Raw genomic sequence first — 55,825 nt, forward strand, 5'->3', positions numbered from 1 at the left:
CGTGGAAGGCGCGCAGCACCTCGGGGAGCAGCCCCGTGCACAGACTTGGCGGCGCGCCCAGCCTGACCCGGCCGCGCCGCAGCTGCGCCAGCTCCTGGACCTCGACCCGCGCGGTCTCGGCGTCGGCGAGGATCCGCCGGGCCAGCGGCAGCAGCGCCTCGCCCGCGTCGGTGAGGGCGACATTGCCCCGGGCGCGGCTCAGCAGCTCGGCGCCCAGCTCCTTCTCCAGCGCCCTGATCTGCTGCGACAGCGAGGGCTGCGAGACATGCACGCGCTCGGCGGCGCGGGTGAAGTGGCGGGTCTCGGCGACGGCCACGAAGTAGACGAGCTGCTGGAACTGCATCTCCCCAGGATACGTCCACGATAGGCATGGCCTATGGAGTTCAGCCGGACCATGTCTTGGACCTCTCGGTCACGGCCGCCTAGCGTCATGAACATGGCTCTGGCAACGCGGACGGACAGGACGGAGAGGGCGGACCGGACGGGCAAACGGCCGTCCATGACCCATACTCTCTGGCGATCGACGGTGGGCAAGAAGACGGTCATGGCCGTGAGCGGCCTGATCATGCTCGGCTATCTCGTCGCGCACATGCTCGGCAACCTCAAGATCTTCTTCGGGGCGTCCGAGTTCAACGGATACGCCCACTGGCTGCGCACCATGGGTGAGCCGCTGCTGCACTACGAATGGGCCCTGTGGCTCGTACGGATCGTCCTCGTCTTCGCCGTCGTGCTGCACGGGGTGTGCGCCTACCAGCTCAGCCGCCGCGACATCGCGGCGCGCCCGAACCGCTACGTCCACCGGCGGCCGCGCGCGAGCTACGCGACCCGCACCATGCGCTGGGGCGGGATCATCCTCGCCCTGTTCATCGTCTGGCACATCCTCGACCTGACGACCGGCACCGTGCACCCCGGCGGCTTCCAGCCGGGCCACCCGTACCAGAACGTCCTGGACACCTTCTCCACCTGGTACGGCAACACGGTCTACATCCTCGCCGTGCTCGCGCTCGGACTCCATGTCCGGCACGGCTTCTGGAGCGCCGCGCAGACCCTCGGCGTGGGCAGCGCCACCCGCGACCGCGCCCTGAAGACCGCCGCCAACACCCTCGCGCTGGTGCTGACCGCCGGCTTCGTCGCCGTACCCGTCGCCGTCATGACCGGAGTGGTGAGCTGACATGAACGAACCCACCCGCTACGCCGAATACACCACCGGTGAACCGCTCACCGACACCAAGGCGCCGGACGGCCCCGTCGCCGAACGGTGGAACCGGCGCCGCTTCGAGGCGAAACTCGTCAACCCCGCCAACCGCCGCAAACACACCGTGATCGTCGTCGGCACCGGCCTCGCGGGCGGCGCCGCGGGCGCCACCCTCGCCGAACAGGGCTACCACGTCGTCCAGTTCTGCTACCAGGACTCCCCGCGCCGCGCCCACTCCATCGCCGCCCAGGGCGGCATCAACGCCGCGAAGAACTACCGCAACGACGGCGACTCCGTCCAGCGGCTCTTCTACGACACCGTCAAGGGCGGGGACTTCCGCGCCCGCGAGTCCAACGTCCACCGGCTCGCCGAGGTCTCCGTCGAGATCATCGACCAGTGTGTCGCCCAGGGCGTGCCGTTCGCCCGGGAGTACGGCGGGCTCCTCGACACCCGCTCCTTCGGCGGCGTCCAGGTCTCCCGTACGTTCTACGCCCGGGGCCAGACGGGCCAGCAACTCCTGCTCGGCGCCTACCAGGCGCTCTCCCGGCAGATCGCCGCCGGAGCCGTCGAGATGCACGCCCGCACCGAGATGCTCGACCTGCTCGTCATCGACGGACGGGCCCGCGGCATCGTCGCCCGCGATCTGATCACCGGCGCGATCACCCCGTACTTCGCCGACGCGGTGGTCCTCGCCTCCGGCGGCTACGGCAATGTCTTCTACCTGTCCACCAACGCCAAGAACAGCAACGCCACCGCGGTGTGGCGGGCCCACCGCCGCGGCGCCCACTTCGCCAACCCCTGCTTCACCCAGATCCACCCCACCTGCATCCCGCGCTCCGGCGACCACCAGTCGAAACTGACCCTGATGAGCGAGTCGCTGCGCAACGACGGCCGGATCTGGGTGCCCGTGGCGCGCGGCGACACCCGCCCGCCCGCCGAGATCCCCGAGGACGAACGCGACTACTACCTGGAGCGGATCTACCCGTCCTTCGGCAATCTCGTCCCCCGCGACATCGCCTCGCGCGCCGCGAAGAACGTCTGCGACGAGGGGCGCGGCGTCGGCCCCGGCGGCCAGGGCGTCTACCTCGACTTCGCCGACGCCGTCGCCCGGCTCGGCCGCAAGGCCGTCGAGGAGAAGTACGGCAACCTCTTCGAGATGTACGAGCGGATCACCGCCGAGAACCCGTACGAGGTCCCGATGCGGATCTACCCGGCGATCCACTACACGATGGGCGGGCTCTGGGTCGACTACGACCTCCAGACCACCGTGCCGGGCCTCTTCGCGATCGGCGAGGCCAACTTCTCCGACCACGGCGCCAATCGGCTCGGCGCCTCCGCCCTGATGCAGGGGCTCGCGGACGGCTACTTCGTCCTGCCGTCCACCATCAACGACTACCTCGCCCGCCACCCGCGCCACGAGGCGCTCGACGCCTCCCACCCCGAGGTCGCCGAGGCCGTCGCCGACACCGAGGACCGGCTGCGCCTGCTGCTCGCCGTCGACGGCGACCGTACGCCCGACTCCTTCCACAAGGAGATCGGCGAACTCCTGTGGGAGCACTGCGGTATGGCCCGCACCGAGAGCGGGCTGCGCAAGGCGCTCGACCGGATCCCGCAGATCCGCGAGGAGTTCTGGCGCCGGATCAAGGTGCCCGGCACCGGCGAACAGCTCAACCAGGCGCTGGAGAAGGCCAACCGCGTCGTCGACTACCTGGAACTCGCCGAGCTGATGTGCCTCGACGCCCTGCACCGCGCCGAGTCCTGCGGCGGACACTTCCGCGAGGAGTCGCAGACCGAGGGCGGCGAGGCGGCCCGCCGGGACGAGGAGTTCTCGTACGCCGCCGCCTGGGAGTTCACGGGCACCGGCAGCGCGCCCGTCCTGCACAAGGAAGACCTCGTCTTCGAGTACGTCCACCCCACCCAGCGGAGCTACGCATGAGGCTCACCCTGCGCGTCTGGCGCCAGCCGGACGCCGACACCCCCGGCGCGATGGTCACCTACCACCTCGACTCCATCTCCGAGGACATGTCCTTCCTGGAGATGCTCGACACGCTCAACGAGGAGCTGATCCTCCGGGGCGACGAGCCGGTGGCCTTCGACCACGACTGCCGGGAGGGCATCTGCGGCGCCTGCGGTGTCGTCATCAACGGCGACGCCCACGGCCCCGAACGCACCACCACCTGCCAGCTCCACATGCGCCACTTCGCCGACGGCGACACCATCGACGTCGAGCCCTGGCGGGCGGGCGCCTTCCCCGTCGTCAAGGACCTGGTCGTGGACCGCTCCGCCTTCGACCGGATCATCGGGGCGGGCGGCTACATCACCGCCCCCACCGGCGCCGCCCCCGAGGCCCACGCCACCCCGGTGCCCAAACCCGACGCCGACTCCGCCTTCGAACACGCCGAGTGCATCGGGTGCGGCGCCTGCGTCGCGGCCTGCCCCAACGGCTCCGCGATGCTCTTCACCTCCGCCAAGGTCAACCACCTCAACGTCCTGCCGCAGGGCGCGCCCGAACGCGAGACCCGCGTCCTCGACATGGTCGCCACGATGGACGACGAGGGCTTCGGCGGCTGCACCCTCGCGGGGGAGTGCGCCACCGCCTGCCCGAAGGGGATCCCGCTGCCGTCCATCGCGGCCATGAACAGGGAGTGGCTGCGGGCGACCCGCAAAGCCGGCCGCTGACCCACGACGCGGGCCGGCCCGGAGCCGGGCCGATGGAGGGCCGTGCGAGGGCCGTGGGGGCGCCTCCGCCGGTCGGACCACGGCGGCGTGCGGCCCCACCCCGGCTCCCGCACCCTGAAGAGCGGGAGCGGGACCGGAGCGGGAACGAGGTGCGGGCATGGGACTCGGCAGGCGGGCGCTGCTGCTCGGTTCCGGTGGGCTGCTGGCCGGGGCCGCCGGGTGCTCGGGGCCCTCGCGGACCGGAGCGGATCCGGCGTCCTCGGCCGTACCGCTGCCGACGACCACCCCGTGGCGGCCCGACCGCGCCGACGTGGACCCCGCCGTCAAGCTGCGCGCCGTCCAGGTCGTGGAGGCGATCGGCGCCTGGCCCGCCGGGCAGGGCGGCGCCGCGGCGGCGAAGCGGCGGGTGGCCGCGCTGGGCGCGGCGCCGTCGCTCGTGGACGAGGCGGGGCCGCTGCTGCCGGCCGCCGACGAGGCCGTGCTCCAGGTGGTCGACGCGCAGTACGGCGGGATCCTCGCCGACTCGGCCAGCGTGTTGGTGGTCTGCCGGCAGTGGACCCCGGGACACGCGACCGGCACGAGCGGCACGACCGTCGACGTGAGGCTGCGCCGGGCCCGGCCCCGCTGGGAGGTCACCGCGCTCCACCCGGCCAGGCCCGGCGCGGCGGCGCCGTCGCTCCCCGACGCCGCGCGCGGGGTGCTGGCGGAGCGCCGGATCACGCTGCCGCCCGCGGCGGCGGCCGATGTCCGCAGCGGCCATGTCCACGAGAGCGTGCTGCGGGCGCTGCTCCGGCTGGCGGGCACGTACCGGATGTACGTGAGCGTGATCCGTTCCGGCCACCCGCGAGACGTCTTCGGCACCGACCGGCCCAGCGACCATCCGCGCGGCCGGGCCTTCGACGTCTGGCAGATCGACGGCCACGCGGTCGTGGACCCGGCCACCTCGCGGCGGCTCGTGGAGAGGTTCATGCGGGACGCGGCGGCGGCCGGGTCGTACAACGTGGGCGGCCCGGTCCGGCTCTCCGGCGGCGCCGCGGGGCAGTTCTTCACCGACGCGACCCACCACGACCACGTGCACGCGGGATTCACCACCTGAGCGTCGGCCGTACGTCCCGGCCCGTTCCCGTCGGCCGTACGTCCCGGCCCGTACCCGCCGGGCGTTCACTCCCCGTCGTCGAGACGGAAGCCGACCTTCAGGCCGACTTGGTAGTGCTCGATGTCCCCGTCGACGATGTGGCCGCGTACTTGTGTCACCTCGAACCAGTCCAGTCCGCGCAGGGTCTGGGCCGCGCGGCCGACGCCGTTGCGGATGGCGTCGTCGATGCCCTCGTGCGAGGTGCCGACGATCTCGGTGACCCGGTAGGTGTGGTGCGACATGGGGCCGTTCTCCTCTGCAGGTTTCACTCACGCCTTCACACGTCGCGGGGCCCGCGGCGTCACTCCACCGTGCCCCACCCCGCCGCCGCCCGCGAGGCCACGACCGCCGCCGCGGCTCTCTGGGAGAGTGGTGCGGGTATCCGTACGTCCATTCGGAGGATGACTCACCTCATGCGCCTGCTGCTGATCCGCCACGGCCAGACACCGTCCAATCTCGCCGGGCTCCTGGACACCGCGGCGCCCGGTCCCGGGCTCACCGCGACGGGGGAGCTGCAGGCCGCCGCGCTCCCCGCCGCGCTGGCGGACGAGGACATCGGCGCGCTGTACGTCTCGACCCTGATACGGACGCGGCTCACGGCGGCGCCGCTGGCCGCCGCGCGCGGTCTGGAGCCGCGGGTCAGGGACGGGATCAGGGAGCTGTCGGCCGGGGACCTGGAGATGCGGGGCGACGAGGAATCGGTCAGGCGCTATCTGACCACCGCGTTCGCCTGGTCCGCGGGCGACACGGAGCTGCGGATGCCGGGCGGCGAGAGCGGGGCCGAGGCGCTGGCCCGGTTCGACGCGGTGGTGGCCGAGGCGGCCGCGACGGGCGCCGGTACGGTGGCGCTGGTCAGCCACGGCGCGGCGATCCGGATGTGGACCGCCGCCCGGGCGGAGAACGTGGACGTGGCCTTCGCCGCCGCCCACGCCCTCGACAACACCGGCGTCGTGGTCCTGGAGGGCGCCGCCGGACCGGCGGCGGCCGGGTGGAAGGCGCTGACCTGGGCGGGGACGCCGGTCGTCCCGCGCGGCGACGAGCCGGTGAACGGCGGTCCCGCCGGACGCGCCCTGTAGCAACCTCCCGGACGGGTCCGCGCCGGGCCCGCGTCGGATCCGTGCCGGGGTCCCCGCCGGGCCGGTCCTGGGCCGGCCCGGCGCGGACCCCGGCATTCAACCGCCTCACATCCGCGCTCCGCCGTGTGGTCATGTCAAATCCAGCCGGTCACGGAAGAAACGAGGTGCCGGGTCCACGCCCCCGCGACGGACCCGGCGGCCTGCCTCCCCTACGGCACAGGAGTCCGCCATGTCCGCCCCCGCTCCCGCCACCGTCCCCGTGCTCTCCGGCGCCCCGCTCCGCGCCCCGGCCCCCGCGCCGCTCGCCGCCCCGGGCCCCGCCGCCGGCCCGGAACCGCGCTACCTCGTCCAGCTCGCCCGCACCCAGGAGGACGTACGGGCCGCCCAGCGGCTGCGGCACCTCGTCTTCGCCGGGGAGATGGGCGCCCGCCTCGACGGGCCCGAGCCCGGTCTCGACACCGACGCGTTCGACGCGTACTGCGACCACCTGCTGGTACGGGAGGAGACCACCGGCGAGGTCGTCGGCACGTACCGGCTGCTGCCGCCCGACCGGGCCCGGGCCGCCGGGCGGATCTACTCCGACAGCGAGTTCGACCTCGCCCGGCTCGCCCCGATCCGCCACGACCTGGTCGAGGTGGGCCGCTCCTGCGTCCACCCCCTGCACCGCACCGGCGGTGTCATCGCCCTGATCTGGGCCGGGCTCGCCCGCTACATGGCCACCACCGGACACAACTGGCTGGCGGGCTGCTGCTCGGTGCCGCTCGCGGACGGCGGCGCGCTCGCCGCCTCCACCTGGAACCGCGTCAAGGACAAGCACCTCGCGCCCGAGGAGTACTGGGTCACCCCGCACCGGCTCTGGACCCCGGAGCCCGGCGCCGCGGCCGCCGCCCCCGCCGAACTGCCGCCGCTGCTCCGCGGCTATCTGCGGCTCGGCGCCTGGGTGTGCGGAGCGCCCGCGCACGACCCGGAGTTCGGCGTCGCCGACCTGTACGTCCTGCTGTCGATGCGCCGTACCAACCCGCGCTACCTGCGGCACTTCCTCTCCCTCGCGCCAGCCCCCGTCGCATGAGCGCCTGGCTGCCCACCGCGCCCTGCACCCCGCGCGACTGCTCGCGCCACGGCGGCCCGGCGGCGAGCACGGCGGCCGGGGCGGTCCGGCTGCTGCGGGGGATCCCGCTCGTCCTCTGCGGGGCGCTGCTCGCCCCGCTCCTCGCCCCGCTGCCCCCGGGGGTACGCGACCGGCTCACCCGGAGCTGGTCCCGCGCCGTACTGCGCGCCTTCGGCCTGCGGGTCACGGTGCGCGGCGCGCCGGGAGCCGGCCCGGCGGACGCGCTCGCCCCGCGCGGGGCCGGTGTGCTGGTCGTCGCCAACCACATCTCCTGGCTGGACATCCCGCTCCTCGCCGTCGTCTTCCCGGGACGGATGCTGGCCAAGAGCGAAATCCGGCGCTGGCCCGTGCTGGGCGCGCTGGCCGCGCGGGGCGGCACCCTCTTCGTGGAACGCGAGCGGCTGCGCGCGCTGCCCGACGCCGTACGGACCCTCTCCACCGCCCTGCGGGCCGGCTCACGGGTGATCGCCTTCCCCGAGGCATGTACCTGGTGCGGCCGGGAACAGGGCCGGTTCACCTCCGCCGTCTTCCAGGCCGCCGTGGACGCGGGCGCCGAGGTCCGGCCCGTACGGATCACCTACCGCGCACCGGACGGGACGTCCTCGGGCGCGCCCGCCTTCGTCGGGGACGACACCCTGCCCGCGTCCCTGTGGCGGGTCGTGGCGGCCGGCGGCCTCACGGCGGAGCTCACCCTCCTGCCGCCGATCCCGGCCGGCCCCCGCACCGACCGCCGCGCGCTGGCCCGTACGGCGCGCCACGCCATCACGCACGGCGCCCCCGGGCACGGCGGCCACGCCGGTTCCGGCGCGGCGATGGCCGGGGCCGGGATGCCCGGTGCCGGGATGCCCGGCGGCGAGCCGTACCCGGGGGCCGATGCCGGTCCCTCTCAGACCGCTGTCGCGTGCGTCAGCGCGAACCGGCCGGCCTCATCGGTCCACCAGTGCGTCAACTCCATCCGCGCAGCGGCCAGTTCGGACCGCACCCGGTCCTGACGGAACTTGGCCGACACCTCCGTCCTCACCTCCTCACCGGGGGCGAAGTGCACCACCAGATCCAGCTCCGGGATCTTCACGGTGAGCGCGGAGCGCGCCCGCAGCCGCATCTCGATCCATTCGTTCTCCGCGTCCCAGAGCGCCACGTGGTCGAAGGCGTCCGGGGCGAAGTCGGCGCCCAGCTCGCGGTTGATGACGGTCAGCACGTTCTTGTTGAACGCGGCCGTCACACCGGCCGCGTCGTCGTACGCCCGTACCAGGACCGACGCGTCCTTCACCAGGTCCGTGCCGAGGAGGAGCGCGTCGCCCGGGGCCAGCAGCCCGCGCACCGAGGCGAGGAACGCCGAGCGCTCGGCGGGCAGCAGATTGCCGATCGTGCCGCCCAGGAACGCGACCAGCCGGGGCTCCGGGGTGCCCGGCAGCACCAGTCCGCCGGTGAAGTCCGCGACGATCGCGTGCACTTCGAGCCCGGGACGATCGGCGACCAGCGACTCGGCGGCCCCGCGCAGCGCGCTCTCGCTGACATCGACCGGCACGTAACTGGCCAGCTCCGGCAGCGAGTCCAGCAGCAGACGGGTCTTCTCGGACGACCCCGATCCCAGCTCGATCAGGGTGCGCGCGCCCGTCGCCGCCGCGATCTCCGGCGCGCGGGCGAGCAGGATCTCCCGCTCGGCGCGCGTCGGATAGTACTCGGGCAGGGCGGTGATCTCCTCGAACAGGTCGCTGCCGCGGGCGTCGTAGAACCACTTGGGCGGCAGTGTCTTGGGCGTACGGGTCAGCCCGTGGAGCACATCGGCGCGCAGCGCGGCGTCCGTGGCGTGCTCGGGCAGCGTGCGGGTCAGCAGGAACGGGCTCACGCGGGTAGCTCCTTGAGAGGGGACAGCAGAACATCGCCGCGGCTCGCCACGAGCAGCGTGCGGTCGGGGACCTCGCGCCAGCGCGGATCGTCGTCGTACGGCTCCGACGCCACCAGCAGCGGCGCGTCCTGCGCCGCGGGGCGGAACCAGAGCGTGTCGCCCCAGGCCGTCCCCGCGATCCGCACCCCGTCGGTGAGCAGCAGGTTGAGCCGGGACGCGGGCGCCGCCCGTGCCACGTCGACGACCGTCTCGGCCAGCGCCCGGCCGGGGTCGTCGCCCGCCCGCAGCCGGTGCAGCACCAGCGCCCACACCAGTGCCGAGTCACTGCGCGCCACCAGCGACAGCAGTTCCTCCGCGGGCAGCGCCGCGGCCAGGTCCGCGACCGATCCCGGCCAGCCGCCCACCGAGCCGTTGTGGCTGAACAGCCAGGGCCCGGCGGCGAACGGCGCCGCGGCGGCCTCCCCGTCGGCGCCGGGCAGCGTCGCGTCCCGTACGGCGGCCAGCAGCGCGCCGGTACGGATCACCCGGGCCAGATCGGCGAAGCCGGGGTCGCCCCAGATGGGCGCCGCGCGGCGGTAGCGCGCGGGCACCGGGTCGCCCTCCGCGTACCAGCCGACGCCGAAACCGTCGGCGTTGACCGTGCCGTTGCGCTGTCTGCGCGGCGCCCACGACTGCCGGAAGAGCGCGTGCGGCGGCTCGACGAGCACCGACCCGAGCGTCATCGGCGCTCCGAGGGCCGCGATGTGCCGGCACATCAGGAGACCCCGGTGGCACGCCCGGTGCGCGCCTCGTACCCGGCCGGGGCGGACCGCGCCGTACGGAACCCCGAGAAGATCTGCCGGCGCACCGGCAGGTCCCAGTTGCGGAACGTGCCGCGGCAGGCCACCGGGTCCACCGCGAACGAACCGCCCCGCAGTACCTTGTGCGCGCCGCCGAAGAACACCTCCGAGTACTCGCGGTACGGGAAGGCGGCGAAGCCCGGGTACGGCAGGAAGTCGCTCGACGTCCACTCCCACACGTCCCCGATCAACTGCCGTACCCCCAGCGGCGAGGCGCCCGCCGGATAGCTGCCCGCCGGGGCCGGCCGGAGATGGCGCTGGCCGAGGTTGGCGTGGGCCTCGGTGGGCTCGCCGTCACCCCAGGGATGGCGCAGCGACCGTCCCGAGACGGGGTCGTGGCGCGCGGCCTTCTCCCACTCCTCCTCGCTCGGCAGCCGCCGGCCCGCCCAGCGGGCGTACGCGTCGGCCTCGTACCAGCTCACATGGAGGACCGGCTCGTCCGCCGGGACCGGCTCCACCACCGAGAACCGGCGGCGCAGCCACTGCCCGCCCTCGCGCCGCCAGAACAGCGGGGCGCCGATGGAGTGTTCCCGGATCTGCGCCCAGCCCTCCGGCGCCCACCAGCGCTCCTCGATGTAGCCGCCGTCCTCGATGAACCGCTGGTAGTCGCCGTTGGTCACCGGCACGGTGTCGATCCAGAACGCCGGGACGAGCCGCCGGTGGGCCGGCCGCTCGTTGTCCAGCGCCCACGGCTCGGTGGACGTGCCCATGGTGAAGGGGCCGCCGGGCACCAGGACCTCGGCGGGCAGCCCCGTGGTGTCACCGGCGGGCGGCGGGGGCGCGGTCAGCGCGGCCGGCCCCGTCCGCAGCTGGTGGGTGATGAGCATCGTCTCGTCGTGCTGCTGCTCGTGCTGCGCGATCATCCCGAAGGCGAACCCCGCGTCGAGCAGCGGTCCGCCGCGCAGCGGGGTGCGCTCGATGATGTCCAGGACCCGGCCCCGTACATCGGCGGCGTACGCCCGCGCCTCGGTGGGCGGCAGCAGCGGCAGGGTGGGCCGGGCGGCCCGGGGATGCTCGAACGCGTCGTAGACGGAGTCGATCTCGGGGCGCAGGGCCTCGCGGCCCCCGACGGTCCGCAGGAGCCACTGCTCCTCCTGGTTGCCGATGTGCGCGAGGTCCCACACCAGCGGGGACATCAGCGGCGAGTGCTGTGCGGTCAGGTCGTGGTCGTCGACGCAGGAGGTCAGCAGGGCGGTGCGGGCCCGGGCCGCCGTCAGGGAGTCGACGGCGCGCTGTCTGAGCTGCTCCTCGGTGGACAGGCCGGCGAGGTCGGTCATGTGCGGGGGTCCTTCCGTGTCACGGGGGCGCGCAGATCGTCGGCCGGACACCGCCCCGGCAGGACGTAGCGTTCGGTGAACGCGGCGACCGCCTCCTGTACGGCGGGTGTCGCGCCGACGCGCGGCAGCGCTTCCCGGGCGGTGGCGAAGCAGGCGATCGCCGCCGCGTGCAGCTCGGGGTCGGCCAGGCCGTACCGCGCGGCGTTGACCCAGAGCGGATTGGCCGGGGCGGGCAGCGGGCCCGCGGTCTCGGCGAGCGGTTTGACGGTGCGGTACACGGTCTCCGCCGCCTCGGGGTCGTCGAACAGCGCGGTGGTGACGGCGAGCGGCACCAGCCAGCCGTCCTCACCGGGCTGCGCGTCGATCATCCGCAGTTCGAGATGGCCGCGCGGTCTGACCGGCGGGAAGAGCGTCGTGAGGTGGTAGTCGAGGTCGGCGCGGCCCGGCGGGCGCGGCAGCCCGGAGCGGATCCACTCGCGGAAGGTCAGCCCCTCGGGCACGGCCCAGGGCCCCTCGGCCGCCCGGACGCACATCACCGGAGCGTCCAGCGCGAACGCGGCCCAGGCGTCGCGCGGGGGGAGCGCGGCGGACGGCGCGGTGGTACGGAGCGGGTCGAGCCGGGCCCACATGGCCTGCCGGGTGGAGCGCCACCCGGTCGCCACGCCCTCCCGCATCGGGGAGTTGGCGAAGGCGGCGACGAGCACCGCGCCCAGCAGGTGGGCGAGCTGCCAGCGGCGGCCGTGGCCGAGCGGCCCCGGCTCCTCGTGTCCCGCGTCCAGACAGACCTGGATCGACGCGGTCGACCGCATCATGGCGCGGCCGGCCGGGCCGATCCGGTCGAGATAGGTCTCCATGGCGTCGTAGCGGGGCTCCCGCAGCATCCGCTGCGGTGAGTTCCAGGGGTCCTGCCCCAGACCCGTGAGGACGAGTCCCGCCGAGCGCAGTACCGGACGCACGGCGTCCAGGTCGGCGGCGGTGGAGGTGACGCACTCCGTCAGGGACGCGGCGGGCGCGGAGCTGAGCTCCACCTGGCCGCCGGGTTCGAAGGTGAGTGCCGATCGGAGGTGCAGGTCCCGCAGCCCTTCGAACGCCTCCTGGAGGCGGTGGGCCGGGACGGGGATCTCGGGGTCGCGCAGATCGTGGACGAGCCATTCCAGTTCGACGCCCACGGTGCGGGGCGGGCCCGTCTTGAAGCAGATGCCGCGCAGCAGGTCCTCGGCCTCGTTCTCGCCGAGCGGTGGTCCCTCGTCGATGAATCTGTCGGGTGGCATGTGCGGATCCTCCTGTCGAAGACCGCTTGACCTCACTCGGCCCCGGGGTCGGGGTGAGCACTTCGTCCAGCGCCCCTGGCTCGGGGCGAGCACTTCGTCCAACCTAAAGCCACTCTCGCCGCTTCGCACAAGAGTGCCCGCACGCTCACTTTTTCGTCAGAAATGCGGTTGCCCCGTCCGAGATCGTTCACGCAGGATTTGCCCATGAGTGCTCGGCTGCGGGGTATCGCGAAGGAAACAGAGGAGATCGTCCGAACGGGGGTCTACCGTGCTCCGGACGGCCGTGAGGTGGTCCTGCGCGCGGAACTGGACGCGGCCGTCGCGGGCACGCGGATGTACGGCCCCGGCCCCGTCGGCCCCGCGGGCCCCTCCTCCGGGGCGGCGGTTTCCGGCCGTACGGAGCGCGGCGGACCGGTCGTCGAGGTCACCGGCGAGAGCAGCCTGGAGGCGGCGCGCCGGCTGACGGCCGCGGACCCCGGGGCGCCGGTGGCGGTCCTGAACTTCGCGTCCGCGCGGAACCCGGGCGGCGGCTATCTGAACGGCGCACAGGCACAGGAGGAGGCGCTCTGCCGGGCCTCCGCGCTCTACGCCACGCTGCGGGCGGCGCCGGAGTTCTACGCCCACCACCGCGCCGACCGGGACCCGTTCTACACCGACCGGGTGATCCACTCACCGGGGGTGCCGGTCTTCCGCGACGACCGGGGTGGGCTGCTCGACACGCCGTACCGGGTGGGTTTCCTCACCTCGCCCGCGCCGAACGCCGGGGTGATCGCGCGGCGCGCCCCCGAGGACGCCCACCGCGTCCCGGCCGCCCTCGCCTCCCGCGCGGAGCGGGTCCTGGAGACGGCCGTGGAGTGCGGCTACCGGCGGCTGGTGCTGGGGGCGTGGGGATGCGGGGTCTTCCAGAACGATCCTGCGGTGGTCGCGGGCGCCTTCCGGGCGCTGCTCACGGGCGGGGGCCGGTTCGCCGGCGCCTTCGACGAGACGGTCTTCGCGGTGCTGGACCGCACGGCGGAAGGGCCGACGCTGGGGGCGTTCCGGCGGGTGCTGGCACACACCGCCCCGTAGGGCCGCGGCGTACGGCCGGGGTGACGGTGCCGCCGCCGTCCGCGGCGACGTCACGGTCGCCCCGCCCCGTACGCTCCTCACTTCCAGCCGTACAGCTCCTTCAGCCGGTTCACGACGAGGTTGAACCGCCCCCGGTCCAGGGCGCACGCCTCACGCCGCATCCCCCCGTCGTGGACCCGGAGCACCCGGTCCACGTCCACCCACGACTCGCGCCCCTCGCGGTCCCACGGCCCGACCCCGATCGGCACCCACTCGCGGTCCTGGTCACGTCGCTTGCTGGAGAGCTGGACGGCGAGCAGGGTGCCCGCCGCCTCGCGCGCCACCACCAGCACCGGCCGGTCCTTGCCGCGTCCGTCGTTCTCCTCGAACGGCACCCAGGTCCAGACGATCTCCCCCGGGTCGGGGTCGCCGTCGCGCTCGGGCGCGTAGGAGGTGCGGACGGGGCCGACGGCGCGCGGGTCGGCCTCGGTCGTGGCGGCGGGGCCGCCGCGGCCGGGGGAGTCGGGGAAGGCGGAGGACGTGGGCGAAGAGGAGATCATCTGTACGACGGTAGGGCCTGCTCCCTCGCGGACGTCGGGCGGGTCCATGGGGAACGGCCGGATCGGTCCACCGGGTGCCCCGCCGGGGGCCGTTCTGGCAGGATGCCCGGTGCGATGAGTCAGCCGACCGAGCACTCCGCCGCCCGAGCCGCCGTTCCGGCCGGCTCCCTCCCGACCAGCTTCGACGTGGCGCGGCTGGCGGGGGTGTCCCGCGCCACCGTCTCGTACGTGCTCAACGGCGTCACCGACGTCCGGATCAGCGAGCCCACCCGACTCCGGGTCCTGGAGGCCGCCGAAGCGCTCGGTTACGTCCCGCACGCCGCCGCCCGCAGCCTGCGCGCCGGACGCACCCGGATGGTGCTGCTGCCCACCGGACACGCCCCCGCGGGCCCGCTCCACAGCCGGGTCTTCGACGAGTTCCAGCGCTCCCTGCGCCGGCTGGGCTACACGGTGGTGCAGTACGGCAGCCTCGGCCCGGACCCGGTCGGCGCGGCCCGCGCCTGGGCCGAACTGCGGCCGGTCGCCGTGGTCTCGCTCGGCGAGACGCCGCTCACCCCGGAGGCGGTGGAGCTCCTCAAGCGGTCCGGGGCCAGGAGCGTGATCACCCTCGGCGCGGAGCGGATCGCGGGCGCGCACGCGCTCGTCATGGACCAGCGGACGATCGGTGGCCGCGCGGTCTCCCATCTCGTCGCGCGCGGGCGCCGCGCGATCGGGGTGGTGATGCCCGCGGAACCGGGCCTGGAGCCGTACGCCGCCCTCCGCCTCGCGGGCGCGGACGCCGCCGCGCGGGATCCGGTCACGGACGCCGCCGCCCGCGTCACGCCGCTGCCCCTGGCCCGCACGGAGGAGTCCGCCGCCGGCCTCGCCGCGCGCTGGCGGGGGCTCGGCCTCGACGCCGTCTTCGCGTACAACGACGAGTACGCGATGCTCCTGATGCGGGCGCTCCAGGACGAGGGGATCCGGGTGCCGGAGGAGACCGCGGTGATCGGCGCCGACGACGCGCTGCTCGGGCGGCTGCTGCGGCCCCGGCTCTCCACCGTCCGTATCGACATGGCGACCGGGCCCCGGCTGGCCCAGCTCGTCGACCGGGCCGTCCGCGACCCGGGGGCCGAACCTGAGCGCCACGGCCTGATGGGCGCGCGGGTCGTCCACCGTGAGTCGAGCTGACGGGCCCCCGCGGCCGTACCCGCGCGACGTGCGGCGGCCGGGCCGGGTGGCTAGCGTCGACGGTATGGCTACTGTTCCGCAGCGGTTCGAGCTTCTGCTGGTCGCGGGGTTCACCGAGGAGCACGAAGGACCGCCCTGGGCCGAGAACGCCCTGCGCTCGGCCGTGGTCGAGGCGACGGGCGACACCGGGGCCTCCGGTTATCCGCGGTACGCGGGCAACGGCATGGAGGCGGACATCGACCCCGAGACCCGCACGGTGGAGGCGCTGCTCATCGACGGGGAGGAGCTCGACTACGGGATGACGGTGCGGGTGGTCGCCGTACCCCAGGACCAGACTCCGGCCTGAAGAACCGGCCCCCGAGCCCGTTGACAGCGGTCGGCACCGGGCAGAGACTCGGACGGCGAGCTGTTATGAACCAAAGTTCACCAGGCGAACAGCCGTCGGGAGTGGCGGCTGCGCGCCCGGGGGAGAGAAGCCGGAGATCCGATGAGCATTCGCGACGTCTACATCGTCGACGCCGTCCGCACCCCGATCGGCAGGTTCGGAGGCGCCCTCTCCTCCGTACGCCCCGACGACCTCGCCGCCCATGTGGTGAGGTCGCTGGTGGACCGCACCCCGGACCTCGACCCGGCGCGGATCGACGACGTGGTCCTCGGCGACGCGAACGGCGCGGGCGAGGACAACCGCGACGTGGCGCGGATGGCGGTGCTCCTCGCCGGACTCCCGGTCTCCGTCCCGGGGGTGACGGTGAACCGGCTCTGCGGGTCCGGTCTCGAAGCGGTCATCCAGGCCGCCCGCGCGGTCGCCCTCGGCGACGCCTCCGTCGTCGTGGCGGGCGGCGTCGAGTCCATGTCCCGGGCCCCCTGGGTCCTCCAGAAGCCGGAGCGCGCCTTTCCGGCCGGTCACCAGCAGCTCCACTCGACCACCCTGGGCTGGCGGATGACCAACCCGAGGATGCCCGCGGAGTGGAGCGTTCCGCTCGGTGAGGGCGCCGAACTGATCGCGGACAAGCACGCCCTCGGCCGGGAGCGGCAGGACGCCTTCGCGCTCGCCAGCCACCGCAAGGCCGCCGCGGCCTGGGCGGCCGGACTCTACGACGGCGAGGTCGTCCCGTACGACGGGGTGGAACTCACGCGCGACGAATGCATCCGCGACACCACCTCCATGGAGGCGCTCGCCAAGCTGAAGCCGTCGTTCCGTGCCGACGGGACAGGGACGGTGACCGCCGGGAACGCCTCGCCCCTCAACGACGGCGCCGCCGCCCTGCTCCTCGTCGACGAGGCGGGGCTGCGCGAGACCGGCCGCGAGCCGCTGGCCCGGATCCGCGCCTCGGCGGTCACCGGTGTCGAGCCGCAGCTCTTCGGGCTGGGGCCGGTCGAGGCCGTGCGGCGCGCCCTGGACAAGGCGGGGCGCACCTTCGCCGACCTCAGCACCTTCGAGCTGAACGAGGCGTTCGCCGCGCAGTCGCTGGGCTGCCTCGCCGAGTGGCCCGAGCTGGACCCGGCGCTCGTCAACCCGCGCGGCGGCGCCATCGCGATCGGCCACCCGCTGGGCGCCTCCGGTGCCCGGCTCGCCGGGTCCGTCGCCCACCAGCTCGCCGCGGCCGGTTCGGGCACCGGACTCGCCGCGCTCTGCATCGGGGTGGGGCAGGGGCTGGCGCTCGTCCTCGAACGCTGACCGCGCGCCCGGCCGGAACCGGGGGCCCGGAGAGCCGGGGCCGGCCGGAGCGTGACCTCAACACGCCGTGCACGCGGCGGAGTTCGGCCCGGTCCGGCCGCCCGCGCGGCTGCCCCGCGTCCGTCGCACCCGTGGCCGAATCGCTGTACCGTACCGGATCATCCGAGCGACTGGAGAGCCTTCATGTCCCTGCTCGACCCCAAGACCTGGCAGCCCGTCCGACTGTCGGGAGGTGAGTCCGCGGTCGTGGAGCCCGCCACCGGTGACACCTTGGGTACCCTCGCCCTCGCCGCCCCCGAGGACGTCGCCGCCGCGTCGGAGGCCGCCGCCGCGGCGCAGCGGGCCTGGGCGGCCACCCCGTATCCGGTACGGGCCGGGGTGCTGCGGCGCGCGGGCGACCTGTTCGCCGCGCACGCCGACGAGCTGCGCGACTGGCTGGTACGGGAGTCCGGGTCCATCCCCGGCAAGGCGGGCTTCGAACTGCATGTCGCCGCCGAGGAGTGCTACGAGGCCGCGGCGCTCGCCTCCCGCCCCACCGGCCAGGTGCTGCCGAGCGAGGAGCCCAGGCTCTCCTACACGCGGCGGGTCCCGGCCGGGGTCGTCGGCGTCATCGCGCCGTTCAACGTGCCGCTGATCCTCGCCATCCGGTCGGTCGCCCCGGCCCTGGCGCTCGGCAACGCGGTGCTGCTCAAGCCGGACCCGCGCACCGCCGTCTGCGGCGGGCTCGCGCTCGCCGCGGTCCTCGCGGAGGCCGGACTCCCGGACGGGCTGCTGCACATCCTGCCCGGTGGCGCGGAGACCGGACAGGCGCTGGTCGCGGACGCGCGGGTGCCGGTGATCTCCTTCACCGGCTCGACCGCCGCCGGGCGCGCGGTCGGCGAGGCGGCGGGCCGTGCCCTGAAGCGCGCCCATCTCGAACTCGGCGGCAACTCCGCGCTCGTCGTCCTGGCCGACGCCGACATCGAGGCCGCCGTCTCCCAGGCGACCTGGGGATCCTTCTTCCACCAGGGCCAGATCTGCATGACCACGGGACGCCATCTCGTCCACGCCTCGCTGTACGAGGAGTACGTCGAGCGGCTCGCCGCCAGGGCCGAATCGCTGGCCGTGGGAGATCCGTACCGTGACCAGGTCCACCTCGGGCCGATCATCGACACGGCCCAACTGGCCAAGATCGACGCCCTGGTGGAGGCGAGCGCGGCCCGCGGGGCCAAGGTCGCCGCGGGCGGTACCCACCGCGACCTCTTCTACCGCCCCACGGTCCTCGCCGACGTCGACGACCACACCCCCGCCTACACGGAGGAGGTCTTCGGCCCGGTCGCGCCCGTACGCCCGTTCAGCGGTCTGGACGAGGCCACCGCGCTGGCGTCGGCGGGCCCGTACGGTCTCTCCCTGGGCATCGTCACCCGGGACGCGGCGCTCGGTCTGGAGCTGGCGGACCGGATCCCCACGGGGATCGCCCACATCAACGACCAGACCGTCAACGACGAGGCGGTCGCCCCCTTCGGCGGCATCGCCGCGTCCGGCACGGGCGCCCGCTTCGGCGGCGAGGCCAATCTGGAGGCGTTCACGGAACTGCGCTGGACGACGGTACGGCGCGAGCCCGCGAGCCACCCCTTCTAGGACCGGACGGGGGCCCGCCCACAGGGCGGTCGGCCGGGGACCCCGCCCGCGTAGCCCTGGGCGGGGTCCCCGCTCAGCCCTGCTCGGTGTCCTTGGCCTTCGCCTCGGCCTCCGCGACCGACTTGCGCACCTCGTCCATGTCCAGGGCGCGCGCCTGGCCGATCACGTCCTCCAGAGCGGTCTCCGGCAGCGCGCCCGGCTGGGCGAACACCGCGACATTGTCGCGGACGATCATCAGGGTCGGGATCGACCGGATCTCGAAGGCCGCGGCCAGCTCCTGCTGCGCCTCCGTGTCGACCTTCGCGAAGACGAGGTCGTCGTGCCGCTCCGACGCCTTCTCGTAGACCGGGGCGAACTGGCGGCACGGACCGCACCAGGAAGCCCAGAAATCGATCAGGATGAAGTCGTTCTCCGACACCGTCCGGTCGAAGTTCTCCTTGGTGAGTTCCACAGTGGCCATGTCCTGGTACCTCTTCCTGCTCTCCGGTGAAGCCGCCTGCGACAACGGTCCGGGCCGTCGCCGTATTCCTGTACACGTCCAGGCCCCTGCCCGAAGATCGTGTGGCCATGCGACCCGCCCCCGGCGAGACTGTCCCCATGACAGAAGCTGTGGAGTACGACGTGGTGGTCCTGGGCGCGGGACCGGTCGGGGAGAACGTCGCCGACCGGGCCAGGGCGGCCGGGCTGAGTGTGGCGGTGGTGGAGAGCGAGCTCGTCGGGGGTGAGTGCTCGTACTGGGCGTGCATCCCCAGTAAGGCGCTGCTGCGCCCGGCCCTCGCGCGCGCCGAGGCGCGCAGGGTGCCGGGGCTGAGCGAGTCGGCCAGGGGCCCGCTGGACGCCGCGGCCGTGCTCGCGCACCGCGACTACTTCACGGCGCACTGGAAGGACGACGGCCAGGTCGGCTGGCTGGAGGGGATCGGCGCCGTCCTGCACCGCGGCCACGGCCGGCTGGACGGCCCCAAGCGGGTGACGGTGACGGACTCCGACGGCGCCGAGCGGGTGCTGACGGCGCGGCACGCCGTCGCCGTGTGCACCGGCAGCCGGGCCGTCCTGCCCGGGCTGCCGGGAATCGACGGGGCCGGCGCCTGGACCAGCCGGGAGGCCACCAGCTCCCCGACCGTCCCCGCGCGGCTCGTCGTGGTCGGCGGCGGCGTGGTGGGGATGGAGATGGCGACCGCGTGGCGGGCGCTCGGCTCCGAGGTCACCGTGCTGATCCGGGGCGACGGCCCGCTCCCCAGGCTGGAGCCGTTCGTGGGCGAGCTGGTCACCGAGGCGCTCACCGAGGCGGGCGCCACCGTCCGTACGGGCGTGTCGGTCGCGGCGGTCGAACGCGACGGCGCGAGCGGACCCGTCACCGCCGTGCTGGCGGACGGCGAGCGGATCGAGGCCGACGAGATCCTCTTCGCCACCGGCCGCGCCCCGCGCACCGACGACCTCGGCCTGAAGACGGTCGGCCTGGAACCGGGCTCGTGGCTGACGGTCGACGACACCTGCCTGGTGGAGGGGAGCGACTGGCTGTACGCGGTCGGCGACGTCAACCACCGCGCGCTCCTCACCCATCAGGGCAAGTACCAGGCCCGGATGGCGGGCGCCGCCATCGCCACGCGGGCCAAGGGCGCCACCGTCTCCGCCTCCGACGCGTGGAGCGCCCACACCGCGACGGCCGACCACGCCGCGGTCCCCCAGGTCATCTTCACCGACCCGGAGATCGCCGCGGTCGGCCTCAGCCTCGCGGAGGCCGAGGCGGCGGGCCACCGGGTCCGCGCGGTCGACTTCGATCTCTCCGGTGTCTCCGGCGCGGCCCTCTACGCCGACGGCTACCGGGGCCGCGCCCGCATGGTCGTCGACCTGGACCGGGAGATCCTGCGCGGGGTCACCCTCGCGGGCCCCGGGGTCGGCGAGCTGCTGCACTCCGCGACGGTCGCCGTGGTCGGTGAGGTGCCGGTCGACCGGTTGTGGCACGCCGTCCCCTCGTTCCCGACGATCAGCGAGATCTGGCTGCGGCTGCTGGAGACGTACCGCGACCAGTGACGCCCCACCGACGGAAGTGAAGCGGGAACGAGGGGAAGGCCCGGTGACCTGACAGATCGTCACCGGGCCGTGTGCGGCGGCGCCGTCACCAGTCGTGGACGCTGCCGTCCCGCAGCCGGTTCACCGGCAGGTACTTGCGGTTGTACGGGAAGCGGGCGGCGGCCTCCTCGTCGAAGTCGACGCCGATCCCGGGCCGGTCACCGGGGTGCATCAGGCCGTCCTCGAACCGCCAGGACGTCCGGAACACCTCCTCGTACGGGCTGAGGTGGCCCATGTACTCCTGCATGCCGAAGTTGGCGACGGAGAGGTCGACATGGAGCGCCGCGGCGAAGGAGACGGGGGACAGGTCGCCCGCGCCGTGCGAGCCGGTGCGCACCCCGTACAGCTCCGCCAGGGAGAAGATCTTGCGGAGGTGGCTGATCCCGCCGGCGTGCGACACCGACGTACGGATGTAGTCGATCAGCCGGTTCGTGATGAGGTGCTGGCAGTCCCAGATGCTGTTGAAGATCTCGCCGACCGCCAGCGGTGTGACGGTGTGCTGCCGGATGAGCCGGAAGGCGTCCTGGTCCTCGGCGGGGGTCGGGTCCTCGATCCAGAACATCCGGTACGGCTCAAGGGACTTGCCGAGGCGCGCCGCCTCGATCGGGGAGAGCCGGTGGTGCACGTCGTGCAGCAGCTGGAAGCCGTAGCCGAACCGCTCCCGGACCGCGGCCATGTAGGTGGGGACGAAGTCGAGGTAGGCGCCGGTGTCCCAGGCCTCCTCGGTCGGCAGGGCGCCGTCCGCCGGCTCGTAGGTGACGCCGTCGCCCTTGCGCATGCCGTACACGCGCTCCAGCCCGGGGACCGCGGCCTGGGCCCGGACCGCGCGGAAGCCCTGGCCGAGGAACCGGTCGACGTCGTCGAGGAGTTGGGGGATGTCGTTGCCGCTGGCGTGGCCGTAGACGGTGACGCCCTCGCGGGCGGCGCCGCCGAGCAGCTGGTAGACGGGCAGCCCGGCGACCTTGCCCTTGATGTCCCACAGCGCCACGTCGACGGCGGCGATCGCCGTCATGGTGACCGGTCCGCGACGCCAGTACGCGCCCTTGTAGAGGTACTGCCAGATCTGCTCGATACGGTCCGCGTCCTGCCCGATCAGCAGGGGGCAGACATGGTCGCTGAGGTAGGAGGCCACCGACAGCTCACGGCCGTTGAGGGTGGCGTCGCCGATTCCCGTGACGCCGTCGGAGGTGGTCAGCTTCAGAGTGACGTAGTTGCGTCCCGGGCTGGTGACGAACACCTGGGCGTCGACGATGGTGGCCATTGCGGGCGGACCGCCTTTCCGTGTGGTGGGTGGGGGAGCCGGCGCTGCGGCCGGGGGTGCGGCGTTCAGGAAGGGGGAGCCGTGGCGGCGCGCAGCGCGGCGTCCAGGGTGGCGCGGGGGCCGTGCCGGTCCAGGTCCCGCGCGTATCCGGCGACGCGGTCGGCGAACTCCCGCCGCCCCGCGACGGGTTCGGGCAGGATGCCGCCCGCCTCCACCACCAGCCGCGCCGCCGCGCCCGGTTCGGCCGCGCGCGCCGCGAGCTCGCGCAGCCGGGCGGTGGCGTCGTCCCGTACGGTCCCGAGGGCCCGCTCGTCGTAGGCGTCCCGGCCGCGCGTGACGACCTGGACGTACGCGGCCACCCCGAGGGCCAGCACATCGGGCACCGCGCCGGTGGTGAGATGGTGGGCGAGCGGGCCCGCCCACCGCACCGGGATCTTCAGCGAGCCGTCGGTGGCGACCTGCGCGGTGCGGTGACCGAGCGCGGGGTTGGCGAAGCGTTCGAGCAGCTCCTCGATGTACGTGGCGCCGTCCACCCCGTCCGGTACGTCGAGGCTCGGCAGGATCTCCCGGGTCATGGCGTGCCGGACCGCGGCGCCGAGCCCCGGGTCGGCCACCGCGCGGTCGATGGACGGGTGACCGAGCAGCAGCCCGAGGTAGGCGAGCAGGGAGTGGGCGCCGTTGAGGAGCCGCAGCTTCATCGTCTCGTAGCCCGCCACCTCCGGTGTGAAGACCGCGCCGGCCTTCTCCCAGGCGGGGCGTCCGGCGCGGAAGTCGTCCTGGAGGACCCACAGCCGGTACGGCTCGGCCGGCACCGGCACCGCGTCGCGCACCCCGAAGTGCCGGGCGACCAGGGCACGGTGCTCGTCGGTGGTGGCGGGCGCGATGCGGTCGACCATGCTGGAGGGCGTGGACACCGAGGAGGCGAGGTAGGCGGTCAGCTCCTCGCGCTCACCGGCCGGCAGGGCCGCCGCGAACTCCGCCAGCAGCTGCCGCAGCCTGCTGCCGTTGTCCGTCAGGTTGTCGCAGGTCAGCACCGTCAGCGGGGCGGCGTGGTCGCGTACCCGGCGCTGCAGACCGCGCAGCAGCAGGCCGAGCGGGGACCGCGGGGCACCGGCTCCCGTGAGGTCGGCGGCGACGCGCGGGTCGTCGAGGTCCAGGCCGCCGGACGGGGTGAACGTGTACCCCTTCTCCGTGACGGTCAGGGTGACGATCCGGGTGCCGGCCGCGCCGATGGCGTCCACCACCGCCTCGGCCTGGTCCCCGCCGAGCAGCCCCGGGTGATGCACCCCGGGGGCGTCCGCGCGTACCGAGCCGTCGCCGCCGAGGGTGAGGACGGTGTACAGCTCGTCCTGCGCGGTCATGCCCTCCACGACGGTCCGCGAACGCTGCGTCGGCCCGGTGACGACCCCGGTGATGCCCCAGGGGCCCTCGGCGTGCCGGAGCGCCTCGGCGGTGTAGACCGCCTGGTGGGCCCGGTGGAAGTTGCCGAGCCCGAGATGGACGATGCCCCGCTCCGGTGCGGTACGGGGGCGGGCGAGTCCGGGTACGGGAAGGCGGGCGCGGGAGAGCGGCGGCACGTCCGGGATCGGGCGCGGGCCGCGGCTCTGGCTCGGGCTGGCGTTCAACGCGGGGGGCTCCTCGGTGAGTCTTCGCCGGCGGGGCGGACGCCGGTCCGTCGCGGCGTCCTCGATCTCCGGCAGTACTACCATACAAGCCTTGTATGTTAGGAGGCAATGGTGGTGCCGGCCGGGCGGGAGGCCCCGGGGCGGGCGCCGGGAGGCGGTGGCCCGGGGGCGCGGCGGACCGCCCCTCGGCCGGCGCGGCGGACCGGGGCGGCGGACCGTCCTTCGGCCGCGTGCGGCCCGGGTGGCTCCGTGTCCGTGCGCGCCACCGGCCCCCGGCCGCCCCTCAGCCGTTGGCGAAGCGCCGGGCCAGGGCGATCTCCCGCGCCAGCTCGACCCCGGCGGCGACCCCGCCGTACAGGATCCCCCGGTCCCCGAGGAGCGACACCTCCAGGCGCGGCGGCTCGAACGGCAGGATCAGTGACAACTCCGCCTGGACGGCCGGGATGTAGTCGCCGAGCCGGCGGCCCACACCGCCGCCCAGGATGACCAGGGCCGGGTCCACGACGGTGACGACCGCGGCCAGGGCCAGGGCCAGCAGCCTGGCCTCCGCCGTCAGCACCTCGCGGGCCCGCGGGTCGCCCGCCGCCGCGGCGGCCAGGACCTCCTCGGCCGTCGTCGCGTCCGTCATCCCGCGCTCCCGCGCCGCGCCGACGATCGCGTCCGCCGCCGCCGCGGTCTCCAGCATGCCGCGCTCGCGCACCTCGTCGGGCAGCCCGCGCCGGGGCACCGGCAGGACCGGCATGAAGGCGATCTCGCCGGCCATGCCGCGCGTGCCGCGCAGCGGCCTGCCGTTCAGCACGATCCCGGCGCCCACCCCCGAACCGACGTGCAGATAGACGAAGTTGTCGATGTCCTGGCCCTGGCCTCTGGTCCGCTCGCCCAGGGCGCCCAGGTCCACGTCGTTCTCGAAGCGGACGGCGCCGGCCTCGGCGAAGAAGTCCCGGAGCCTCCTGACGTGCAGGGCGTACTCCCATCCGGGCAGGTTCGAGGCCAGCCGGAAGGACTCCTCCCCGGGGTCGTACACGCCGGGGCTGCCCACGACGATCTGGAGGAGGTCCGCCATCGTCAGCGACCGCTCGGCGAGGGTGGCGGACACCAGTTCCTCGATGACGCCGACCAGTCCTTCGGCGTCGCGGGCGGAGGGCACCCGGACGTGCCGCACGATGTCACCGGTGAGGTCGGTCAGCGCCAGCCGCACCCAGCGCCGCCCGATGTCCAGCACGGCGACCCACCCCGCGGTGGGCTCGGGGCCGAAGAGCTGGGGGGCCCGGCCGGCCTGCCCCGTCCGCACTCCCAGCCTGCGCAGCAGCCCGTTGTCGATCAGGGCGGCGACCGCCGCGCTCACCGTGGGCTTCGACAGCCCCGACGCGGTGACGAGCTGGGGGATGGAGATGGATCCGGCGGCGTAGACGTGGTGGAAGACGGATCGTTCGTTGAGGTGGCGCATGTACGTCGTACTGGTCGCGATCGGGGACGACTTCGGCAACGGGCCCTCTTCTCTGGTCTGGCTCTCCGTCCGAACGTACGGAGGTGCGGATCGAACGTACGGAGGTTCGGGCGTACCTCTTGTTTATTTAGGAGGCTCCCTTACAATCATCGCTCATGAAAGCGCTTGCCAGCCCGGGGCCCATGGTGGCGGTCGACATCGGCGGAACCAAGACCGCGCTCCTCGTCACCGGCGGGGCGGACGGCTCCGCGCGCCGCACCGAGCGCATACCCACCCGCCCCGAGGAGGGCCCGCACCCCCTCTTCGCGCGGATCGCGGACACCGTGGACGCCCTGCTCGGCCCCGGGGCCGAGCGCGCGGACGTGCGCGGCGCCGGGCTGGTCTGCCCGGGGATCGTCACCGAGACCGGGGTGCTCTTCGCGCCCCACACCCCGGGCTGGGAGGAGCTGCGGGTGCGCCGGGCGGCCACCGCGCTCTTCCCACGGGCCACGATCACCGTCATGAACGACGTCAAGGCCGCGGCGCTGGCCGAGGCCAGGGAGGGCCGGCTGGCCGGTGTCGGACACGGCATCTATCTCAACGTCGGGACCGGCCTCTCCTGCGCGCTGGTGGTCGGCGGGACCGTACTGACCGGCGAGAACGGCGCCGCCGGGGAGATCGGCTACCAGGTCCTCGACCCGGCGGACCCGGGCGTACGGGAGGACCGGGCGCCCCTGGAGGAAGTCTTCTCCGGCGCGGCGCTGACCGCGCTCGCGCGCGCCAGGACGGGGGAGGACGCCACCGCCGGCACGGCGTTCGAACTCGCGGCCACCGAGGCCGGCTTCGGCGCGGAGATCGGTGACCGTCTCGGGCGGTTCGCCGCCGCCGTCGCCAACCTCGCCATCGCCTTCGACCCGGCGCGGATCGTCGTCGGCGGCGGGATGGCCCGCCACGACGAGGTGTTCACGGCGCTCGCCGCCGCGCTGGAACGGCTCGTCCCCTTCCCGCCCACGCTGCTGCGCTCCCGTACGTACGACGACGCCGCCCTCACCGGCGCGCTGATCGCGGCACGCGAGGCCCTGAGCCCAGGTCCCTGAGGCGGCCGGACCGCCCGCCGTCCGGAGCCGCGCCACCCGCGGCCCCGGACACACCCCCGGACACACCAAGAAAGTTGGACGGCATGCGAAAGAAGCTCATCCCGATAGCGACCGTCTTCTCGCTCGCCCTCACGGGCTGCGCGTTCGGCGGTGAAAGCGGCGCGGGGGGAGACTCCGACACTCTGAAGTTCTGGCTCTCCGGCGACGGGAACCAGGGCGGTGGCTTCGCCGCGATGGCGAAGGAGTACACCAAGGAGACCGGCGTCGAGATCGATGTCGTCGACATCCCCTACGACGACCTGCGCACCAAGCTGCGCAACGCGGCCCAGGCGGGCGATCTCCCCGCGCTCGCCCGGGTGCCCTCGGTGGACCCGCTCTGGGCCGGCTCCCTGCTCGACCTGACGGGCACGGCCGAGAAGAACAAGGTCAAGGCGAACCTCCTCGCGAAGTCGTCCAAGGGGCAGGTCAACGCCCTGCCGACCGACCTGACCGCGGCCGGCCTGTTCATCAACAAGAGCCTCTTCGACAAGGCGGGCGTACCGTACCCGAAGTCGGCCGGGGACCAGTGGACCTGGGACGAGTTCACCGCCTCGCTGAAGAAGGTGCAGCAGGCGACGGACGCCAAGTACGGCATGGTGATGGACGGTTCGAGCCACCGGCTGCGCTCCTTCCTCTACCAGTACGGCAGCAACGGCTTCGGACCGGACGCGGGCGGCGCGTACGCCGCGAACCCGGAGACCACCACCGGCCTGGAGCGCTTCAAGGCGCTGAACGACGACAAGATGATGCCCCGCTCCGTCTGGCTCTCCGGGGACGACGCCAACGCCCTGTTCAAGAGCGGCCGCGTCGCCGCCTACTACTCGGGTGTCTGGCAGATCACCGACTTCTCCCAGAACATCAAGGACTTCGAGTGGAAGTCCGTCCTGATGCCGAAGCAGCCCGTGCGCGCCACGAACCTCGGCACCAACTACGTCGTCGGGTACGACGGTCCGGCCGCGGAGAAGACGGCGGAGTTCATCGACTGGCTGTACACGCCGGAGAACTACCGGAAGCTCTGCGAGATCTCCGGCTTCCTCCCCGTCGAGGACGGCATCGACGTGAAGTACGCCGCGAACAAGGAGGCCTTCGACGTCTACAACGACGAGATCGCCTCGTCCGGCCCGATCAGCTCGCTCCAGATGCGGACCGAACTGACCGACGCCTACCGGGGCAAGGGGTCCACCGACGATCCGATCAAGGACGAGACCGTCAAGTACCTCAACGGCGACCAGGACGTGAAGGCCACGGTCGCCGCCATCGAGAAGAAGTTCACCGAGGCCGGTCGCTGATCATGAAGTCGACGTCGACGGCGGCCGTCGTGGCAGGCCGCCGCAGCATCCCGCCGCCGCGCTCCGCGGCGCCCCGCCGGCGACGGCCCGGCCGCTACCGGTCGGCACCGGTCGTGCTCGCCGCGGTCAACATCGTGATGTTCCTGCTGTTCTTCGTCTGGCCGGGCGCGCTCGGACTGCTCTACTCGTTCACCGACTACCGGGGCTTCGGGCAGCCGGACTTCGTCGGCCTCGACAACTACCGCACCCTCTTCGGGGACACGGACTTCTACGCGGCCCTGGGGCGCACGGCGGTGTACGTCGTGCTGTCCGTCCCGCTCACCTATGTCCTCTCCCTGCTCGTCGCGGTGCTCCTCGTCAGCCGGTTCGCCCGCGGCACGACCGTCGCCAAGGTCGTCTTCTTCTTCCCGTGGCTGATCTCCCCGATCGTCACGGGAGTCATCTGGCGCTGGCTCTTCGGCGAGAACTTCGGCTTCGTCAACTTCGTCCTCGGCACCCTCGGTGTCTCGGAGGTCAAGTGGTCCTCGGACGGGGACCTCGCCCTCGCCGTGGTGGTCCTCGCGACGGCCTGGGGCGGCACGGCGTTCAACATGCTGCTGTTCATCGCGGCCCTGCGGAACGTGCCGACGTCGTACTACGAGGCGGCCGAACTGGACGGCGCGAACGGATGGGAGCGGTTCCGCCACATCACCCTGCCGGCCATCGCCCCCACCTCCTTCATGGTGATCCTGCTGGCGACGATCAACGCCACCAAGGAATTCGCGATGGTCCAGGCGCTCAACGGCGGCGGTCCCGGCACCGACAACCGCCTGATCGTGCAGTACATCTACGAGACCGGCTTCAAGCGGGCCGAGGTCGGCTACGCGAGCGCGGTCTCCATGGTGCTGATGGCGATCCTGCTGGTGGTCGCACTGGTGCAGATGCGACTCGGCCGAGGGCGGGGAGCCTCATGAACGACACGAGGAGCCTCATGAAGGGATCCCGTACGGCCGCCGTCACCCTCGCGCTGTGGGCGCTGGCCGCCTGCTTCGCCTTCCCGGTCCTGTGGTTCGTCCTCAGCGCCTTCAAACCGGGCAGCGAACTCTTCAGCTATCCGCTCTCCGTCCTGCCCCGCGACTGGACCGTCCAGGGGTTCGTGGACGCCTGGCAGCGGATCCACTTCGCGCGCTACTTCGGCAACACCCTGCTCGTCGCCTCCGTCACGACCGTCCTCACGGTCCTCGCCAGCGCCGGCACCGGATACGCCCTCGCCAAGTACTCCGCCCGCTGGATCAGGGTCTTCTTCGTCTGCGTCCTCGCGACGACGATGCTGCCCACCGAGGTCATCCTGACCCCGTCCTTCGCCGTCGTGCGGGAACTCGGGCTGTACGACTCCCTCGCCGGGATCATCGTCCCGTCGATCATCACCGCGACCGGCATCTTCATGTTCCGCCAGTTCTTCATGACCGTCCCCGACGAGATCCTGGAGGCGGCGCGCATCGACGGCGCGAGCGAGATCGGCATCTTCACGCGGATCATGCTGCCGATCGCCCGGCCGATCGTGGTCACGCTGGCGATCTTCTCCTTCCAGTGGCGCTGGAACGACTACATCTGGCCGCTGATCGTCCTCGGCGACCAGCAGCGGTTCACCCTCCAGGTCGCGCTGCGCAACCTCATCGGCGCGCAGAACATCGACTGGCCGGTGCTGATCGCCGCGTCCGTCATCTCCCTGCTGCCGCTGCTGGTGATGTTCCTGGTGTTCCAGCGCTACGTCATGAACGCCGACATCAACGCGGGCCTGAAAGACTGAGAGCGAGCCGAACCCCGTGACCCAGCCGATGCCCCCTCACTCCGTCCCTCACCCTCACCTTCACTCCGCCCCTCACTCCGCCCCGCAGCCCGCTCCCTGGCGGGACCGGGCCCTGCCGCCGGGGACCGACCTGCCGTTCGTGGACACCTTGGTGGCCCCGCTCGACCGGTACGTGCCCGAGCTGCGCGCCGCCCTCGCGGACGGCGCGTACGCCACCGCCGAGCACCGCGCCCTCGCGAGCGCCGTCAAGACACTCCTCACCGCCTTCCTCCACCCGCGCTCCCGCTGGCGCACCGACCCGGGACTCCTGCCCCCCGCCCGGCGGTTGCTCGACCAGCTCGCCACACTCCAGGGCGCGGACGGACTCTTCGGCGGCGACAATCTCGCCTCACCGCCCGACTCCTCCTTCACCGTCAACGACGTGTGCGTGACGACCCAGTTGCTCGACGCGTACGGCAACTCTCCCGAGGGAGAGGCGGGTACGGAGCAGGCCGGGCTGCGCTCCGGGCTGGCCGCGATCCGCCGCGCCGTGACCCCCGCGCTGCTGACCGGCGGTGTCCACACCCCGAACCACCGCTGGGAGCTGTGCGCCGCCCTCGCCAGGCTGCACCGCCTCGACCCGGACCCGCGGCTGCCCGCCCGCGTCGACCAGTGGCTCGCGGAGGGCGTCGACCTACAGCCCGACGGGATGTACTGCGAGCGCAGCCCCCTGTACGCCGCGCACGTGACCAACCCGTCCCTCCTCGCCGTCGCGGACGCCCTCGACCGCCCCGAACTGCTCGATCCCGTACGGCGCAACCTCGACGCCTTCGCGGAACTCTTCGACGAGGACGGCGCGGTGGAGTCCGTGCACTCCCGCCGCCAGGACCAGCGCACCGCCTTCGACGGCGCCGGATTCCTGCTGCCGTACCGGAGGTTCGCCGTACGGGAGGGACGCGCCGACTACGCGGCGGTCGTCACCGGCATCCTCGCGCGCCCCGTCGGCGCGGAACTCGCCGCCGACGTCCTCGCCGAGACCTTGCTCGACCCCACTCTGGCAAGGCCGCTTCCCCCGCCCGTGGACCCGGCGGCCGGGGCCGGCCCGGCGCGGCTCGTCCTCGCCGACTCCGGCCTGGCCCGGTGGCGTACCGGACGGCGTACCGTCACGGTGTACGGCGGCGGTGACAACGCCCGCTTCCCCGACATCGCCTCGGGCCTCGCCACCAACCCCACCTTCCTGAGGTTCCGGCAGGGCGCCGCCGTCCTCGACGCGGTACGGCTCTCGGTGAACTTCTTCGGCCTCGGCCCGTTCCGCGGCGACGGCCTGCGGGTGGCGGACGACGGGCGCTGCTCGCTGACCAGGACCACCACCGCCCGCTTCTACCAGCCGCTGCCCGAGGACCGGCGGCGCCTTGGCGGCGGGTACGAACTGGGCGGCGAGGGGCGCTTCTTCGCCGCCATGGACTTCGCCCACCGCCCCGCCGACGAGCACCGGCTGCGCGTCGACGCCGAGGTCGTCCCGACCGGATCCGGTGTGGACGTACGGCTCGGGCTCACCGGCGTCCCGACCTCCTTCGTCCTCGAACTCACCTTCCGGGGCGGGGGAGTTCTGACCGGGGCCCGCCCCCTGTCCGGGAGCGACGCGTTCGAGCTGGCCGAGGGCACCGGCAGCTACACCGTGGGCGAGGACACCATCCGCTTCGGACCCGGCAACGGTACGGGCCCCGCGCAGCCCGCGCTCTTCGACGACGGCGAACGCTTCACCTACCTGGGCGCGCGGGACTCCCTGCCGGGCACCCGCGTCCGGATCACCGGCCGGGTCCCCGGTGCCTACACCCTGACCCTCACCGGAACGGGTCCCCGCCCCTGACCGCCCGTCCCACCGCGGAGCGCAGCCCGGTGAATTCCGGCAGCCCGCGGGTGGCGATCTGGTCGCGCTCCGCCGGGAGCCCGACCGGCAGATCGGCGCGGATCCGGCCGGGACCCGGCGCCAGGACGACCACGCGGTCGCCCACGTACACGCTCTCGTCGATGTCGTGGGTGACCAGCAGGACCGTCATGCCCTCCGCGCGGTGCAGCCGCAGCAGCAGGTCCTCCAGCTCCTCCCGGGTCTGCGCGTCCAGGGCCCCGAACGGCTCGTCCATGAGAAGCAGCGACGGCCGGGCGACGAGCGCCCGCGCCAGGGCGACCCGCTGCTGCATGCCGCCGGAGAGCTGCCAGGGGTGGCGCCGCGCCGTCCCGGCCAGCCCGACCTGCTCCAGCATCCGGGCCGCCGCGGCGTGGCGCGCGGCGCGGCCGAGACCGTGCCGGCGCAGCGGCAGCGCCACGTTGTCCCGCACGGACAGCCACGGGAAGAGCGAGCGGCCGTAGTCCTGGAAGACGATCCCGAGCCGGTCGGGCACCCCGTCGACGGGCGCGCCGTCCAGGGTGATCCGGCCCGAGGTGGGTCGGACGAGCCCGGCGACACACCGCAGCAGGGTGGACTTGCCGCACCCGGAGGGCCCGACGATGGTGAGCAACTGGCCGTCGGGGACGGTGAGTTCGATGTCCCGCAGTGCTTCGGTCCCGCCGGACGCGGTGCCCGCCCGGCGGCCCGCCCCACCGTCCGCGGCGCCTGCCCCTGCCCTCCGGCCCGCCCCGCGGCCGTACCGGTGGCCGAGTCCTTCGATCCGCAGCACGCCCCGTCACCGGGCCCAGGGTTCGTAGAGCGGGGAGTCGTCGGCCGGGACCCGGATCCGCAGCAGCGCGGGACCGTCGTCCGGGCCCAGCCCGAGCACCCGGTCCAGCGCCGCGGGCAGTTCTCCGGGTTCTTCGACCGCATGGCCGGGGCAGCCGAACGCGGCGGCCAGCGCGGCGAAGTCGATCCCGGTGATGTCCGTGCCCGGGACCGGTGCCACCCCGATCCGGTGCCCCAGCGCCCGCACCGCACCGTAACCGCCGTTGTCCAGCAGGAGATACGTCACCGGGGCGTGCTGCCGGGCGGCCGTCCACAGCGCCTGTACCGAGTAGAGCGCCGAGCCGTCACCGAGCACGCACACCACACGCTCCCCGCCCGCGAGCGCCCGCCCCACCGCCAGCGGCAGCCCCCACCCGAGCGCGCCGCTGCCGGTGGTGAGGAAGCCGCCCTCGGTGCTCACCGGCAGCCGGGCGTGCAGGGCGTCCCGGTGGCTGGGCGCCTCCTCCACCAGCACGGTGGAGCGGGGCAGCCGCTCGCCGAGCAGGTCGAGCAGCAGTTCGGGGGAGATCTCCGGTCCCTGCCGCGCGGGCGGCGCCACCGCGCGCACCGGGGGCACCGGCCGGTCGGCCTGCCGCACCAGCGCGGCCAGCGCCCGTACGGCCGGGCGGAGCGTGGTGACGATGCTCGTGCCGACCGGCAGCCAGGCGGCCTGACCGGGATCGCAGTCCAGGTGGTACAGCTCGGTGCCGGCCGCGAGCGGCGGCCCCGCCACATGCACGTGATACGTGAAAAGCGGGGCGCCCAGCGCGACCACCAGATCGTACGGGGCGAGCCGCTCCGCCAACTGGTCGGCCACGGGCGGCAGAAAGCCCTGGAAGTACGGATGGCGCTCGTCGAACCCGGAGCGGCCGGAGAGCGGGCTGATCCAGACGGCCGCCCGGGTCCGCCCGGCCAGTTCGGCGACCTCGGACACCGCCCGCTCGTCGTCGACGGCGGGACCGACCACCAGCGCGGGCCGCCGCGCCCCGTCGAGCGCGGCGGCCAGCCGGGCCAGGGCCTCCGGATCGGCGCCGTATCCGCCGTGCACGGTGCGCGGGGCGACCGGCTCGGCGGGCCGGTCCCAGTCGTCCTCCGGTACGGAGAGGAAGACCGGGCCCCGGGGGTGGGTCATGGCGACGCGGTGCGCCTCGGCGAGCGCGCCGGGCACATCGGCGGCCCGCTCGGGCTGGCGGCTGAACTTCACGTAGGGGCGCGGGAACTGGGTCGGCTCGTCGGCGCCGAGGAAGGGGTGGAGGGGCAGCAGCGCCCGGGACTGCTGGCCCGCGACGACCACCAGCGGCACCCGGTCCCGGCAGGCGTTGAACACCGCGCCCAGCGCGTGACCGACGCCCCCGGCGGAGTGCAGACTCACCAGCGCGGCCCGTCCGGTGCCCAGCGCGTGGCCGGCCGCCATGGCGACGGCGGTGGACTCCTGGAGCCCGAGGACGTAGCGGAAATCGTCCGGCCAGTCGCGGAACATCCGCAGTTCGGTCGAGCCGGGGTTGCCGAAGACGGTCGTCATACCGGTGGCGCGGCACAGCTCCACCACCGCCTGACGGACGGTCGTACTCATCGGGAACCGCCTCTCTCGGGTCTCGTGGGGGAAGGGGCGCGCCCCTCGCGCCGTCCGCCGAGGAGCAGTCGTTCGAGGGCCACCAGCGCGCTGTTGAGTACCTGCCCTACCACGCCCAGCAGCACGATCACCGCCCATACGGTCAGCAGATCGGAGCGTGTCTGGGCGTCGACGAGCTGGAAGCCGATGCCGTTCGCGGTGCCGGGCAGCAGTTCGGAGAAGACCATGAGGATCAGCGAGAGCGACAGGCTCAGCCGCAGCCCGGCGAAGACCCGCGGCAGCGCGGCGGGCAGATGGAGCAGCAGCACCCGCTCGGCCGGGGACATCCGCAGGGCCGCCGCGACCTCCAGCCGCAGCGGATCCACACTCCGGACCCCGTCGGCGGTGTTGATCAGTACGGGCCAGACCGCGCTGAAGACGATCGAGGCGAGCTGCATCCGGGTGCCCGGGTCGAAGAGCACGACGAAGACCGGCACCAGCGCGGGCGGCGGGACGGCGCGCGCGAACTGGAGCACCGGGTCGCACAGCGCGTACGCGTCCCGCGAGCGGCCCAGCGCCAGCCCGAGCACGATGCCGCAGAGCGCGGCGAGAGCGAACCCGGCGACCACCCGGCCGAGGCTCGGCAGCAGGTTGGCGACGGCGTCGTCGGTGAGGAAGAGCCGCCCCGGCGGTCCCGCGAACCACAGGGCGTGGCCGTGCGCCAGGATGCTCGCCGGGGTGGGGAAGAAGACACTGCCGTACGCCCACGCCGCCAACTGCCAGGCCGCCACCGCCCCGAGGGGGACGCCGACGCGCGGCAGCACCGTACGGTACGGCAGGGCCCGGGAGCTCATCGGCCGGCGTCCCGGTGCTCCGGCGTCCAGGGGAACAGCCGCCGCTCGGCCGCCAGGAGCACCCCGTTGATCACGAGTCCCAGCACGCCCGCCCACACCACCGCGGCCAGGACGTCCGTGGTGCCGTCCGTGGCCGTGCCCGCCTGGGCGATGAAGATCCCGAGCCCCTCGCCGAACCCGGCCAGGATCTCCGTCGCCACCGCGAGGATCAGCGCCGTCGCCGCGGAGATCCGTACCCCGGCCGCGATGAACGGCGCGGCCGACGGCAGCCCCGCCCGCAGGAGGACCGCGAGCCGCCCGAAGCCGAAGGCCCGCAGGGTCTCCTCGGCGAGCGGATCGGTCTCGCCGAGCCCGTAGACCGTGTTGAACAGCACCGGCCAGACCGCGGCGAAGGCGACCAGCGCGACGGTGGTCCCGGCGCCCGCGCCCAGCAGCAGGGACACCAGCGGGATCAGCGCCACGGACGGCACCGGGCGCACCAGTTCGATCAGCACCCGTACGGACTCGTTCACCGCCGGGACGCTGCCCAGCAGCAGCCCGAGCGGGACCGCGACGGCGCAGGCCAGCGCCAGCCCGGCGGCCCATGCCTCCACGGTGGCCCGTACGCCCCGCAGGAACGCGGCGTCCCCGCCGAGCCGGACGGCCCGCACCAGCACCTCCGAGGCGGGCGGCAGGTAGGAGCTCCGTACCAGCCCCGAGCGGCCGAGCGCCTCGCAGAGGGCGAGGGCGGCGAGCACCCCGACGGCCCCGAGCAGCCTCTCCCGTGCGCCGCCCCGTCTCACCTGCCCGGCTCGTAGAGCAGGTCCGCCGCGTCCATGGGCCGGGTCAGCAGCCCCTGGTCCCGCATCATCGCGATGAGCTTGTTCAGTTCCGCGGCGCTCGACGTGGGCGGATAGCCCGGCAGCCCGATGGCGGCGGCCTCGGCCGGCGTGATCTTCGTGTAGCCGGGGAGCACCTGCTCCACGGCGTCGCGGTCCTGGTCCGCGATCGCCTGGGCCTCCGCGATCGCGCGCTGGAAGGCGGCGGCGGTCCTCGGGTACGTGTCGACGAACCGCTGCGTGGTGACATAGCCGCTGAGCGGCAGCCCGTCGGCGGGCGACGCGGCGCCGTCGATGACCGTACGGGCGTTCAGATCGCGTTTGATGGCCGACGCGAAGGGCTCGACCGCGTGTACGGCGTCCACCTGGCCCCGCTCCAGCAACGCGCCCATCTGCGGGAACGGCACCTGGCGGTAGGCCGGGAGCCCCGCGTCGCGCTCGCCCAGCTCGCTGTTGAGGGTGAGCGACTGGATGTTGTTGAGGATGTTCACCGCGACCCGCTTGCCCCGCAGATCCTCCGGTGTCGTGATCTTCGAGCCCGGCAGCACCAGCACGCCCATCATCCGCGGGGCGTTCCTGGCCCCCTCGGCGAGCACCCGGGTGGTGAGCGTGCCCCTCTCCCGGGCCTGGAGGAACGTCACGAAGTTGGCGCCGCCGATGATGTCCACCTGCCCGTTCGCGAGCGCGGGCAGCGCCTGGACGCTCTGCTGGACCGGCTGGACGCGCACCGTCAGCCCCTGCTCCGCGAAGAGCCCCCGGTCGATGGCGATGTGCAGCGCGGCGACATCGGTGAGCGGGAGCCCCGCGACGGTGAGCGTCCGTTTCTCCGGACCGCCCGGACCGCCCGACGCGCCGGCGGACCCCCCGGAGCCTTCCGCGCCGCCTCCTCCGCAGCCGGTGAGGAGCAGGGGCAGGATCAGCCCGACGACGGCCAACCTGACGCGGAACCGGCGCAGTTGGAGTCCCATATCACAGCACCATAGGGGGAGGCGACCGACCGCACCATAGGGCGTCCCCCGGGCCGTGCGGGGGCCGGGCGCCGCGCCCCGCCCCCGTACGGTCCCTCGGCGTTCAGAACCCGGTGACGGAGCCTTCCACCACGTACGCGCACTCCGTGTAGAGGTAGCCCGGCTGGAGCTTCGCCTTGTCGGCGCCGGAGGACGCGGCCGTGCTGCTCTTGGACTTGTGCAGGAAGTACGTGGTGCCCGCCGGGAGGCTGATCGTCTTCTGCGGGTAGTTCTTGGTGCTCTTGCAGGCGCTCACCGAGGCGGACAGCGCGCCGGGGTACCGCGTACAGCTGCCGCACCCCTTGAGGGTGACGCGGCCGGTGACCGGGCCCGTGTACAGGACCTCGACGGCGTCGGGGCTGTCGTTCTTGATGGTGACCGAGATGGAGCCGCCGGAGGCGGTCGTGGGCAGCCGCTTGCCCGCCGCCGGCTCGTCCTTGGCGATCTCCGCCGCGATGGCGATCTTCTCGGCCCGCGCCCGGTTGCCGTCCTTCGCGTACTTCTTGACGAAGTCGTTCATGGTGGTCAGCGCCGTCTCGAAGTCGCCGTCCTTGTACTGGTCGACACCGCACGCGTACGTACCGGAGCGGATGTGGGCGTCCGCCTTGCCGGTGTCCTCGGTCAGCGCGTCGGCCACGCCCGCCCGCTCACCGGGGAGCGACGCCGTCTGGGCCCGGAGCGTGCGCAACTCCTCGGTGACATCGCAGGGGTTGGCGCCCTTGAGGCCCTTGGTGGTCGTCCCGATCGAGGCGCGCACCGCGGGCTCGACCTTCGCCGCCTGGCCGGACTCGGGGAAGTCCGTGAGCAGTTCGCCGAGGTAGCCGCCGTCCTCCGACACGGAGCTGGGGTTGCCGAGGACGCCGACCCCGCACTCGTACAGCGAGGTGGCGAGCCGGTCGTCGGGCCAGGTGACCAGGGAGCCGAGGCGCTTCTTGCCCACCGTGCCCGGGACCGTGCGCAGATACTTCAACGGGTCTATCGCGCCGCAGTAGTTCCGCTCGTCGTACGGGCCGCCGACCGCCTCGTAGTACGCGGTCAGCCGGTTCGGGACACGCGCCGCGGCCCGCGAGTCCGGGTGGTCCTCCTGGAGATCGCGGTAGGCGGTGAGCGCCTCCTCGAAGGAGGGCCTGGCCGTGGTGAACGGCTGGCTCCGCGCGCTCTCGACGAGCCGGTCGGCGTCGTCGAGCCGGTCCAGCAGCAGCTTCTGCGTGGCCTCCTCGCGCGCGCCGTCGTACAGTACGACGCCGCCAACCGGGGCGGCGAGCAGGGCGAGGCCGAGCGCGACGGCGACGGGCGCCCGTGGCGGCCAGGCCAGCGGGGTGCGCAGCCCGACGACGGCGCCGTGGGCGGCCGCCAGCACGAGGAAGAGGAGGTAGACGATGAGCGCGCCGCCGGGAACGCCGTCGGGGTCGGCGGGCAGGGCGATCAGCAGCAGGATCCCGGTCGCCACCCAGCAGAGGACCATCGCGAGCCGGCGGCGCGCCAGCGCGTAACCGAGCCCGAGACCGCTGAGGTTGAGCAGCGCCACCGCGACGGCGCGCAGCGGGTCGGCCGGTCCGGGCGGCACGGTGGGCGGTGCGGGCGGCGGCGGAGGCGCCGCGAAGCCACCGGCCCTGCCGAATCCGCCCGGACCGCCGAATCCGCCCGCCCCGCCGAATCCGCCGGAACCGCCGAAACCGCCGAAACCGCCGGAACCGCCGAATCCACCCGGGTCGTCGGCACCACCGGCACCACGGGCTCCGCCGTACGCGCCGAAACCGCCGCGCTCCTCGGGCTCTCCGAACCCACCGGACCCACCGGACCCGGGGGCCCCACCGCTTCCGCCGCGTTCGCCGAACCCGCCGGATCTGTCGGAATCACCGGTTCCGCGCTGCTCGTCCCAAGACATCGCGACTCCCCCCAGTCGTCGAACACACCGTGTGCAGACCCGCATTGTAGTGCTCCTCCTGGCCGTGTCGGCCCCCTCGCGAACCTCCGCACATGTGCTCCCCGGCCCCGGCCGGAACCCCCGCGGGACGCCAGGGACGGCTGCGGCCCACGGCTCGTCCCCCGTGTCACAGGACCCTTGACAGGTCACACGGGGCTCCCTACTTTCACGGGGCAGTGAAACGATTCATCGCCGAGTCGTATCGGAGTCGCATGGTGATCAGCAGAAGACGACTGCTCGGTACCACCGCAACCGCCCTGGGCACGACCCTGGCCACCGGACCCCTGCCCGCCGCCCGGGCCGCCACCCCCACCGCCGCCGGGACGGCGGGGGACGCGACGGCGGCGCTCCGCGTCACCGCGCCGACCGTCGAGTACGCACGGCAGCCACTGGGCCTCGACACCCCGAGCCCCAGGATGAGTTGGCCGTTCGTCTCGGCTCGCCCCGGGGCGCGGCAGACCGCGTACCGGATCCGGGTCGCCACCGCCCCGCACCGCCTGACCCGGCCCGACGTCTGGGACAGCGGCAAGGTGGCCTCGGAGCAGTCCGTCCTGGTGCCGTACGCGGGCCCGGCGCTCGCCTCCCGGACCCGCTACCACTGGACCGTGCGCGTCTGGGACGCCGACGGCACGCCCTCGGAGTGGAGCGCCCCGTCCTGGTGGGAGACCGGGCTCACCGACCCCGCCGACTGGTCGGCGCGCTGGATCGGGGCGCCGGCCGAACTCGTCGGCGCCCCCTCCCTGGACGGCGCCTCCTGGATCTGGTTCCCCGAGGGAGATCCGGCGAGCGGCGCCCCCGCGGCCACCCGCTGGTTCCGTACCCGCGTGGACGTCCCGGCCGGTGTCACCCGGGCCCGCCTCGTCATGACCGCCGACGACGGATACACCGCCCTCGTCAACGGAGTCCAGGTCGCCCACACCGAAGCCGACGGACCCGCCGAGAACTGGCGCCGCCCCGCCCTCGTCGAGGTGACGGACGCCCTGCGCCCCGGCGCCAACGTGATCGCCGTGTCGGCCGTCAACGCGACCGAGAGCCCCGCCGGCCTGCTCGGCCTGCTGGAACTCACCACCGCCGACGGCGTACACGTGCTCCCGACCGGCGCCACCTGGCGCGCCACCGACCGGCGGCCCTCCGACGACTGGACGTCCGACGGCTACGACGACGGGTCCTGGCCCGCCGCCCAGGTCCTCGCGCCCTGGGGGTCGGGACCCTGGGGCCGGATCGCCGTCGCGTACGCCCCCGCCGCCCAGCTGCGCCGCGAGTTCCGCCTCGGGAACCGGACGGTCGCGCGGGCCAGGCTCTACGCCACGGCCCTCGGCCTGTACGAGGCCCACCTCAACGGCGAACGCGTCGGCGAGGACCGGCTCGCACCCGGCTGGACCGACTACAACAAGCGCGTCCAGTACCAGACGTACGACGTCACCGCCCTGCTCCGATCCGGTGCCAACGCGCTCGGGGTCACGCTCGCGGCCGGCTGGTACGCCGGGAACATCGCCTGGTTCGGCGCGCACAACTACGGCGAACGCCCGGCTCTCCTGGCTCAGTTGGAGATCACCTACACCGACGGCACGACCGAGCGGATCGTCTCGGACACCGACTGGCGGGCCGGCGCGGGACCGGTCACCTCGGCCGATCTGGTGATGGGCGAGGAGTACGACGCCCGGCGGGAGACCGACGGCTGGACGCGCGCGGGCTTCGATGCGACGGGGTGGCTCCCCGTCACCGCCGCCACCGCCCGGGTCCCCGCCGCCCTGGTCGCGCAGATCGACGCCCCCTCCCGGGTGCGGACGGAACTCCGAGCCGAGAAGGTGACCGAGCCGAAGCCGGGGGTCTTCGTCTTCGACCTCGGCCAGAACATGGTCGGCACCGTCCGGCTGACCGTCTCCGGCGCCGCCGGAACCACCGTACGGCTGCGCCACGCCGAGGTCCTCAACCCCGACGGCACGCTCTACACCGCCAATCTGCGCACCGCCCGCGCCACCGACACGTACACTCTCAAGGGCGGCGGCACGGAGACGTACGAACCGCGCTTCACCTTCCACGGCTTCCGCTACGTCGAGGTGACCGGGGTTCCGGGCAGGCCGCCGGCCGACGCGGTCGTGGGACGGGTCATCCACACCGCCGCGCCGTTCACCATGGACTTCAGGACGAACATCCCGATGCTCAACCAGCTGCACAGCAACATCACCTGGGGACAGCGCGGCAACTTCCTCTCCGTACCCACCGACACCCCCGCACGCGACGAACGGCTCGGCTGGACCGGCGACATCAACGTCTTCGCCCCCACCGCCGCCTACACCATGGAGTCGGCGCGCTTCCTCACCAAGTGGCTGGGCGACCTGCGCGACGGCCAGCAGAGCGACGGCGCGTTCACCGATGTCGCGCCGATCGTCGGCGAGGACATCATCGGCAAGGGGGTGGCGGGCTGGGGAGACGCCGGAGTCACCGTCCCCTGGGCGCTCCACCAGGCGTACGGGGACACCCGCGTCCTGGAGGAGTCCTGGGCCCCGATGCTCGCCTGGCTCGACTACCTGAAGCGGCACAGCAGCGGATTCCTCCGCCCCGCCGAGGGGTTCGGGGACTGGCTGAACATCGAGGACGAGACGCCCAAGGACGTCATCGGCACCGCCTACTTCGCCCACAGCGCCGATCTCGTCGCGCGGACCGCCGAGGTCCTCGGCAAGGACCCGGCGCCGTACACCGCCCTGTTCGGGTCGGTACGCGACGCCTTCCGCGCCGCGTACGTCTCCGCCGACGGCCGGATCAAGGGGGACACCCAGACCGCGTACGTCCTGGCCCTCTCCATGGACCTGCTCGCCGAGGCCGAGCGCGGGCCCGCCGCGGACCGGCTGGTCCAGCTCGTCGAGGCCAAGGGCGGGCACCTGTCGACCGGGTTCCTCGGCACACCGCGGCTGCTCCCCGTCCTCACCGACACCGGACACATCGACGTGGCCTACCGGCTGCTGCTCCGGCGGACGTTCCCCAGCTGGGGGTACCAGATCGACCGGGGCGCCACGACCATGTGGGAGCGCTGGGACTCCATCCGCCCCGACGGCACCTTCCAGGACGCCGGCATGAACTCCTTCAACCACTACGCGTACGGCTCGGTGGGGGAGTGGATGTACGCCCACATCGCGGGCATCGCGCCGGGCGCCCCCGGCTTCCGGAAGATCATCGTCCGGCCGCGCCCGGGGGGTGGGGTGACGGAGGCGAGCGGGCGCTTCGACTCCCTCCACGGACCGGTCACCACCCGCTGGACCACCGGCTCCGGCGGCTTCCGGCTCACGGTGGGGCTGCCCGCCAACACCACCGCGGAGGTCTGGATCCCCACCACGGACGCGGCGCGCGTCCGCCACGGGGAGACCCGGCTCCTGCGCACGGCGGAGGGCTGCGCGGTGTACGCCGCGGGGCCGGGCACCCACCACTTCGCGAGCTGAGCCACCGGCCTGTCGGACCACGCGTCGGACCATGCACCGGGGCCGGCGCTCACGCGGGGTGTTTCCGCCGCGCGTGGGCGCCGCCCCGGCGGCGCGGATAGGTGCACAGCAGAAAGATGGTGGCGAGTACGGCGACGGCCTCCGCGACGACCGTCAGCCGCTTCTCGCCGTACCAGACCGGCTCGTACATATTGGGGACCGGGCCGAGCGCACCGACGTCGACATAGCGGTAGATCAGCAGCAGCGCCAGGCCGCCCGTCGCGACCAGCCAGGCGAAGAGATCGCCGGGCACCCGGCGCCAGACCAGCACGAGCAGCGCCGCGAGCGCCGCGAGCCCCGCCTCGGCACGGAACAGGTCGCCCTGGCTGATACCGGCGGAGACGCTGTCGTACCGGTCCGCGAGATGCGCGTGCAGATACGCGTCCACCGCCAGCCCGGCCGCGGCCAGCACCCTCGCCACGGCGCGCAGCTTCCACAGGGTCCCCCGCCGGCGCGGGGACGGGGGCGCGGCGGACGGGATCGAGGACATCGTTCCTCCCGGGCTCGGTGGCCGTACCTCCCCCGCCGCGCGGCCCCCGCTGCACGACACCTCCCACTACACGGCACGCCCCGGCGCCGGGCCACCGGACGGGGCCGTCCGACGTACCGGCGTACGGGCGTGGCTCCGGATCGGTGTACGGACATACCGGCGTACCGGCATGTCGTCCTATCGGCATACGGGAGTTGGCGGCCGGTTGACGTACGGAGGCGCTGACCGTGCCCAGCGGGCCCGGTCCGCTGTTGACCTGGTGGCCGGGCCGGCGCGGTGACGCGCCGACGCGGTCGCACAGCAGCGATGCGGTCGCCCAGCGGCGACGCAGTGACACAGCAGTGACGCAGTGAGGAGTCTGACGGCGTGAATCCGAGCGACAAGAGCCTGTGGAACCTGCCGGCCCCGCGCCCGCGCCGCCGCATCGGCCGCTGGTTTGCGCTGGCGGCTGCGCTCGTCGTGCTGGCCACGGCCACCGGGGGCGGCTGGCTCTACACCCGGCTCAACGGGAACATCCACGGCGCGGGAGTGGCCGGAGCGCTCGGCGACAACCGTCCGCGCGCCACCCAGGGCGGCGAGAACATCCTGGTCATCGGCTCGGACAGCCGGTCCGGGACCGGTGACGCCTACGGCGGGGGACTGACCTCGATGCAGTCCGACACGCTGATGCTGCTGCATGTCGGCGGCAGCGGCCGGTGGGCCACGGTGGTCTCCTTCCCGCGTGACTCCTGGGTCTCGATCCCCGCCTGCGACCAGGGCGGCGGCGCCACCTCCACCCCTCACCACTTCAAGATCAACCAGGCGTTCGCGATCGGCGGCTTCCGCGGGGACCCGGCCAAGGCCGCCGCGTGCACCATCAGAACCGTCGAGGAGAACACCCGGGTCCGTGTCGACCACTTCGTGATCGTGGACTTCCGGGGGTTCACCGGCATGGTCGACGCCCTCGGCGGCGTCGAGGTCTGCCCCACGGCGCCGATCCACGACACGAAGGCCGCCCTGGATCTCGAAGCGGGCTGCCAGACGGTCAGGAACGAGCAGGCGCTGGGGTACGTACGGGCCCGCTACAGCCTCGGCGACGGTACGGACCTCGGCCGGATCGGCCGGCAGCAGGAGTTCCTGCGCGCGCTCGCCGCCAAGGCGAAGGCCACGCTCCACCGGCCGGCGGCACTCTACGGATTCCTCGACTCCGCCACCGGGGCGCTCACCACCGACCCCGAACTGGCCGGCCTCGGTCCGCTGCGCGAACTGGCCGCCGCCCTCAGGCGCCTGCCCACGGACCGGATCTCGTTCCTGACCGTACCCAACTACCCCCGGCAGCGCGATGTGCCGGCCGACACGGCCAACGTCCTGTGGCACCCGTCCGCAGCCCGGACGCTCTTCACCGCGCTCACCCACGACAGGGAGCTGACCCCGGCCCGGCTCGACGCGGCGACGCCGCCGCTGCCCCCGGCGGCGGGCACCGTGGCGGTGACCGTCCTCAACGGGACCGATGTCCCCGGCAGGGCGCGCGAGACCGCGGGCCGGCTGCGGGAGCTGGGCTTCCGTATCGCCGCCACCGGCAATGCCCCGGCGCCGGCGGGGAGTTCCTCCCTCACCTATCCCGAGGGGCTCGCGGACCAGGCGAGGACCCTGGCGGCGCGGCTCCCCGGCCTCGACCCGGTCCCGGACACCGGGGCGGCCCCGGGGGCGGTGACGCTCACCGTCGGCCCTGACCTGCCGGAGCCCGAGGGGTGAACGGGTGTACGGCGGCCGCCCTGGTCACGAGGGACCGGTCACCCCTCCCTCGTCACCCCTCCCGGTGCAGGGTGACCAAGGTGGTGTACGCGCGCTGGAGGAACGCCTGGTCGGCGGCCGGGGTGCTGTTCGCCAGGGCGACCACGGCCGTGCGCCGCTCCGGTACGAATCCGGCGAAGGCGGTGAAGCCGCGGGTGCCGCCGGAGTGGTGGTAGACGGCACCGTCCGGCCGGACGCGGATGTTCCAGACGAGCGCCAGCCGCCGGGCGCCGCCGCGCAGGGCGAGCCGGGGCCGTACCGCGTCGGCGAGCGCCGCGCCGAGAGGGCCGCCCGGTGCCCCGTCCGCCAGGGCGTCGAGCAGGGTCAGCAGATCGGCCGCGCTGGAGCGGAGCGCGCCCGCGCCCGGGAGGCCCGGGATCAGCCAGGACGCGCGCGGTCTGCCGTGCCAGTGGCCGGTGGCCTGCGCAAGGCCCGGGGCGCACCCGGTACGGCGCAGCCCGAGCGGGCCGAGGACCCGCTCCGCGAGGAGGTCCCCGTACTCCGGGCCGCCCGGCGCGGCCCGGGTGAGCAGGTGACCGAGCAGCCCCACACCGAAGTTGGAGTACCGCACCCGGTCGCCGGGGCGGGCGTGCGGCCGGGTCCTGGCGAGGGAGCGCAGCAGGTCGTCGGTGGTGAACGTGGCGTACGGATTGGTGAACCACTGGGACGCCGCCCCGGCGAGCAGCCCGGGCGGCAGCCGGGGCAGCCCCGCGGTGTGGGTGGCGAGATGGAGCAGGGTGATGGGTCCGCCGCGCTGCCGGGGCAGCACCTCGGGCGGCAGGAACCGGCCCAGCGGATCGCCGTGGGCGACCTCGCCCCTGGCGGCCTGCTCGGCGAGGAGCAGCGCCGTGAAGCACTTGGTGAGCGAGCCGATCTCGAAGCGGGTGTCGGCGGTGACCGGTTCACCGCCGCCGAACGCGGTGGCGCCGTACGGCACGACGGCCCGTTCGCCGCCCCGGCGCAGCGCGACCACGACCGCGCAGGCACCGCGGGCCGAGGCGGCGAGGGCGGCGGCGGGGCCACGCGCCCAGGCGGGGGTCACCGGCCGGTGCCGAGGGCGCGCGCGAGCGTGAGTGTGCCTGCGACGGCCGCCACCACGGTGGTGTGGTGGTGGGTCGCGAAGCGTTCGCCGGCGTCGGCGTCGACCGGTCGGCCGTCCCTGGGCAGCAGTCCGTCCTCGTGCTGGACGGCGGCCAGCCGCGCCCAGTCGGCGGGGTCGCGGTGCGGCTCGGGCAGACAACCGCCCACGATCATCAGCTCGGCCACCAGATCCCATTCGCCGATCTCGGCCCAGATGTCGATCCAGGCCGGCAGCCAGCGGGTGAGGTAGCCGGCCAGATCGGCGGGCAGTTCCTCGGGCAGCCGTCCCCAGTCGGTGATGTGGAAGACGGTGTGCGTCATGTTGTACGCGGTCATCCAGTCGATGAGCCAGGGTTCGGGGAGCGCGCCCAGCCAGGTCGCCCGGGTCAGCCGGTCCCAGTCGACGGCGCGGCCGCCTCCGTCGAATCCGCTGATGCGCGCCGCGTTGGCGACGGCGAGACGCCGGTTGGGCAGCAGCTCCATGGCGCGCGCCGAGCGCAGCGAGGTGGTGTGGTCGAGCAGCCGGTCCAGGGCTTCGTGGCGGTAGCCGCTCCGTGCGAAGTGCGCGTACGTCTCCAGCGGGTCGCTCATCAGCGGATAGCGCAGCAGCCGCTCGTGGAGCATGTCCCCGCCGCCGAGCTGCTTCCAGGTGAAGTCCAGCAGTTCGCGGGCGAGCCGCAGCTCCGTACTGCCGGCCACCGCCTCCCGCAGGACCAGTGAGGCGGCGAGCGCGGTCTCGCCGAGCGGCTTGTAGACGGTGTCGGGCTCGGCGAGTTCGGCGGTGGTGTCGGGCGGGAGCGCGCCGTGCTCGCGGTGGGTGTGCAGCCAGTTCAGGGCCCGCAGGCTGACGCGGTGGGCGTGCTGTGTGACGGACATGTCCATCGGGTCTCGGTCCGATCGGGGCGGTTCGGCGTGGTACGGGACGGTCGGCGGCCGGGACCGCCATGGTCGTACGGTGTCGCGCGAGTCGTACGGTGTCGTGCGAGTGGTGCGAGTCGTACGGTGTCGCGCGGGATCGCGTCGTGTCGTGGGGATGCTGGCGCCGGACGGCCGGAGCCGCTCAGCCGGACCCGAGCAGCCGGCCGGCGATCGCCGTGTCCAGCGCGAGCCGGTCACCGCCCGCCAGCAGGGAGATGTGCTCCACGAGCGGCGCCGGGTCGAGCGGGATCCGTACCCCCTCGCTGTGCAGCCAGGCGAGCCAGCGGACGATCCGGGCGGCGGTCGGGTAGTCCCGGCGCAGTACGGCACGGGTCGCCCCGCGCGCCAGGCCGAGCGGGGAGCTGCGCGCCGCGTCGTGCACCGGGCCGTCCAGGCCGGGCAGGGCCAGCGTGGCGAGCTGCCCCATCGTCACCGACCAGGCGGCCCAGGCGTCGCCGCCGTCCGCCGCGGGTCCGGCGGGCGGGGGAGGCGCGGGCCGGACCGCCGCGGGACGCCCGTCGAGGCCGCGCGCCCGCCCGCCGCCGGCCTGGTCGGAGAGGACGGCCAGCAGGGTGAGGGTGCCCCAGTCGCGCCACGCCATCAGCCAGGGGCCCGCGGGCCCGGCGGGCGGCGGAGGCGTGCCGTCCCGCGCGGGCGGCAGCGCGCCGAAGGCCAGCGTCACCGCCTCCGCGTCCCGGGGGTGGACGGGGGCTCCGGCCAGCAGGGCGGGGGCGAGGGTGTCCGCGCCGAGGATCCTGATGGCGGCCAGCGCCGCGCCGGGGTCCGGCGCGCTCTCGACGTGTTCGGCGACCATGGCCGTGCCCCCGGCGCCCCGAAGGGCACCGAGGGCACGTCGTGCCAGGCCGGCCGCTGCTTCTTGATAGGAGGTCCGCGACCGGTCGGGGCTCATCGGCCCTTCGGCTCCTTGGGCTCCTTCGGAGAGAGAAGGGCCAGCAGGAGCAGCGCGCCGGCCGCTTCCGGCGCGTACACGGGCGCGTCGCTCAGGGGTGCCTCGGGCTCGGCCATCGCCGTTCCCAACGCCTCGATGTCCAGGGTGATTTCAGTCGGCCTCATGGTCTGAGAAAGCATCGTGGGCTCCTCAAGTAGATGCCACGGCCCTGACTGGCCGTGCCGTTGCCAACTTTAGGCAAAGGTCGATAAATCGACCAGTTGGGACAATAGTTTGATGATTCATTCCGTATGTCCGTTCGGGGTTGAGTGCCCGTCGGAGATGTGGAACGGGACCGTCGTCACGACGATCTTCGGCAGCGGCCGGAGCGCGTGCCGCAGCCGCCCGGCCAGCGGGCTGTGCAGAACGCGGTGCCACCAATGGCGTACGACGATCTCCGGGATGATGACGGTGATGGTCAGATCCGGCCGCTGACGGTGCAGCGACTCCACATAACTGATCAGGGGAGTGACGATCGCACGGTACGGAGAGACGATGATCCGCAGCGGCAGATGGTCGCCCCACAGCAGCCATGCCTGGCGGAACTGTTCGGCGTCCTCGTCGCTCGGGCTGACGTGCAGGGCGAGGACCGGCTGCTGGAGCGAGGCCGCGTAGGCCAGGGTGCGCATGCTCGCCCGGTGCAGCGAGTCGAGCGGGACGACGGACAGATGGAGGATCTCCTCGGGGGACTCCTCCGGCTCGGCGTCCTCGGTCACGTCCACGGATCCGGCGGCCTCTGCCGCGTCGGTCGCCTCCGCGGCGCCGATGGCCGTCGCCGCGTCGCCGGCCGCCGTGCCATTAACGGCCACCGCGCCGCGCGCCGCCCGCGGGGCGATCGTACGGCTGGGAATCTCGATCTTCTGGGGCCGTAGCCGCAGCGCCTCGGCGACCCGTGCGTAGTGGCGGTGGATCCGCGTCGTCACCAGCAGGAACACCCCCACCGTGAGGATCGCGAGCCACGCGCCCTCGGTGAACTTGGTGATGCCCGCCGTGATGAAGACGAGCGCCGACAGCAGCGCGCCGGTGGCGTTGAAGCAGAGACTCTTGCGCCAGTGCCGGTCCCTCCTGCGCCACCAGTGCACGACCATGCCGCTCTGCGACAGGGTGAAGGCGAGGAACACCCCCACGGCGTACAGCGGGATCAGCGCCGCCGTTTCGCCGTTGAACGCCACATAGACCAGCGCCGCCGCCACGGAGAGCACGATGATGCCGTTGCTGAAGGCCAGCCGGTCCCCCAGCCGGAGGAAGATCCGCGGCGCGTGGTTGTCCCGCGCCAGCAGGTAGAGCACCCGGGGGAAGTCGTTGTACGCGGTGTTCGCCGCGAGCAGCAGCACCAGCGCCGTCGCCGCCTGGGTGAAGACGTACATCCCGCCGGAGCCGAAGCTGCGGTGCGCGAGCTGCGAGAGCACCGTCTCGCCCGACCGGGGGACGACCCCCTCCAGATGGGTCATCGCGATCGTCCCGGCGAACAGGGTGATGAGCAGTCCGATCATCCAGGACAGCGTCGTCCGCGCGTTGCGCCAGGGGACCGGCTTGAACGCGGGTACGGCGTTGGAGATCGCCTCGATCCCGGTCATCGCCGTCGACCCCGAGGCGAACGCCCGCATCACCAGCAGCACCCCCACCCCCTCCACCGCGTGCAGCGGCGGATGCGGAACGGGCTCGAAGCCGCGCCCCGCCGCGTCGTACAGACCGAACGCCACCAGCGCGAGGATGGCGACGATGAAGGCGTACGTCGGCGCCGCGAACAGCGCGCCCGCCTGTCTGACCCCCCGCAGGTTCCCCGCCAGCAGGACCACGATGACCAGCACACCGATCGGCACCACGTCCCCGGAGAGGCCGGGGACCGCCGAGGTGACCGCGGCCATCCCGGACGACACGGAGACCGCCACGGTCAGGACGTAGTCCGTCATCAGCCCCGCCGCTGCCACCAGACCGGGGATCCGCCCCAGATTGTCCGTGGCGACGATGTACGAGCCACCGCCGTGCGGGTACGCCCGGATCGTCTGACGGTACGACAGCCCCACGGCCAGCATCAGGAAGACGATCGCCAGCGACACCGGCACCGACCAGGCCAGTCCCGCCGTACCGCCCAGCACCAGCACCGCGAGCAGCGCCTCGGGGCCGTATGCCACCGAGGAGAGCGCGTCCGCCGAGAGCACCGGCAGCGCCACCAGCTTGCGCATCCGCTCCCGGACGACCGCGGTGGACCGCAGCGGCGCGCCCAGCACGGCCCGCCGCAGCCGGGCCCCGACCCCGGGGGCCGGGGCCGGTTCCGCACGGCTCGGGGCCACGGTCGCCCTCGGCGGCCCGCCGACCGTGGTGACGCGGACGAACCTGCCGAAGCGGGGCGGCACGATCTGCTCGGGCTCCGGGTAGCTGCCGAGGTCCGGGTCGACGGGCAGCGCGCCCCGCCAGGCGGCCGGGGCGGCGGACACGCGCCCCCATTCCTGCCCGATCAGCCGCAGCGTCTCGTCGTCCCTCCGGGAGGGCTGGATATCCGTCACGCCGACGAGTCTCTTCGCCGGACCGCGCCCGCCGCTCCGGCTGCCGCCCGCGACACACACCCTCGCACGGCGACAACCCGTACGGCCGAACCCGTCCGGCGGCCAACAGCCGGCCGGGGGAGAGACAGCCGTCAGGAGGCGGTCCTCGGCAGCCCCGGAGGGTTCAGCTCCGAGGACGGCACGGCCTCGTCCGCCAGTCCCCACCGCGCCAGGACCTTCCCGTACGCCCCGTTCTCGATCACCGTGTTCAGCGCCTCCTGGACCGGCCTGATCAGGCCGTTGCCCTTCCTGGTGGTGGCCGCGATCTTGCCCTGGATCGCGTCGCCGGCCCCCGAGAACGTACCGATGATCTCGGTCTGTCCGGTGGAGGCGGCGTGGTACGCGGCGACCGGGTTGGGGCCGAAGTAGGCGTCGAGACGGCCGGAACCGAGGGCCAGGTAGTAGTCGCCGGTGTTCTGGTAGATCTTGATGTCGGTGGGCTTCAGCCCCTTCGCCACGTTGGCCTTGCTCCAGTCGACCAGCAGTTTCTCCTGGTTGGTGCCGGAACCCACCCCGATGGTCCGGCCCGCCACGTCCCGGGGCCCCCGCACCTTCCAGCCGGAACCCTTCTTCGCCTCGAACGCGATGTTGTCGAGCCGGTAGGTCGCGAAGTCGTACTTCTCCTTGCGCTCCTCGGTCACCGTGATGTTGCTGAGCCCGAGGTCGTACTTACCGCTGTCGAGCGCGGGCAGGATGGCGTCGAAACTCGCCTGCTGCCGCGTCAGCCGCACGCCCAGCAGCTTGCCGACGGCGTCCGCGATGTCGACGTCCTGACCGGCCGGGGTCCTGCTCGACGCGGCTGGGGAAGTAGGGAGCTGGGTGCCGCGCCCACGGAGGCGCCGAGGGTCAGTGTTCCCCGCTTCCGCACCTCCTCGGGCAGCAGCTTCGCCAGCGCGGGGTTCTTCTTCAGCGCGGCGGTGACGTCCTCCGAGGGTGCGGACGCGGCACCGGCCGCCTCCTCACCGGACGCCGCGTCCGTACCGCAGCCCGTCAGGAGCGGCAGCAGCAGGGCGGCCACCAGCACGCCCGCAGCGGTGCGGCGCGCGGGCCGGGAACGGCCCGGGATCAGGGTACGCACGGGTCATCCCTCGCTTTCCGTGGTGTTCCCGGGGCCGGCCGGGGCCGCGAGGAGCTTCTCGAACGGCAGCGGCCCGATGGTCTCCGGATCCGCGGCGGTGTCGAACAGCGGTGTGTACCCCGCCGCCAGATACAACCCGCGGGCCTCCGGCTGGCGCGGGCCGGTGGTGAGGAAGACCCGGCGGTAGCCGCGCTCGCCCGCCGCGCGTTCCAGCTCCGCGACGACCAGCAGCCCGAGCCCGCGCCGCCGGTGGGCGGAGTGGGTCCAGATCCGCTTCAGCTCCGCGGTGTGCGCGTCGTAGCGGCGGAAGGCGCCCCCGGCGACCGGTTCGCCGTGCTCCAGCAACAGCAGCAGGGTGCCGTGCGGCGGGTCGAACTCCTCGGCGGGGTAGCGGGCCAGCTCGCCGTGCGCGTCCTTGCCGTAGCGCGCGGAGTACTCGTGGCCCAGCTCCGCCAGCATCGGCCGCGCCAGCGGATCGGAGACCGTGGTACGCCGCCAGGTCAGCCCGCGGGGTTCGGCGACGGAGGTCATCGGCCCGCCTCGGCCAGGACGTGCGCACCGCGCGGCGCGCCCGCCGCGTCACGCCGGGCGACCTCGGCGCGTACCAGCGGGATGACATGGCGCCCGAAGTCGATGGCGTCGCCCAGCAGGTCGTACCCCCGGGCCGAGATGATGTCCACGCCGAGGTCGTAGTAGTCGAGCAGGGCCCGCGCGACCGTCTCCGGCGTGCCGACCAGCGCGTTGGAGTTGCCGGCGCCGCCGGTGGCGGCGGCCGTCGGCGTCCACAGCGCCCGGTCGAACCGCTCGCCCGACTCCGCGATCGCGATCAGCCGCCGCGCCCCGGTGTTCTCCGGGGCGAGCCGCGGGTGGTCCCGTACGACCGTGCGCTTGCCCTGGGCCGTACGTTCCTTGATCGCGGCCACCGTGCGGTGCGCCTTCTCCCAGGCCAGCTCCTCCGTGGGGGCGATGATCGGCCGGAAGGCCACCTGGAAGCGCGGCGGGGCCGGACGTCCCGCGGCCCGTGCCGCTGCCTTCACCGCCTCGATCTGCTCCGCCGTCCTCGCCAGCGGCTCGCCCCACAGGGCGTAGATGTCGGCCTCGGCCCCGCCCGCCGCGTACGCCGCCGGCGAGGAGCCGCCGAACGAGACGTCGGGGCGCGGCTGCTGGACCGGGAAGACATCGCTGACGAAGTCGTGGAACCGGTAGTGCTCGCCCTCGTGGTCGAAGGGCTCGTGCGATGTCCAGACGCGCTTGACGATCCCGATGTACTCGCGGGTGCGGGTGTACCGCTGGTCCTTGGTGAGGGTGTCGCCCTCACGGCCCTGCTCGCGATCGTTGCCGCCGGTGATGAAATGGACGGTGAGCCGCCCGTCGCTGATCCGGTCCAGCGTCGCGAAGGTCTTGGCGGCGAACGTCGGGTACGAGACGTTCGGGCGGTGCGCCAGCAGGATCTGGAGCCGGTCGAGACGGGAGGCGATGTACGCGGCGGCCGGCGCGGGGTCGGGCGAACCCGAACCGTACGCGAACAGCACCCGGTCCCAGCCATGGTCCTCGTGGGCGCGGGCGAGCCTGAGCGTGTACTCCCTGTCGAACGAGGCGCCGGAGCGGGATGTCGTCTCCGACCCGTCGTGGGTGGCGGCGATACCGAGGAACTCCACAGGCATGACGGACCTTTCGTACGGAGGCCGGGGCGTGGCGGGGCGGTGGCGACGGCGACGGCATGCCGAACCGGCCCCGGGGCAGGGCGACATGAGGGAATGTGCGGGGGTGCGCGTGCAGGGGTGTGCGTGCAGGGGGTGTGTGACGACGGACGGCACGTCGTACGGACGCGCGCCGTGAGGAGCCGGGGGAGAGCGGCAGCGTGCGCCCGGTGAAAGAGGAACTCGGCCCGCGACGGGGTCACCGAGGGAGGGAGGGGCCGGTCAGGCGGCCCGCTGCCGGGTCAGGCGCGACAAGAGGCGGACCACACGCGACCGAAGTCGATGTGGCCGCGGGTGACCAACGGCTGCTGCTTCTGCATGGAGCCAATTGAGCACGGTACGTCCGCCGAAGTCAACATGTGCTCGCACCGTGGGCACCCGGCCCGCCCCGGTCCGCACCGCCCCGCTCCGGTCGGGGCATCACCGGCCAGGACCCGCGTACTTGACACCCGTCCGTCGTACGCCCGTATGCCCGTACGATCGAACGGTGTGCGGCGCCGGCCGGCACGGGCGGGCTGTGCCGCGCGTCCGTGGTGACTCCGGTACGCACCGGCCGTGTTGAGGGACGCGGTACGTGTGACGACGACACCCTGCTCACCAGGTCCGTGCCACACCGACGCATCGCCTGCTCTCCCGATCCTCGATCCCCTGATCCCTGATCCCTGATCTCCTCGATCTCCTGATCTCCGCGGAGCCCTCACATGTCCCTGTCGCCCTCGCTCGACGGACCGCGCGCACCCCTCGCGACCGCCGCACCGGGGAACTCCCCGCAGCCCTCGGCGGAGCCCGGTGAACCCACCCGTATCGTCCCCCGGCGCCACCCCGGCCGCCGGCTGTCGGCCGCCGTCGCCCTGCTGCTCCTCGCGATGGCCGTCCACTCGGTCGTCCGCAACGAACGGTTCCGGTGGGGCGTGGTCGGCCGGTACTTCACCACCCCCGCCGTCCTCGACGGCCTGCTGCTCACCCTCTGGCTGACCGCGGCCGTGATGGTGCTCGGCTTCCTCATCGGCACCTTCCTCGCGGTGCTGAGACTCTCCGCCAACCCCGTTCTCCAGAGCCTGAGTTGGGGTTACATCTGGATATTCCGCTCCACGCCGCTGCTGGTGCAGCTGCTCTTCTGGTTCAACATCGGCGCGCTCTACCCGACCCTGGGCCTCGGCATCCCCTTCGGGCCGGAAATCCTCACCTTCACGACTGTCAACCTCTTCGGGCCCGGTCTCACCGCGCTCATCGGACTGACCCTGCACGAGGCCGCCTACGCGGCCGAGGTGGTGCGCGGCGGCATCCTCTCCGTCGACGCCGGCCAGACGGAGGCCGCCGCCTCGCTCGGCCTGAGCAGGGGGCGGGTGCTGAGCCGGCTGCGCGGCAGTTTTGCACGGGCGGCGCCGCGCTGCGCGTCCGGGTCGCGGCCCCGGGCCGCCGGGGCGAGCCTGGACAGGGGGCCCGAGGCGACGGCGGAGAGGAACGATCCACGTGAAGAGTACGCACGGCAACGGTTCGGCAAGCCACGCGGGCGCAGAGGTCGTCGTGGCCCTCACCGACGGGGCGAAGGAGGACGCGCACGCGGTGTTCAGCGCGCTCCGTACGGCCTACTCCTGCGACCGCGCGGCCGACGACCGCCCGCAGGCGGTGCCCGGAGTGCGCCCGACCGTGTGGATCGCGACCTTCGACACGACGGAGGCCCGGCGCGACCCCGGCACCACCCCGCTGACGGCGCCGGTCGTGGCCACCCTCCAGGGCGGCTACTCGGCGGTGGACCATGTGCGCGAGACCTTGGCCTCGGCCTTCAGCGTCCGTGTCGTCGGTACGGCCTCGGGCGACCAGGAGGAAGAGGTCCAGGTACGCCTGGAGAGCCGGTGACTCCGGGGGCCCGTCGAACGGCCCCCGTCGACGAGCGCCCGCAGACGAGGGCCTCGCGCCCGTCCGTGTTGCGGGTTCGGCCGTTCGGCCGCAACCTGAGGGTGACCCAGACGTGGTTTTCGCTCACGCTTCGTGCTCGGGGACCGCTGGTACACCGTGCTGACGCCGGTACCACGCGGTGCAGCACGTGGGCCCCTCCCGAGGAGCCGGCACCATGACCGTTCCGCCCGACTGCATGTGCACCGGGCGTCCGCACCCCGGACGCCCTTGTCAGGACCGCCGCTACGCGGTCGCGTCGTACACCTCGCCCGAGCACGTGGCGGAGCTCCGGCGCACCGTCGCCGCGCACCTTCGGCACTGGAGGCTCGATCTGCACGCCGAGCCGGTCGCCCGCGGCGTCGCCGAACTGCTGTCCCGTGCCCACCGGCACTCCGGACCCGACAACAGGTGTGTGGTGGAACTCCGTTGGAGCGGCCGCCATCTCACCGCCTCCGTCGAGGACGGCGACCCGCGCCTGCCGCGCCTGCGTACGGCGGGGGACAGCGGACTCGCCCGGGTGGCCGCGCTCAGCGACAGCTGGGGCACCTGTGCCACGGCGGACGGCAAGGTCATCTGGTTCACCAGGAGCGTCCGGGCACCGCAGAACGTGTTCAGGGTGGTCCCGCCGCCCCTCGTACCGCTCGACACCGCGCGGTGTCACTCCACGTCGGCCTCGTCGGCCCCGGGGACGAGATGGACAGCGGCCTCCTCCGCCGACGCGGCCGCGCCGTCGATGCCGACATCAGTGGCGATCATGTCCTTCTCGGCGTCCTCGTGGGCGCCCTCGTCCGGGGCCACCAGCCGCCCGGACCGGTGGTCGCCCACCTCGTCGTCGAGCAGCTCGCCCTCGCCGTACGGCAGGTCCCCGAGGTCGTCCCCGTCCGGCGCGCACACCTCGGGGACCTCCTCGGCGAGCCGCTGATCGAGTGTCTCGCCCGCCGAGCGCTCGGCGGCGGTCGTCCCCCTGCACTCGACGCCCAGAGGCCGTTCGGGCGGCGACCACCCCTCGTCGAAGGGGTCGGAGCCGCGGTCGAGCAGTGTGTCCTCGGCGTCGAGGATGCCCTGGTCGTCGCCGACCTCGGAGCCGTCGGGCTGGTAGACCTCGTCTCCCATCGCCGCAGCGCTGTCGCCGCTCACGTCGCTCTCCGTTCTCCTTGCGCCCCGAGCCAGGACGGCCGTGGCCGCCCTCCGCCTTTCCACCCTCCCACCTCTCACCACCGTGTCAAACGGCGGCAACCGGCCCCCGGGCGCGCCGCCCTGTTGCGCGGTACGGCGAAGCGGGGAAGGGTCCTGAGAAGCCGGGACGGCGGGGGCCGGCGGACCGATTCGAGGAGGAATCACCATGCCCATCGCGACGGTGAACCCCGCCAGCGGAGAGACACTGCTGACCTTCGACCCGCTGGGGGCCGAGGAGATCGAAGCGCGCCTGGCCGCCGCCCACAGCACGTTCCGGGAATACCGCACCACCGGCTTCGACGAGCGGGCGGGGCTCATGAACCGCGCCGCCGACCTGCTGGAGCACGACGAGGCCGACATCGCCCGCACCATGACCACCGAGATGGGCAAGCCCGTCGCCGCGGCCAGGGCCGAGGCCGCCAAGTGTGTGAAGGCGATGCGCTGGTACGCGGGCCGCGCCGCGGAACTGCTCGCCGACGAACACCCCTCGGACGCCGACGTACGGGACTCCGGCGCCGCCCGCGCGAGCGTCCGTCACCGGCCTCTCGGGGTGATCCTCGCCGTCATGCCGTGGAACTTCCCGCTCTGGCAGGTCGTACGGTTCGCGGCCCCGGCCCTCATGGCCGGCAACGTGGGCCTGCTCAAACACGCCTCGAACGTTCCGCAGACCGCCCTCTACCTGGAGAACCTCTTCCGCCGGGCGGGCTATCCGCCCGGCTGTTTCCAGACCCTGCTGGTGGGGTCGGACGCGGTCGAGGCCGTCCTGCGCGACCCCCGGGTGGCCGCCGCC

General features: G+C 73.6%; 50 protein-coding genes and 1 pseudogene (2 of these 51 running past the window's edge). 23 read left to right on the plus strand and 28 right to left on the minus strand.

The genetic code is table 11. The features are described from left to right. Window positions 1-343, minus strand: the 5' end (the start) of a protein-coding gene (locus ACFTZC_RS24355; RefSeq protein ID WP_382893048.1) for a LysR family transcriptional regulator. The gene continues 572 nt to the left of window position 1, outside the view; only the first 343 of its 915 coding nucleotides appear in the window; its start codon is at window positions 341-343; the stop codon falls past the left edge of the window. 93 nt (window positions 344-436) lie between these two features. Between ACFTZC_RS24355 and ACFTZC_RS24360 the strand changes: the two genes are divergently transcribed. From ACFTZC_RS24360 to ACFTZC_RS24375, 4 genes are all read left to right on the plus strand, one after another. Beyond that, a complete protein-coding gene (locus tag ACFTZC_RS24360; protein ID WP_382893051.1) occupies window positions 437-1,171 on the plus strand; it encodes a succinate dehydrogenase in 735 nt (244 codons plus the stop codon). A gap of 1 nt (window position 1,172) precedes the next feature. Next, window positions 1,173-3,131, plus strand: a complete 1,959-nt coding sequence (locus ACFTZC_RS24365; protein WP_382893053.1) for a fumarate reductase/succinate dehydrogenase flavoprotein subunit — start codon at window positions 1,173-1,175, stop codon at window positions 3,129-3,131. After that, window positions 3,128-3,874 (plus strand): succinate dehydrogenase/fumarate reductase iron-sulfur subunit, encoded by a 747-nt coding sequence (locus ACFTZC_RS24370; RefSeq protein ID WP_382893055.1) that lies wholly within the window; start codon window positions 3,128-3,130, stop codon window positions 3,872-3,874. Before ACFTZC_RS24365 ends, ACFTZC_RS24370 begins: the two co-directional genes overlap by 4 nt. 157 nt (window positions 3,875-4,031) lie before the next feature. Continuing rightward, window positions 4,032-4,970 carry a hypothetical protein gene (locus tag ACFTZC_RS24375; RefSeq protein WP_382893057.1) on the plus strand — a complete coding sequence of 313 codons (939 nt, stop codon included), beginning with the start codon at window positions 4,032-4,034 and terminating at the stop codon, window positions 4,968-4,970. A 65-nt stretch (window positions 4,971-5,035) separates the two neighbouring features. Here the strand turns inward: ACFTZC_RS24375 and ACFTZC_RS24380 are convergent, their stop codons facing one another. Beyond that, window positions 5,036-5,251 carry a dodecin gene (locus ACFTZC_RS24380; protein WP_382893059.1) on the minus strand — a complete coding sequence of 72 codons (216 nt, stop codon included), beginning with the start codon at window positions 5,249-5,251 and terminating at the stop codon, window positions 5,036-5,038. Between the two features lie 171 nt (window positions 5,252-5,422). Between ACFTZC_RS24380 and ACFTZC_RS24385 the strand changes: the two genes are divergently transcribed. From ACFTZC_RS24385 to ACFTZC_RS24395, 3 genes are all read left to right on the plus strand, one after another. Beyond that, on the plus strand, window positions 5,423-6,085 hold the full coding sequence (locus ACFTZC_RS24385) for a histidine phosphatase family protein (protein WP_382893220.1): 663 nt from the start codon (window positions 5,423-5,425) through the stop codon (window positions 6,083-6,085). Between the two features lie 229 nt (window positions 6,086-6,314). Further along, the gene (locus ACFTZC_RS24390) at window positions 6,315-7,154 is read left to right on the plus strand and encodes a GNAT family N-acetyltransferase (RefSeq protein WP_382893061.1); all 840 of its coding nucleotides are present in this window, start codon (window positions 6,315-6,317) and stop codon (window positions 7,152-7,154) included. Further along, a complete protein-coding gene (locus ACFTZC_RS24395; RefSeq protein WP_382893063.1) occupies window positions 7,151-8,185 on the plus strand; it encodes a lysophospholipid acyltransferase family protein in 1,035 nt (344 codons plus the stop codon). The genes ACFTZC_RS24390 and ACFTZC_RS24395 overlap by 4 nt, the downstream gene beginning before the upstream one ends. Here the strand turns inward: ACFTZC_RS24395 and egtD are convergent. From egtD to egtA, 4 genes are read right to left on the minus strand one after another with little or no spacing between them, the layout of a single operon-like run. Beyond that, entirely contained in the window at window positions 8,080-9,042 is a 963-nt protein-coding gene (egtD, locus tag ACFTZC_RS24400; RefSeq protein WP_382893066.1) for an L-histidine N(alpha)-methyltransferase, read from the minus strand. The two genes, ACFTZC_RS24395 and egtD, sit on opposite strands and share 106 nt — an antisense overlap. Then, on the minus strand, window positions 9,039-9,797 hold the full coding sequence (gene egtC, locus ACFTZC_RS24405) for an ergothioneine biosynthesis protein EgtC (RefSeq protein WP_382893069.1): 759 nt from the start codon (window positions 9,795-9,797) through the stop codon (window positions 9,039-9,041). The genes egtD and egtC overlap by 4 nt, the downstream gene beginning before the upstream one ends. Beyond that, window positions 9,797-11,158: an ergothioneine biosynthesis protein EgtB gene (gene egtB, locus ACFTZC_RS24410; RefSeq protein ID WP_382893070.1), complete on the minus strand. Its 1,362-nt coding sequence runs from the start codon at window positions 11,156-11,158 to the stop codon at window positions 9,797-9,799. The genes egtC and egtB overlap by 1 nt, the downstream gene beginning before the upstream one ends. After that, window positions 11,155-12,429, minus strand: a complete 1,275-nt coding sequence (egtA, locus tag ACFTZC_RS24415) for an ergothioneine biosynthesis glutamate--cysteine ligase EgtA (RefSeq protein WP_382893072.1) — start codon at window positions 12,427-12,429, stop codon at window positions 11,155-11,157. Before egtA ends, egtB begins: the two co-directional genes overlap by 4 nt. A 204-nt stretch (window positions 12,430-12,633) precedes the next feature. On the opposite strand from egtA, the gene ACFTZC_RS24420 reads away from it, so the two are divergent. After that, on the plus strand, window positions 12,634-13,497 hold the full coding sequence (locus tag ACFTZC_RS24420) for a TIGR02452 family protein (RefSeq protein ID WP_382893074.1): 864 nt from the start codon (window positions 12,634-12,636) through the stop codon (window positions 13,495-13,497). A 77-nt stretch (window positions 13,498-13,574) separates the two neighbouring features. Here ACFTZC_RS24420 and ACFTZC_RS24425 read toward each other — a convergent pair whose 3' ends face one another. Next, window positions 13,575-14,036: a type II toxin-antitoxin system PemK/MazF family toxin gene (locus tag ACFTZC_RS24425; protein ID WP_382893076.1), complete on the minus strand. Its 462-nt coding sequence runs from the start codon at window positions 14,034-14,036 to the stop codon at window positions 13,575-13,577. Between the two features lie 114 nt (window positions 14,037-14,150). Between ACFTZC_RS24425 and ACFTZC_RS24430 the strand changes: the two genes are divergently transcribed. From ACFTZC_RS24430 to ACFTZC_RS24445, 4 genes are all read left to right on the plus strand, one after another. Beyond that, window positions 14,151-15,203 carry a LacI family DNA-binding transcriptional regulator gene (locus ACFTZC_RS24430; protein WP_382893078.1) on the plus strand — a complete coding sequence of 351 codons (1,053 nt, stop codon included), beginning with the start codon at window positions 14,151-14,153 and terminating at the stop codon, window positions 15,201-15,203. A gap of 64 nt (window positions 15,204-15,267) precedes the next feature. Beyond that, window positions 15,268-15,549, plus strand: coding sequence for a hypothetical protein (locus tag ACFTZC_RS24435; protein ID WP_382893080.1), 282 nt, complete (start codon window positions 15,268-15,270; stop codon window positions 15,547-15,549). A gap of 141 nt (window positions 15,550-15,690) precedes the next feature. Then, window positions 15,691-16,881 (plus strand): thiolase family protein, encoded by a 1,191-nt coding sequence (locus ACFTZC_RS24440; RefSeq protein WP_382893082.1) that lies wholly within the window; start codon window positions 15,691-15,693, stop codon window positions 16,879-16,881. 183 nt (window positions 16,882-17,064) lie between these two features. After that, on the plus strand, window positions 17,065-18,501 hold the full coding sequence (locus ACFTZC_RS24445) for an aldehyde dehydrogenase family protein (protein ID WP_382893084.1): 1,437 nt from the start codon (window positions 17,065-17,067) through the stop codon (window positions 18,499-18,501). 73 nt (window positions 18,502-18,574) lie between these two features. Here the strand turns inward: ACFTZC_RS24445 and trxA are convergent, their stop codons facing one another. Next, the gene (gene trxA / locus ACFTZC_RS24450; RefSeq protein WP_382893086.1) at window positions 18,575-18,961 is read right to left on the minus strand and encodes a thioredoxin; all 387 of its coding nucleotides are present in this window, start codon (window positions 18,959-18,961) and stop codon (window positions 18,575-18,577) included. Window positions 18,962-19,098: 137 nt separating this feature from the next. On the opposite strand from trxA, the gene ACFTZC_RS24455 reads away from it, so the two are divergent. Continuing rightward, window positions 19,099-20,532 carry a dihydrolipoyl dehydrogenase family protein gene (locus ACFTZC_RS24455; protein ID WP_382893088.1) on the plus strand — a complete coding sequence of 478 codons (1,434 nt, stop codon included), beginning with the start codon at window positions 19,099-19,101 and terminating at the stop codon, window positions 20,530-20,532. 85 nt (window positions 20,533-20,617) lie between these two features. Here the strand turns inward: ACFTZC_RS24455 and manD are convergent, their stop codons facing one another. From manD to ACFTZC_RS24470, 3 genes are all read right to left on the minus strand, one after another. Further along, on the minus strand, window positions 20,618-21,832 hold the full coding sequence (gene manD / locus ACFTZC_RS24460) for a D-mannonate dehydratase ManD (protein ID WP_382893090.1): 1,215 nt from the start codon (window positions 21,830-21,832) through the stop codon (window positions 20,618-20,620). 65 nt (window positions 21,833-21,897) lie between these two features. Next, window positions 21,898-23,457, minus strand: a complete 1,560-nt coding sequence (locus ACFTZC_RS24465; RefSeq protein WP_382893092.1) for a mannitol dehydrogenase family protein — start codon at window positions 23,455-23,457, stop codon at window positions 21,898-21,900. Between the two features lie 283 nt (window positions 23,458-23,740). Continuing rightward, window positions 23,741-24,943 (minus strand): ROK family transcriptional regulator, encoded by a 1,203-nt coding sequence (locus ACFTZC_RS24470; RefSeq protein WP_382893094.1) that lies wholly within the window; start codon window positions 24,941-24,943, stop codon window positions 23,741-23,743. 116 nt (window positions 24,944-25,059) lie between these two features. Between ACFTZC_RS24470 and ACFTZC_RS24475 the strand changes: the two genes are divergently transcribed. The 5 genes from ACFTZC_RS24475 to ACFTZC_RS24495 all read left to right on the plus strand — a co-directional run bounded on the left by ACFTZC_RS24475 (window position 25,060) and on the right by ACFTZC_RS24495 (window position 30,946). Further along, window positions 25,060-25,980 carry an ROK family protein gene (locus tag ACFTZC_RS24475; RefSeq protein ID WP_382893096.1) on the plus strand — a complete coding sequence of 307 codons (921 nt, stop codon included), beginning with the start codon at window positions 25,060-25,062 and terminating at the stop codon, window positions 25,978-25,980. A gap of 83 nt (window positions 25,981-26,063) precedes the next feature. Further along, window positions 26,064-27,308: an ABC transporter substrate-binding protein gene (locus ACFTZC_RS24480; RefSeq protein ID WP_382893098.1), complete on the plus strand. Its 1,245-nt coding sequence runs from the start codon at window positions 26,064-26,066 to the stop codon at window positions 27,306-27,308. Window positions 27,309-27,310: 2 nt separating this feature from the next. Then, a complete protein-coding gene (locus tag ACFTZC_RS24485) occupies window positions 27,311-28,261 on the plus strand; it encodes a carbohydrate ABC transporter permease (protein ID WP_382893100.1) in 951 nt (316 codons plus the stop codon). Further along, on the plus strand, window positions 28,258-29,097 hold the full coding sequence (locus ACFTZC_RS24490) for a carbohydrate ABC transporter permease (RefSeq protein ID WP_382893102.1): 840 nt from the start codon (window positions 28,258-28,260) through the stop codon (window positions 29,095-29,097). The genes ACFTZC_RS24485 and ACFTZC_RS24490 overlap by 4 nt, the downstream gene beginning before the upstream one ends. A gap of 139 nt (window positions 29,098-29,236) precedes the next feature. Further along, window positions 29,237-30,946 (plus strand): hypothetical protein, encoded by a 1,710-nt coding sequence (locus ACFTZC_RS24495; RefSeq protein ID WP_382893104.1) that lies wholly within the window; start codon window positions 29,237-29,239, stop codon window positions 30,944-30,946. Here the strand turns inward: ACFTZC_RS24495 and ACFTZC_RS24500 are convergent. The 6 genes from ACFTZC_RS24500 to ACFTZC_RS24525 form a co-directional block, all read right to left on the minus strand. Then, complete coding sequence (locus ACFTZC_RS24500; protein WP_382893221.1) at window positions 30,921-31,631, minus strand: ABC transporter ATP-binding protein; 711 nt, start codon at window positions 31,629-31,631, stop codon at window positions 30,921-30,923. The two genes, ACFTZC_RS24495 and ACFTZC_RS24500, sit on opposite strands and share 26 nt — an antisense overlap. A gap of 129 nt (window positions 31,632-31,760) precedes the next feature. Next, window positions 31,761-33,365, minus strand: coding sequence for a benzoylformate decarboxylase (gene mdlC, locus ACFTZC_RS24505; protein WP_382893106.1), 1,605 nt, complete (start codon window positions 33,363-33,365; stop codon window positions 31,761-31,763). Further along, window positions 33,362-34,198, minus strand: coding sequence for an ABC transporter permease (locus ACFTZC_RS24510; RefSeq protein WP_382893108.1), 837 nt, complete (start codon window positions 34,196-34,198; stop codon window positions 33,362-33,364). Before ACFTZC_RS24510 ends, mdlC begins: the two co-directional genes overlap by 4 nt. Further along, on the minus strand, window positions 34,195-34,980 hold the full coding sequence (locus ACFTZC_RS24515) for an ABC transporter permease (RefSeq protein ID WP_382893110.1): 786 nt from the start codon (window positions 34,978-34,980) through the stop codon (window positions 34,195-34,197). The genes ACFTZC_RS24510 and ACFTZC_RS24515 overlap by 4 nt, the downstream gene beginning before the upstream one ends. Then, complete coding sequence (locus tag ACFTZC_RS24520) at window positions 34,977-35,984, minus strand: ABC transporter substrate-binding protein (RefSeq protein ID WP_382893112.1); 1,008 nt, start codon at window positions 35,982-35,984, stop codon at window positions 34,977-34,979. Before ACFTZC_RS24520 ends, ACFTZC_RS24515 begins: the two co-directional genes overlap by 4 nt. A gap of 103 nt (window positions 35,985-36,087) precedes the next feature. Beyond that, window positions 36,088-37,911 carry a hypothetical protein gene (locus tag ACFTZC_RS24525; protein WP_382893114.1) on the minus strand — a complete coding sequence of 608 codons (1,824 nt, stop codon included), beginning with the start codon at window positions 37,909-37,911 and terminating at the stop codon, window positions 36,088-36,090. A 254-nt stretch (window positions 37,912-38,165) separates the two neighbouring features. Between ACFTZC_RS24525 and ACFTZC_RS24530 the strand changes: the two genes are divergently transcribed. After that, window positions 38,166-41,387, plus strand: a complete 3,222-nt coding sequence (locus ACFTZC_RS24530; protein ID WP_382893223.1) for an alpha-L-rhamnosidase — start codon at window positions 38,166-38,168, stop codon at window positions 41,385-41,387. A 49-nt stretch (window positions 41,388-41,436) separates the two neighbouring features. On the opposite strand, the gene ACFTZC_RS24535 is transcribed toward ACFTZC_RS24530, so the two are convergent. Then, a complete protein-coding gene (locus tag ACFTZC_RS24535; protein ID WP_382893116.1) occupies window positions 41,437-41,916 on the minus strand; it encodes a hypothetical protein in 480 nt (159 codons plus the stop codon). Window positions 41,917-42,282: 366 nt separating this feature from the next. Between ACFTZC_RS24535 and ACFTZC_RS24540 the strand changes: the two genes are divergently transcribed. Then, on the plus strand, window positions 42,283-43,650 hold the full coding sequence (locus tag ACFTZC_RS24540; protein ID WP_382893118.1) for an LCP family protein: 1,368 nt from the start codon (window positions 42,283-42,285) through the stop codon (window positions 43,648-43,650). Between the two features lie 52 nt (window positions 43,651-43,702). Here ACFTZC_RS24540 and ACFTZC_RS24545 read toward each other — a convergent pair whose 3' ends face one another. The 9 genes from ACFTZC_RS24545 to ACFTZC_RS24585 form a co-directional block, all read right to left on the minus strand. Beyond that, complete coding sequence (locus ACFTZC_RS24545; RefSeq protein WP_382893120.1) at window positions 43,703-44,731, minus strand: serine hydrolase domain-containing protein; 1,029 nt, start codon at window positions 44,729-44,731, stop codon at window positions 43,703-43,705. Then, window positions 44,728-45,651 carry a DUF6895 family protein gene (locus tag ACFTZC_RS24550; RefSeq protein ID WP_382893122.1) on the minus strand — a complete coding sequence of 308 codons (924 nt, stop codon included), beginning with the start codon at window positions 45,649-45,651 and terminating at the stop codon, window positions 44,728-44,730. The genes ACFTZC_RS24545 and ACFTZC_RS24550 overlap by 4 nt, the downstream gene beginning before the upstream one ends. Window positions 45,652-45,829: 178 nt before the next feature. After that, entirely contained in the window at window positions 45,830-46,597 is a 768-nt protein-coding gene (locus ACFTZC_RS24555) for a hypothetical protein (RefSeq protein ID WP_382893124.1), read from the minus strand. Next, a complete protein-coding gene (locus ACFTZC_RS24560; RefSeq protein ID WP_382893126.1) occupies window positions 46,594-46,761 on the minus strand; it encodes a hypothetical protein in 168 nt (55 codons plus the stop codon). Before ACFTZC_RS24560 ends, ACFTZC_RS24555 begins: the two co-directional genes overlap by 4 nt. Before the next feature lie 117 nt (window positions 46,762-46,878). Then, complete coding sequence (locus tag ACFTZC_RS24565; protein ID WP_382893225.1) at window positions 46,879-48,822, minus strand: APC family permease; 1,944 nt, start codon at window positions 48,820-48,822, stop codon at window positions 46,879-46,881. Window positions 48,823-49,274: 452 nt separating this feature from the next. Further along, window positions 49,275-49,943 carry an ABC transporter substrate-binding protein gene (locus ACFTZC_RS24570; protein ID WP_382893227.1) on the minus strand — a complete coding sequence of 223 codons (669 nt, stop codon included), beginning with the start codon at window positions 49,941-49,943 and terminating at the stop codon, window positions 49,275-49,277. Next, a complete protein-coding gene (locus ACFTZC_RS24575; RefSeq protein ID WP_382893128.1) occupies window positions 49,904-50,260 on the minus strand; it encodes a hypothetical protein in 357 nt (118 codons plus the stop codon). The genes ACFTZC_RS24570 and ACFTZC_RS24575 overlap by 40 nt, the downstream gene beginning before the upstream one ends. Window positions 50,261-50,263: 3 nt before the next feature. Continuing rightward, complete coding sequence (locus tag ACFTZC_RS24580; RefSeq protein ID WP_382893129.1) at window positions 50,264-50,791, minus strand: GNAT family N-acetyltransferase; 528 nt, start codon at window positions 50,789-50,791, stop codon at window positions 50,264-50,266. Then, the gene (locus ACFTZC_RS24585) at window positions 50,788-51,924 is read right to left on the minus strand and encodes an LLM class flavin-dependent oxidoreductase (protein ID WP_382893131.1); all 1,137 of its coding nucleotides are present in this window, start codon (window positions 51,922-51,924) and stop codon (window positions 50,788-50,790) included. The genes ACFTZC_RS24580 and ACFTZC_RS24585 overlap by 4 nt, the downstream gene beginning before the upstream one ends. Window positions 51,925-52,661: 737 nt before the next feature. Between ACFTZC_RS24585 and ACFTZC_RS24590 the strand changes: the two are divergent. Together ACFTZC_RS24590 and ACFTZC_RS24595 are read left to right on the plus strand one after the other, a co-directional pair. Further along, a pseudogene (locus tag ACFTZC_RS24590) lies at window positions 52,662-53,321 on the plus strand (ABC transporter permease subunit); the annotation flags it as partial. Between the two features lie 112 nt (window positions 53,322-53,433). Beyond that, window positions 53,434-53,820 carry a hypothetical protein gene (locus tag ACFTZC_RS24595; protein WP_382893133.1) on the plus strand — a complete coding sequence of 129 codons (387 nt, stop codon included), beginning with the start codon at window positions 53,434-53,436 and terminating at the stop codon, window positions 53,818-53,820. A 696-nt stretch (window positions 53,821-54,516) separates the two neighbouring features. Here the strand turns inward: ACFTZC_RS24595 and ACFTZC_RS24600 are convergent. Continuing rightward, window positions 54,517-54,972, minus strand: coding sequence for a DUF5709 domain-containing protein (locus tag ACFTZC_RS24600; RefSeq protein ID WP_382893229.1), 456 nt, complete (start codon window positions 54,970-54,972; stop codon window positions 54,517-54,519). 229 nt (window positions 54,973-55,201) lie between these two features. On the opposite strand from ACFTZC_RS24600, the gene ACFTZC_RS24605 reads away from it, so the two are divergent. After that, a protein-coding gene (locus tag ACFTZC_RS24605; protein ID WP_382893135.1) for an NADP-dependent succinic semialdehyde dehydrogenase crosses the window boundary here: on the plus strand, window positions 55,202-55,825 show its start. The gene runs 783 nt beyond the window's last position; 624 of the gene's 1,407 nt are visible here — the first part of the coding sequence; it begins with the start codon at window positions 55,202-55,204; its stop codon lies beyond the right edge, outside the window.

Source organism: Streptomyces sp. NPDC056987, from assembly GCF_042673865.1.
Lineage (GTDB): Bacteria > Actinomycetota > Actinomycetes > Streptomycetales > Streptomycetaceae > Streptomyces.

Excerpts from the sequence above, each read along its gene's own strand:
- mdlC (WP_382893106.1), bottom strand. The coding sequence starts at position 33,365 with ATGAGTACGACCGTCCGTCAGGCGGTGGTGGAGCTGTGCCGCGCCACC.
- ACFTZC_RS24600 (WP_382893229.1), bottom strand. The coding sequence starts at position 54,972 with ATGGGAGACGAGGTCTACCAGCCCGACGGCTCCGAGGTCGGCGACGAC.
- ACFTZC_RS24525 (WP_382893114.1), bottom strand. The coding sequence starts at position 37,911 with ATGTCTTGGGACGAGCAGCGCGGAACCGGTGATTCCGACAGATCCGGC.
- ACFTZC_RS24475 (WP_382893096.1), top strand. The coding sequence starts at position 25,060 with ATGAAAGCGCTTGCCAGCCCGGGGCCCATGGTGGCGGTCGACATCGGC.
- ACFTZC_RS24565 (WP_382893225.1), bottom strand. The coding sequence starts at position 48,822 with ATGCGCAAGCTGGTGGCGCTGCCGGTGCTCTCGGCGGACGCGCTCTCC.
- ACFTZC_RS24395 (WP_382893063.1), top strand. The coding sequence starts at position 7,151 with ATGAGCGCCTGGCTGCCCACCGCGCCCTGCACCCCGCGCGACTGCTCG.
- ACFTZC_RS24510 (WP_382893108.1), bottom strand. The coding sequence starts at position 34,198 with ATGAGCTCCCGGGCCCTGCCGTACCGTACGGTGCTGCCGCGCGTCGGC.
- ACFTZC_RS24580 (WP_382893129.1), bottom strand. The coding sequence starts at position 50,791 with ATGACCTCCGTCGCCGAACCCCGCGGGCTGACCTGGCGGCGTACCACG.
- ACFTZC_RS24365 (WP_382893053.1), top strand. The coding sequence starts at position 1,173 with ATGAACGAACCCACCCGCTACGCCGAATACACCACCGGTGAACCGCTC.
- ACFTZC_RS24455 (WP_382893088.1), top strand. The coding sequence starts at position 19,099 with ATGACAGAAGCTGTGGAGTACGACGTGGTGGTCCTGGGCGCGGGACCG.
- ACFTZC_RS24555 (WP_382893124.1), bottom strand. The coding sequence starts at position 46,597 with ATGAGCCCCGACCGGTCGCGGACCTCCTATCAAGAAGCAGCGGCCGGC.
- ACFTZC_RS24385 (WP_382893220.1), top strand. The coding sequence starts at position 5,423 with ATGCGCCTGCTGCTGATCCGCCACGGCCAGACACCGTCCAATCTCGCC.
- trxA (WP_382893086.1), bottom strand. The coding sequence starts at position 18,961 with ATGGCCACTGTGGAACTCACCAAGGAGAACTTCGACCGGACGGTGTCG.
- ACFTZC_RS24425 (WP_382893076.1), bottom strand. The coding sequence starts at position 14,036 with ATGATCTCCTCTTCGCCCACGTCCTCCGCCTTCCCCGACTCCCCCGGC.
- ACFTZC_RS24585 (WP_382893131.1), bottom strand. The coding sequence starts at position 51,924 with ATGCCTGTGGAGTTCCTCGGTATCGCCGCCACCCACGACGGGTCGGAG.
- ACFTZC_RS24430 (WP_382893078.1), top strand. The coding sequence starts at position 14,151 with ATGAGTCAGCCGACCGAGCACTCCGCCGCCCGAGCCGCCGTTCCGGCC.
- ACFTZC_RS24380 (WP_382893059.1), bottom strand. The coding sequence starts at position 5,251 with ATGTCGCACCACACCTACCGGGTCACCGAGATCGTCGGCACCTCGCAC.
- ACFTZC_RS24520 (WP_382893112.1), bottom strand. The coding sequence starts at position 35,984 with ATGGGACTCCAACTGCGCCGGTTCCGCGTCAGGTTGGCCGTCGTCGGG.
- egtC (WP_382893069.1), bottom strand. The coding sequence starts at position 9,797 with ATGTGCCGGCACATCGCGGCCCTCGGAGCGCCGATGACGCTCGGGTCG.
- ACFTZC_RS24440 (WP_382893082.1), top strand. The coding sequence starts at position 15,691 with ATGAGCATTCGCGACGTCTACATCGTCGACGCCGTCCGCACCCCGATC.
- egtB (WP_382893070.1), bottom strand. The coding sequence starts at position 11,158 with ATGACCGACCTCGCCGGCCTGTCCACCGAGGAGCAGCTCAGACAGCGC.
- ACFTZC_RS24480 (WP_382893098.1), top strand. The coding sequence starts at position 26,064 with ATGCGAAAGAAGCTCATCCCGATAGCGACCGTCTTCTCGCTCGCCCTC.
- ACFTZC_RS24360 (WP_382893051.1), top strand. The coding sequence starts at position 437 with ATGGCTCTGGCAACGCGGACGGACAGGACGGAGAGGGCGGACCGGACG.
- manD (WP_382893090.1), bottom strand. The coding sequence starts at position 21,832 with ATGGCCACCATCGTCGACGCCCAGGTGTTCGTCACCAGCCCGGGACGC.
- ACFTZC_RS24550 (WP_382893122.1), bottom strand. The coding sequence starts at position 45,651 with ATGGACATGTCCGTCACACAGCACGCCCACCGCGTCAGCCTGCGGGCC.
- ACFTZC_RS24560 (WP_382893126.1), bottom strand. The coding sequence starts at position 46,761 with ATGAGGCCGACTGAAATCACCCTGGACATCGAGGCGTTGGGAACGGCG.
- ACFTZC_RS24375 (WP_382893057.1), top strand. The coding sequence starts at position 4,032 with ATGGGACTCGGCAGGCGGGCGCTGCTGCTCGGTTCCGGTGGGCTGCTG.
- ACFTZC_RS24445 (WP_382893084.1), top strand. The coding sequence starts at position 17,065 with ATGTCCCTGCTCGACCCCAAGACCTGGCAGCCCGTCCGACTGTCGGGA.
- ACFTZC_RS24490 (WP_382893102.1), top strand. The coding sequence starts at position 28,258 with ATGAACGACACGAGGAGCCTCATGAAGGGATCCCGTACGGCCGCCGTC.
- ACFTZC_RS24535 (WP_382893116.1), bottom strand. The coding sequence starts at position 41,916 with ATGTCCTCGATCCCGTCCGCCGCGCCCCCGTCCCCGCGCCGGCGGGGG.
- ACFTZC_RS24420 (WP_382893074.1), top strand. The coding sequence starts at position 12,634 with ATGAGTGCTCGGCTGCGGGGTATCGCGAAGGAAACAGAGGAGATCGTC.
- ACFTZC_RS24390 (WP_382893061.1), top strand. The coding sequence starts at position 6,315 with ATGTCCGCCCCCGCTCCCGCCACCGTCCCCGTGCTCTCCGGCGCCCCG.
- ACFTZC_RS24370 (WP_382893055.1), top strand. The coding sequence starts at position 3,128 with ATGAGGCTCACCCTGCGCGTCTGGCGCCAGCCGGACGCCGACACCCCC.
- ACFTZC_RS24485 (WP_382893100.1), top strand. The coding sequence starts at position 27,311 with ATGAAGTCGACGTCGACGGCGGCCGTCGTGGCAGGCCGCCGCAGCATC.
- egtA (WP_382893072.1), bottom strand. The coding sequence starts at position 12,429 with ATGCCACCCGACAGATTCATCGACGAGGGACCACCGCTCGGCGAGAAC.
- ACFTZC_RS24435 (WP_382893080.1), top strand. The coding sequence starts at position 15,268 with ATGGCTACTGTTCCGCAGCGGTTCGAGCTTCTGCTGGTCGCGGGGTTC.